This is a genomic window from Mucilaginibacter sp. UR6-1 (assembly GCF_020880975.1).
Classification (GTDB): domain Bacteria; phylum Bacteroidota; class Bacteroidia; order Sphingobacteriales; family Sphingobacteriaceae; genus Mucilaginibacter.
The window spans coordinates 230687-288357 of record NZ_JAJIWP010000005.1 but is presented as its reverse complement, the minus strand read 5'-3'; the positions used below and the strand labels follow the sequence as shown (position 1 = coordinate 288357).

Here is a 57671-nt window from a genome sequence, read left to right as displayed (position 1 = left end):
CCGAGTGGAAGATAAAACCGGACAGGGTAGGCATCATCGGTTTTTCGGCAGGCGGGCACCTGGCATCAACAGGCATCACTCACTTTAATAAGGCGGTCATCCCCAATAAAAATAACACTAACCTGCGCCCTGATTTTGGGATGCTGATATACCCGGTAATAAGCTTTGGCGAATTTACCCACCAGGGCTCGAAGGAAAATTTGATCGGCAAAGATCCTTCAGCCGATGTGGTTAGGGAATTTAGCAACGAGTTGCAGGTAACACCCGAAACGCCACCAACGTTTTTGGTACATGCCGAAGATGATACCGTAGTGCCGGTGCAAAACAGTTTGCATTTTTACAACGCCTTACTAACTAATAAAGTAAAGGCCGAAATGCACCTGTATCCAGCGGGTGGTCATGGTTTCGGGCTGGTAAATCCAACCACAAAGGAGCTATGGTTCAACAGCCTCGCCAACTGGATGGCATCCAACGGATGGCTTAGTAAATAAGTTTGCGGTTTGCAGTGAGCAGTTTGCATAAAAGTTTTAAAAATATAATCAGTGCACTGCAAACCGCTCACTTTATTCTACTCAACAATCTCTAATAGCTCATTCAATTCCGTAACCTTATCGGCAGAGCCAAGGTGCTCGTAGGCGCTGATCAGGTTGCGGATAACGCGTTTAATAATATCTGTATTGGAGCAGGGTTCGTAAAACTGCTTGTCAGGGTTAAGTTTAAGCTGCTTTAAAAACATATCCACATCCCTGCGGCCAAAAATAAAGCCCTTGTTAAAGGCATTTATGTAGAACAAGATGCCGCTTTCAAACTCACTTTGGCTACCCTCATCAAGGTAAGCTAAAATAAAGTGCTGCGGCAGGTTAACGCCATAAACCGGTATATCCAGTTTTTGGGCTACTATAGAGTAAATAATGGCAAGCGAGATCTGGTTGCCCTTTTTGGTTTCGAGCACCTGGTTCAGATAACTATTTTGTGGGTCTTGATGATTGGTGGTATTGCCGCTAAAGCCATATATATTGTAAAACACATGGTTTATCAGCTTTACCTGCTCAACGGGGCTGCCCTCATTCATCATCTGCAGCCATATATCGCGCTTAATGGCCTCTATCTGGTTAATCACTTTCTGTTCATCAAGGTCGGGATATTGATAACGGTTAATGATAAGCGCGCCTTGCAGCAGATCGAACGCGCCGCTGTGTATCCAAAGTTTCAGATCATTTTTTAACAGCCCGAACTGTATTTCATGTACCAGGTTGGCAATGCGCTCCTGCAAAAGCGGGTCAAATGCTTCGGTAAACGCGGCTTCAAGGTGTTCTATCGCTCCTCCGCCTAACGAGCGTAATTTTTGGTGCACATGCTCAAATATCTCCTGATCGGGGTCATCGAGCAGTTTTATCAGTGAGTTTATTTCTGCGGTATTTAACATGCTTATAAGTAAAGTATCAGTAATTATATAATTTTACAACCATGTTCAACATCAGGTTTGCTGCCGATTATTTAAGGCATCGTTTTAGTGCCAAAACCCGTCACGGTATCCACTCGCCATTTGTTTACCATTTGGTTGATGAAGTAATATACGATTTTGCACCCAAAAAAGTGTATGCCCATATAGAGCAGGTACGTAAACATTTACTTGCCGATGACCGCAGCATTACCGTGACTGACCTTGGCGCTGGCTCGCATGTAAACAACAATAAGCAAAAACGCATTGCCGATATTGCCAAAAACGCGCTTAAACCACCCAAACTGGCTCAACTGTTATACCGCCTGGCAGCACACTCCAGGCCCGAAAGTATTATTGAGCTGGGTACCTGTCTTGGCGTTACTACGCTGTATCTGCAACAGGCCGCCCCAAAGGCAAAAGTATATACGCTTGAAGGTTGCCCCCAAACAGCAGCGGTAGCCGGGCAGCAATTTGCCGGTCAAAAGTTGAACGATATTGCGCTTACCGTGGGTAATTTTGACGATACTTTATATAATATAATAAACAGCCTGCCTAAACTCGACTTTGTGTTTGTTGACGGTAATCATCAAAAGGAAGCTACGCTGCGGTATTTTGAATGGTGCCTGCCCCATGTACATGAGGATACCTTACTGATATTTGATGATATTTACTGGAGCGAAGGCATGAAAGAAGCCTGGGCCCAAATAAAAGCCCATCCACAGGTAACAGCCACGGTCGATTTGTTTTGGATAGGCCTGGTGTACTTTAAAAAGGGGCAGGCTAAGGAGGATTTTTTGGTGAAGTTTTGATGGGGCACAGAAAACCCGTCATTGCGAGGTACGAAGCAATCTCTTTGAGCAAATCAAGTAGGAATGTTGTAAAGAGATTGCTTCGTACCTCGCAATGACGCCTAAAACTACGCTAACCTGAAGGGGATTAAAATGCTTCAGCCAAACTTAAATATAAACCGCTTTGGCGCTTTTCGCCGGGGCGTTGCTCGCCGAGGGCATAGTCAACACGCATGCTCAGGCCTTTTTCTACGTCAAAAAAGTACCGGCCGCCCAGGCCATAGCTTGGTTTTAAGCCATCCAGGTCAAAATCATTATTAAATACTTTGCCTACGCCGCCAAACCCAACAATGCCAAAACGGCTGGTTATACGGTAGCGCAGTTCGGTTTGCGCTGCGATCAGGTTCCGATCGCGAAAGCGGCCATTGTAGTAGCCGCGCATAATTTCGTCATTACCCAGTGCCGGTAACAAATAAAATGGCTCGCGCGAGCCTACCAGGCTTTGCTCCTGCGCGTTAAAACCCAATACCAGTTTTTTGCTAAGCGAAAAAAATTGCGCGTACTCAATGTTTAGCAGGCCGCCGCGATAATCATTATTACTGAACATGCCCTTCATGAAATTAAAGTAAGCGGTAACTACTGCGCCTTTGGTAGTGTAGGTGTTGTTATTGCGGTCGTCAAAAACAAAGCTTGGCCCGGCAAACAGTATGCTGCCGCCTCCGGGCTGCTGGCTGCGTTGCAATGTTTGGTAAATGCCTCCGGGCTCCTTATCGGTAAACTTATAATCGAGGCCGCCGGCTGTAATACCTATGTATAAGTTTTTGCTGATGCGTTTCTCAGCGGTCAGGTTTATACGCAGGCGTTTTTGGCCAAGGCGGTCAAGATCGGCCTTGCTGGTTTCATTGCCTGTACCAAAATAATCAAACGGAAAGTTAATGTAGCTAACGGTGGCTGTATAATGATACTTGTTTTGCGGTGTCCAGTAATTGGTGCTCAGGCTAAAACGGCTCTGGCCTTTGGTGGTAATGGTAGCATAGCCAAATATGTTTGATACGCGGGTACCCTCATTCAATGTATCCGTATAAAATGAATACAGTGCCGAGCCGCCGCCTTCTAAACCTGTTTCGGGGGCTGAGCTAAGTACCGGTAATATAAAAAAGCTGCTATGCTTGCTGCTATCCTGCTCAAACAGCATTTTACGTACAAATTTTGGTAAAAAGCGCATTTGGGCAAAGGCAGGTTGCAGGCCCGTAACCAGTAAAAGCGCTATAAAAAGTTTTTTCATCAGTAATGATAAAGGTGCTGCTAAGATGCGAATTTATTATAACAGCATAACCCGGTTTTGTTTTACCATAACTTAAAATGATGTTACGCTTATAATATATTATGGTACGCTTTGCGCACGATTTCAGATTTTAAAATAAGCATCCCAACAAAATAGCTACTTTTGCAAAAAATTAACAAGTAACCATCATGAGTACAGAAGCAAGAGGGCCGATATCACAGTTTATCGAGAAAAATTATCTGCATTTTAATGCCGCGGCATTGGTTGATGCTGCCAAAGGGTATGAAACACATTTAACCGAAGGCGGTAAAATGATGGTTACCCTGGCCGGTGCCATGAGTACTGCCGAGCTGGGTATTTCGCTTGCGGAGATGATCCGCCAGGGAAAGATCGATATTATATCGTGTACAGGTGCTAACCTTGAAGAGGATATCATGAACCTGGTAGCGCACTCGCACTACAAACGCGTACCTAACTACCGTGATCTTAGTCCGCAGGATGAGTGGGACTTGTTAGAGAACCACTACAACCGTGTTACTGATACCTGTATCCCCGAAGAAGAAGCCTTCCGTCGTTTACAAAAACATATACATAAAATATGGAAAGATGCCGATACCGCCGGTGAACGTTACTTTCCGCATGAATTTATGTACAAGATATTGCTGAGCGGCGAGTTGGAGCAATACTACGAGATTGACCCTAAAAACTCGTGGATGCTGGCTGCTGCCGAGAAGAACCTGCCGATTGTTGTACCGGGCTGGGAAGATTCAACCATGGGTAACATCTTCGCCTCATACGTGATTAAGAACGAGATCAAAGCTACTACCATAAAAAGTGGTATTGAGTATATGGCATGGCTGGCTGATTGGTATGTAAAAAATTCGGAAGGTAAAGGCATCGGCTTTTTCCAGATCGGCGGCGGTATAGCGGGCGACTTCCCGATATGCGTTGTGCCAATGCTTTACCAGGATATGGAGATGGAGAATATTCCGTTCTGGAGCTACTTCTGCCAGATATCTGACTCGACCACTTCATACGGTTCGTACTCGGGCGCGGTGCCTAATGAGAAGATCACCTGGGGTAAGCTGGATGTGAATACACCGAAATTCATTGTAGAGTCTGACGCGACCATTGTAGCGCCGCTCATTTTTGCCTGGATATTAAAACAATAAACAAAAAATCAAAAATGATTTTTGTCAACAAAAAATGTGTGGCTAAACAGATATACACAAAAAATGGAAATAAAGGCCATTTAAAGCGTTTTTAGCCTTGTTTAGAACGATTATAAATTGTTGATAACTGTCATTTCTTTGTCAGCCATACTGTAATAAATTTTACTTTTGTGGCTGTAAAAATTGGATAAACGGCATCAATACCGTCCTGTTTTTAAAATTTTAATAAATATAATTCAGCATAAACACGCTTTATGAGAAATATCTCATTACTTTTTAAACAATTTTCAAGAACGGTTTTACTGCTTGCGGGCCTTACTGCAATGACCACTGCGGCCAATGCTCAGGGCGATCCGAAGAAGGGTGAAACTATTTTTAAAGCCAAGTGTACTGCCTGCCACAAGATCGATAAAAGGCTCGTGGGTCCGGCCCTTGGTCCGCAAATTACGTCGGAAACTGACGATGCTTATCTGATCAAATGGATACAGAACAGCCAGGCGTTGGTAGCTGCCAAAAACCCTAAAGCGGTAAAGATCTTTAATGAGTACAATCAGATCCCGATGACGGCTTTCCCGGAGCTGAGCGACGCTGATGTTACCGACATTATCGCTTATGCCCGTGATGAGCAGAAAAAGCTTACCGCTGCCCCTGTTGGTGGTGCAACATCTGCTGCTCCTGCTGAAACAGGCCCAAGCGCATTGTTGATCTGGGGGTTGATCGGCGTTATCGTTATCGCGTTCATCGTTATCCTGGTATTGAACAAGGTAATCGGCACGTTAGAGCGCCTGTTGCTTAAAAACAAAGACCTGGTAATTGACGAGGAGCCTGAAGTTGAGGGCGAGCCTGTTGACCGCTTGGCCGGGATAAAAAAGCTGGCTAAAAATAAAAAGCTGGTATTCTTTGTAGTGCTTTGCGGCGCTATCGCGATGGGTAGCTGGAGCTGGGTAACCATGTGGAACACCAACATGCACCAGGGCTACCAACCGGTACAGCCAATCAAATATTCACATGAGCTGCACGCAGGTGCCATGAAGATAGATTGCCAATACTGCCACTCAGGCGCATACAAATCTAAAAACGCTTCAATCCCGTCGCTCAACGTTTGTATGAACTGCCACAAAGTAGTTAAAACCGAGTCGCCTGAGATCCACAAGATCTATGACGCGCTGGGTTACGATCCGGACAAGGGTACTTATGACAGCACACAGGCTAAACCAATTCAGTGGGTACGTATACACAACCTGCCTGACTTTGCTTACTTCAACCACTCACAGCACGTAGTAGTTGGCGGTGTAAAATGTCAGCAATGCCACGGCCCTATCGAAACCATGCCTGAGGTTTACCAATACTCACCGCTTACCATGAAATGGTGTATACAGTGCCACAAACGTACAGAGGTTAACTTTAAAGGTAACGCTTATTATGATAAGATGACCAAGGTACACGACATGATCAAGAAGGGTGAGAAAGTATCTGCAGCCGTAATGGGTGGTTTAGAGTGTTCTAAATGTCACTATTAATATCAGAGATTTAAAACTTAGCAATTACAGTTTATATAGCTTAAATGGATAGCAATAAAAAATACTGGAAAGGTTTAGAGGAGCTAAACAAAACGCCGGAATTTGTTGAGAAAAACAAGCACGAGTTTGCCGAGCCGCTTCCGATTGAGGAAGTATTGAGCGGTGCAGGCCTTGCTTCAAGAACTCCGCGCCGTGATTTCCTTAAAGCACTGGGCTTTGGTGTGGGTGCCGTTACATTGGCTGCCTGCCAAAAAGTGCCTGTTCATAAATCAATACCATACCTTATAAAGCCTGAAGAGGTTACCCCTGGTGTGGCTAACTACTATACTTCAACTTATAACGGCCACGCAATTTTGGTTAAAACCCGCGAAGGCCGCCCAATTAAAGTTGAAGGTAACCCAGGTGACCTTTTAGCAGGTGGTGGTTTGAGCGCGCAGGCGCAGGCATCAGTGCTTGACCTGTATGATACCAACCGCCTTAAAGATCCGCAATTAAACGGCGGCGATGCAGGCTGGGATGAAGTGGATGCTTTTGTAAAGCAACAACTGGCGGCTGCACAAGCCGGCGGTAAAAAGATCCGCATTATCAGCTCAACTGTTCACAGCCCGTCAACACAAGCGGTAATTAACGATTTCATCGCTAAATACCCTGCCGCGGCACACATTAACTACGATGCTTTCTCGTACACAGGCATAATACAGGCTAACCAGCAAAGCTTTGGTAAAGCGGTATTGCCACATTATAATTTTGATAAGGCTGACGTTATTGTTAGCGTTGGTGCCGATTTCCTGGGTTCATGGATCTCAGGTGAGGAGTTCACCAAGCAATACGTATCAAACCGCGGCAGCAAGGCGCTTGAGTCTAAAAAGATGTCGCGCCACATTCAGTTCGAGAGCGGTATGAGCATCACCGGTACTAACGCCGATGCCCGTATCCCTGTAAAAGTATCTGAAGAAGGTTTAGTACTTGTAGCGTTATATAATGCCATATCAGGCACTACGCTGCCGGGCACTAAAAAACTGGAAAGCGCAAAAGCCGCTACAGCGGTAACACTTGCTGCTAAGGAGTTGCTTGCCGCCAAAGGTAAAGCGCTTGTGGTAGCAGGTTCAAACGAGGTGGCTAACCAGGTTGTGGCCAATGCCATTAACGTATTGTTAGGCAGCTACGGCGCTACTATTGACCTGGATAATCCATCAAACCAATACAAAGGTAACGATGCACAATTCGTGGCCTTTATAAATGAAGCTAAACGCGGCGAAGTTGGCGCAGCCATCTTCCTGAACGCTAACCCTGCTTACGATTACTTTAACGCGAAAGATGTTAAGGACGCTTTGGGTAAAATCAAGCTTAAAGTATCTTTCTCGAGCCAAAAGGATGAAACTGCTGATCTGGCCAATGTTATTGCGCCAAACCATCACTACCTTGAATCATGGGGTGATGACAGCGCGGTATCAGGCTACTATACAGTATTGCAGCCAACCATCAACCCGGTATACAACACCCGTCAGGCTGAGCAGAGCTTACTGATATGGAGCGAGAACGCGGTTACTGATTATTACACTTACGTACGCAATAACTGGGTTAATAACCTGCTTACTTTAGGCGGCCTGTCAGGCCAGAGCGGTTGGGAAACTTTACTGCAAACCGGTTTTGTAAAAGTTGCCCCTAAAACTGCTGCACCGGTTACCAATGCCGCTAATGTAAGTGCTGCCGCGCAACTGATCGCTGCTAACAGCGCGAAGCTTGCTGCAAGCGGTGATGATAAAGTTGAACTTCAGCTTTACATCAACACGGCCATTGGTGATGGTAGCTATGCTAACAACCCATGGTTGCAGGAGTTGCCTGATCCGGTATCAAAAGTTACCTGGGACAACTATGCTGCCCTTGCACCTAAATATGCTGAAAAGCTTGGTGTTGAAGAGGGTGACGTAGTGAAGATAGAAGCTAACGGTTACTCAATTGAAGTACCTGTATTGTTACAGCCGGGCCAGGCTCAGGGTACCGTTTCGGTAGCTGTAGGTTACGGCCGTACCCATTCGGGTTTGGTAGGTAACAGCGTAGGTAAAAACGCTTATCCTTTTGCAAGTTTCAGCAATGGCACTATCGGTAAAACACTGGTAGCTACCATTTCAAAAACAGGTGAAGTATCGCCGCTTGCCCAAACTCAAACACACCATTCATACGAAGGTCGTGACGTTATCCGTGAGGTTAGCTTAAAAGAGTACTTAAAAGACCCTGCCGCAGGTACTGACCACGGTAAGGAGCATAAAACATACGATTTGTGGGAAGCCCACGAGCGCCCGGTTTACGACTGGAAAATGGCTATCGACCTTAATGCCTGTACCGGTTGCGGTGCTTGTATTGTAGCCTGCAGCGCCGAGAATAACATCCCGGTTGTTGGTAAGGACGAGGTTCGCCGCCGTCGTGAAATGCACTGGATCCGTATTGACCGTTACTACAGCTACGAAAAAAACGGACAGGCGGCAGCCGACGAGGAAACCGGCCTGGTAACTAAAGAGAAAGAGATTGCCAAACTGGAAGATCTTGATCACGTTACCGTGGTGCACCAGCCAATGATGTGCCAGCACTGTGATCACGCGCCTTGCGAAACAGTGTGCCCGGTACTGGCTACCGTACACTCATCAGAGGGTTTGAACCAAATGGCATACAACCGTTGCGTAGGTACACGTTACTGCGCTAACAACTGTCCGTACAAAGTACGCCGCTTTAACTGGTTCAACTACTGGAATGATTCACGTTTTGATAACTACCTGCAAAACGAGCATACGCAACTGGTGTTGAATCCTGACGTTACTACCCGTTTCCGTGGTGTGATGGAGAAATGCTCAATGTGCGTACAACGTATACAAGCCGGTAAACTGAAAGCTAAGATCGAGAAACGCCCGCTTACTGATGGCGAGATCAAAGTTGCTTGTCAGCAAACCTGTACTGCAAACGCTATCATATTCGGTAATGCAAATGATCCTAACTCAGAGCTTTCAAAAGCACTTAAGAGCGAAAGAACTTATTACGTGTTACAGGAGCTTAACGTACAACCGGGTATTGGTTACCAGGTAAAGGTTAGGAACACTATTGAAAACGAATTAGCTTAATTATTACAAAAGAGATATAATATATATGGCATCTCACAGTGAATCAATAATCAGGGAACCGTTAATTACGGGCAAGAACATCACCTATGCCCAGATAACTAATGAGGTTTTACTCCCTGTAGAAAATAAACCGAACAAAGCCTGGTGGATAGGTTTTGTTGTAGCCTCTTTGGGTGCTTTGCTTTGGGTAGTAAGCATCAGCCTTACCTTTTGGTATGGTTTGGGCGAGTGGGGCTTAAACAAAACTGTAGGCTGGGCGTGGGATATCACCGGTTTCGTATGGTGGGTAGGTATAGGCCACGCCGGTACGCTTATCTCGGCGGTGTTATTATTGTTCCGTCAAAACTGGCGTAACTCTATCAACCGTTCTGCCGAGGCGATGACCATCTTCGCGGTAATTTGCGCGGCTACATACATTGTAGCGCACATGGGCCGCCCCTGGTTAGCTTACTTTACATTACCACTGCCAAACCAGTATGTACTTTGGGTAAACTGGAACTCGGCACTGATGATGGACGTGTTCGCGATCTCAACTTACTTCTCGGTATCATTAGTGTTTTGGTACACCGGTTTATTGCCGGATATCGCAACCATTCGTGACCGTGCAGTACCGGGTCTTCGCCGCCGCATCTATTCAATATTATCATTCGGCTGGTCAGGTTCAGTAAAAACCTGGCAGCGTTTTGAAACCGTATCGCTTATTCTTGCAGGTATATCAACGCCACTGGTACTTTCGGTACACACCATCGTATCATTTGACTTTGCTACCTCGCTTGAACCGGGATGGCACACCACCATCTTCCCGCCATACTTCGTTGCGGGTGCGATCTTCTCAGGTTTCGCCATGGTACAAACCCTGTTGCTGGTTACCCGTAAGGTATTAGGTCTTGAAAACTACATTACGATGTTCCACATCGAATCAATGAACAAGATCATCACCCTTACAGGTTCAATAGTAGGTGTGGCTTATTTAACCGAATTCTTCATTGCGTGGTACTCAGGTGTTGAGTATGAGCAATACGCATTCATCAACCGTGCAACCGGCCCGTACTGGTGGGCATACTGGAGCATGATGTCATGTAACGTGATCTCTCCGCAGTTGTTCTGGTTCAAAAAGCTACGTACAAGCATTCCATTCTCATGGGCGCTGTCAATCGTGGTGAACATCGGTATGTGGTTTGAGCGTTTCGTAATTATTGTTACCTCATTACACCGCGATTATATCCCTTCAAGCTGGGTAATGTTCTATCCAAGCTGGGTTGACGTGGGTGTGTTCATCGGTTCTATCGGTTTGTTCTTCACCATGTTCCTGTTGTTCATCCGCTTCCTGCCTTCAGTGGCAATGGCCGAGGTGAAACTGTTGCTGAAATCATCAAGCGAGCAGGCTAAAAAGAAATTGATAGATCACGGCCATCTTGACGCTGAGCAAGTGGCAGATTATAAAGACGCGTTAAAAAAGTATGACAGTGTTGACCTGGCAGACTACGAAACTATAAAATAATGAGCAGCACAAAATTTATATTAGGCCATTTTGACGATCCGGATGATATGATGCACGGGATCGAAAAGCTACAAAAAAACAGCATACCTATTTATGATGTGTATTCGCCAATGCCTATACACGGTATCGAAGCCAAATTAGGTATCAAAGATTCACGTTTAGGTTACGCGGCATTTTGCTTTGGTTGCCTTGGTGCATCAGTAATATTCAGCATTGTTTATTATACCCTGGTGCATGATTGGCCGATGAACATCGGCGGTAAGCCAAACTTCCCGATGCCGGTGTTTGTACCGTTCACTTTCGAGTGGACCATCCTTTGGACCGCATTTGGTATGGTGTTTACCTTTTTTGCTGCTACGCACCTGTTTCCGGGCCGTGCCCCGCGTGTAATGGACCTGCGTGCAACTGACGACAGGTTTATTATAGCTGTTGACGCTAAAGGAAACATACCACACGAGGATATAACCAATTTGTTAAAAGAAGCTGGAGCTGTTGAAATAAAGCATAACGAAAGGAAGTATGTTAGCTATGAATAAAATAAAGATATTGGGCATTACAGCCTTCTCTATCGCTGCATCGATATTAGTTACATCATGCAAAGACAAGAGAAGTACAGGTTGGGAATACGCTCCCAATATGTACAGGCATATAGCGTACGACCCGGATCAGTCCAACCCTAACTTTGCTGATGGCAAAACCGCGCAGGTACCACCAAAGGGTACAATACCTGTAGGCTTTGTTCGCTTTGACTTTCCGAACACTAAAGGAGGTTATGACAGTGCCAGTGTAGTGGTAAAAAGCACGCTGCCTGCTACCAAAAAGAATTTTGAAGATGGTAAAGTACTATATGAGCACTTTTGCTCGCCATGCCATGGTGTAACAGGCCAGGGCGATGGTTTGGTGGTTTCGCATGGTTATCCTGCGCCGCCATCATACTCAAAAGGGCAGTCATCACGCGGTGGTGCCATGAAAGAACTTACCGATGGTAAAATTTATCATACAATCACTTACGGTGTAAACGCAATGGGTTCTTATGCTTCGCAACTGTCGCCGCAGGAGCGTTGGAAAGTAGTTGCCTATGTTCACCATTTACAAACTTTATAATACTTAATATTAATGGGTACTCATACAAGTATTGACGAACGATACGAATTTTCAGGTAAAATAAAAACCTGGAGTTTAATAGCCATAGTTATTGGCGTGGTGGGAGTTGCCTACGGTTTTTTGGCCGGTGGCGATTCAATACAACGCACGTTCAGTAACTTATTGCTTATGAGCTATTACTTTGCGTGTGTATGTACAGCCGCTGTATTCTTTTTAGCTTACCAATATGTGGCACAGGCCGGTTGGTCAGCCTCAATACTGCGTGTACCACAGGCTATGGCAAAAGTATTACCGGTTGCGGCTGTGATATTGATCATTGTTGCCGCTGCAGGTTTGTTCACTACCCATACCGTAGTGAATGAGGAAGGCCATGAAGAAGTGATGCCTTACCTTTACGGCCACTGGGCGGCACACGGTTTAACCGATGTTACCAGTGAGCACTACGATGCTACCATCGCGGGTAAATCAGCATTTCTTAATGTGCCTGTTTTCTTTATCGTGATTGTTGGTTTAACCTTCCTTTACTCACTGTTTGGCCACTTGCTGGTTAAGTACTCAACCAATGAGGATGAACTGGGCGGTATGTTCAACTACAACAAGAGCTTTAAAATGTCATGTATATTTTTGGTGATCTTCGGTTTTACCTTCCCGATATTCGCTTTCGATACTGTCATGTCATTAGAGGCGCACTGGTTCTCAACCATGTTTGGCTGGTATAACCTTGCTGCCATGCACGTTAGCGGTTTAGCCGTTATTACCCTGATAGTACTGTACCTGCGCAACAAAGGTTACATGCAATGGGTTACTGAAAACCACCTGCATGATCTTGGTAAACTGATGTTCGCCTTCTCTATCTTCTGGACGTATGTTTGGTTCTCACAGTTCTTCCTGATCTGGTACGCCAACATGCCTGAAGAAACCGTATATTTTTACAAACGCTGGGAGCCTGAGTACAAATGGTGGTTTTGGTTAAACATTGTATTGAACTTTCTGTCGCCATTATTATTATTAATGTCACGTGATGCTAAGCGTTTGGCAGGCAGGTTAAAAATTACCGCCATCGTTATCCTGATCGGTCACTGGCTTGATTTTTACCTGATGATTATGCCGGGTACTATACACCATGAGCCGGGCCACGAAGTTCATATCTTTGATATGTACGGCATCCAGGAACTGTTTATAGCTATAGGCTTTATCGGTTTGCTTACTTTCTTCACATTCAATTCGTTAAGCAAGTTCAAATCAATGATCCCTAAAAAACATCCATTCCTTGAGGAGAGCTTACATCACCACATATAAATATTGTTAACTTTGCACTCAAAATACAGAATACCAAACAAAGCAGTAAAATGGCATTCAAAAAACTTATAAATTCTAAAAAACTACTTTCGCTATTTGCGATGCTGACCCTTTTTGGCACCCAGGTGCTTATGGCACAGGTTGAATCAACAACCAAAGCCGCAGAGGGGGCTCCAGCCGCTGCTGCCAACGCTGCCGATAAGCCAAGCGTATGGGCAGGCCCGTTCTATTATATTCTGCTATTTTTAGTAGTATGTTTTGCGGTTGCCATTGTTGGTAAAATCCTGCGCGTGTACGATCTTACAAAGCAGATACAAGGCAAAAAACCAATGAACTGGAACAACATCACAGGCATCCTGTTCCTGCTGTTCCTGATACTTGGTTTATATGGTTCATACTGGTCATTCACCACACAAGGTGCCATGATATTGCCATCAGCAGCATCAGTACACGGTGAAAGTCTGGATACCATGTTCTTTATAACCTTTGGTATTACGGTTGTTGTGTTCATAATTACACAGGTGTTACTATTTGGCTTCCTGTTTCAGTATCGTGGATCTGATAAGCGTAAAGCAACCTACTATCCGCATAACAACACCATTGAGGCTGCGTGGACAATTGCCCCTGCTATAGTACTTACCGTGTTGGTGGTGTTTGGTTTTACTACGTGGAGAAAGATCACTAACCATGTTGATGCCGAAGGCGAAGCCGCTTCTATCGATATTGAGGTTGTTGGCCACCAGTTTGCCTGGGAGCTGCGTTACCCGGGTAAAGACCAAAAGTTAGGTGAAATGAACTATAAGCTGGTTAGCGGTACAAACAAGGTTGGTGTTAATTTTAAAGACAAACACTCAATGGACGATTTAGTTGCCGATACTTTAGTTGTTCCGGTTAACAAATCTATCCGCCTGAATATTCATGCCCAGGATGTTATCCATAGCGTTTATATGCCGCACTTCCGTGTTCAGTTGAATGCTGTACCGGGTTTGCCAACTTTCTTTAAGTTCACCCCAACGGTTACAACCCGCGAAATGAAGGCTAAAGAAGATAATGCTAAATTTGAGTACCTGCTTTATTGCAACAAAATTTGCGGTGGTGGCCACTACAACATGCAAAAGGTTGTACGTGTTGTTACCGAAGCCGAGTACCAAAAATGGCTTGCACAGCAAAAACCTTATCTGACAGATGCGTTGAAGAAAGAGTTACACTTTGCTGAAACAGAGCAAAAGGAAGAAAAGTCAGAAAACAGGTTAGCATTAAACAATTAATATAATAGAATTAGCGATTATGTCAACATTATCAGTTCAGGATCATCACGGAGTACACCACGACGAACACGGTCACGAACATCATCATGATACTTTCCTGACTAAATACGTATTTAGCCAGGATCACAAAATGATTGCCAAGCAATTCCTTATTACAGGTATTATAATGGCAGTATTTGCTATGCTATTGTCAATCCTATTCAGGATACAGTTAGCATATCCTGATAAAGCATTCCCTTTGATGGAAACTATTTTAGGCCGTTTCGCGCCTGAAGGCCGTATGGACCCTAACTTCTACCTGTCGTTAGTAACCATTCACGGTACCATCATGGTATTCTTTGTGTTAACAGCCGGTTTATCAGGTACTTTCAGTAACCTGCTTATTCCATTACAATTGGGTGCACGTGATATGGCTTCGCCTTTCATGAACATGCTTTCGTACTGGTTATTCTTTTTAGCAAGTTTGGTTATGATAGGTTCTTTCTTTGTTGAGAAAGGCCCTGCCGGTCCGGGATGGACCATCTATCCGCCGCTTTCAGCCTTGCCTAAAGCAATGCCGGGTTCGGATATGGGTATGACCTTGTGGCTGGTAAGTATGGTAATGTTCGTAGCATCGCAGTTAATGGGTGGTATAAACTATGTTAGTACCGTACTAAACATGCGTACAAAGGGTATGGATCTTTGGAAAATGCCTTTAACTATCTGGGCTTTCTTCCTTACCGCTATCCTGGGTGTATTAGCATTCCCGGTACTGGTTGCCGGTGTGGTGTTATTGATATTTGACCGCAGCGTTGGTACAAGTTTTTATTTGTCTGACATTGTATTGGGTGGTGTACCTCAGCCTTTCGAGGGTGGTAGCCCTATCCTGTTCCAGCACTTGTTCTGGTTCCTGGGTCACCCGGAGGTATATATCGTAATTATGCCTGCACTGGGTATCTCATCTGAAATTATTGCAACCAACTCACGTAAACCGATCTTCGGTTACCACGCGATGGTTTATTCACTGATAGGTATCACCGTACTTTCGTTCATCGTATGGGGTCACCACATGTTCGTTACGGGTATGAACCCGTTCCTGGGCGGTGTGTTCATGATCACTACGCTGATCATCGCGGTACCATCGGCAGTAAAAACATTTAACTACCTGGCTACCCTTTGGAGGGGTAATATACGCTTTACCCCGGCCATGATGTTCGCTGTTGGCCTGGTATCATTCTTTATCTCTGGTGGTTTAACAGGTATTTACCTGGGTAATGCCGCCCTGGATATCAACCTGCACGATACTTACTTCGTGGTTGCCCACTTCCACCTTGTAATGGGTTCGGCGGCTATATTTGGTATGCTTGCCGGTGTTTACCATTGGTTCCCTAAAATGTTCGGCCGTTTAATGGACGAAAAACTGGGTTACCTGCACTTCTGGATAACTTTCATCGGTGCTTACCTGGTATTCTTCCCGATGCACTTTATGGGTCTGGATGGTGTGCCACGCCGTTATTACGCTTTCACCGAGTTCGAGTCATTTGAGCGTTGGTTGTCAGTAAATACCTTTATTACCTGGGCGGCTATTATGGCGGCCGTTGCGCAGGTGGCATTCCTGTTCAACTTCTTTTACTCTATATTCTTCGGTAAAAAAACCACGCAGAACCCATGGGGTTCAAATACCCTGGAGTGGACTACGCCTATCGAGCGAATTCACGGCAACTGGCCTGGTGATATCCCAACGGTATACCGTTGGCCGTATGATTACAGCAAGCCTGGCCACGATGAGGACTTTATTCCTCAAACAGTACCTTACTCTGAAACTATGAGCTCAAACCTGCCGCACGATTTTGAAAATAATCCTGTAGGTATGGATGAGTACAATAAATGGACAAATACACAAAGATCTAACGAGGAAGTAAAATAAGCTTCCGCGCTTACTGATCTGATCTTTTTAGGGTATCTGTACCGGAATTATTCCCTGGCAGGTACCCTAAATTTTTAGGAATTATAATGAGTAACAACAAAGCAAAGAACAGATTTCAGACGATAACCCTTATCACTGTTATTTTGCTTTTTTTAACGATACTGGCCGGTGGTGTTGTACGCAGCACGGGCTCAGGCATGGGTTGCCCCGATTGGCCTAAGTGCTTTGGGGGCTACATTCCGCCTACTGATGTATCACAATTACCAAAGGATTATAAAGAGCAATACGTAAAAAAGCGTGAGTTAAAAAACCAGCGCTTTGCCAAAACGCTTGATCTTTTTGGATACAACGATATGGCCAAACGTATCCGTGAAGACCGGTCGATATTGCTGCCTGAAGAATTTAATGCCGCCAAAACGTGGACGGAATATATTAACCGTTTGGTAGGCGCCGTTTGTGGTATATTTTTATTGCTTAGCGCCATCTATTCATTTCAATACTGGCGCAGTAATAAACTTATCGTTATACTAAGTGTGTTGAATTTGTTTTTGGTGGTTTACCAGGCGTGGCTTGGCTCCATAGTGGTATCAACCAATTTGGTTGCATGGATAGTTACGGTACATATGTTATTGGCCATCGCTATACTGGCTATCAGCATAACCACCTACCACATGGCTAAAACTTTAGGCAGGCCGCGTATTCACAAAAAGGGTATTATTTATGTAATAACAGTGATCGCTTTAGTGCTTTCGCTGGTACAAATAACTATTGGTACCGAAGTGCGTGAAAAGATAGATTCCGTATCCGACCATCTTTTGGGCGGCTACCGCGAAACATGGGTGGAGAATGCCGGTGAAATATTTCATAACCATCGCAACCTGGCCCTGTTGGTGCTGATTGTGAATATATTGCTTTACGCTTTATTGCGCCGTAACTTTAGCCGCCATTCTATTCAGCAGCAGTTTATGAGTTTTACGTTTTTAATGATCATGCTACAAATAGTTACCGGTGTGGTATTATCATATTGGGCATTACCGCCTTTTGCACAAGCTTCGCATATTTTGTTGGCGAGCCTTGTATTTGGCGCGCAATTCTATTTGTTTTTGAACTTATACCGTTCAGTTGAGATACAGGGAGGGAGAGTATGAAAGCTGGCGATTTTTCAAAACTAATTAAACTTAGGCTTACCTTTTTGGTAACGTTCTCGGCATCTATATCATTCCTTATCGGCAGTAAGGTAAACGGAGTTATTGAGTGGAAAAACTGGATGATGCTGATCATCGGCGGCTTCCTGGTAACCTCAGCAGCCAACGGGTTTAATGAGATCATTGAAAAGGATTTGGATAAACTGATGAAACGTACAGCCGACAGGCCGATTCCCGCCGGACGTATGACAACTGGGCAAGCCCTTGTGTTAAGCCTTTTTATGGGTATTTTTGGTACTTACCTGTTAGGCAGCCTTAACCCAACGGCTGGTTTCCTTTCGGTATTCTCTATACTGCTGTATGCCTTCGCTTATACGCCGTTAAAACGTAAATCGCCTATAGCGGTGTTTGTAGGGGCTATACCGGGTGCATTGCCGCCGCTTATTGGTTATGTGGCCGCGCACCCAAAAATTGATGAGATAGCGCTGGTATTATTCGCGGTGCAGTTTGTATGGCAGTTTCCGCACTTTTGGGCTATTGCCTGGGTGTTGGATGATGATTATAAACTGGCTGGTTTCCGTTTGCTGCCCTCGGGTAACCGGGATATGGTAAGCGCGGTTTTCGCATTTGTTTCAACCATAATTATGCTGCCGGTAAGCCTGTTGCCAACTTATTATGGCTATGGGGGAATTTATGTGGGCATAGTATCGTTACTGTTAAGTTTGGTATTTTTGTACCAGGGTTTTATGCTGATACGCAACCGGAATATCAAATCGGCCAAGAGCCTGATGTACGGTTCGTTTTTATACCTGCCGGTGGTGCAGTTAATGTTTTTGTTTGATTTTATAGGAAAAGTGTAAAAGATGATGGCTCAAATACAACAAAAGGATAGAGTAGATTACATGCCAAAAAAATTTGTGATGTGGCTGATCGTGTTCGCCTCGTTCATGATTTTCGCCGCGCTTACAAGTGGTTTCATTGTGTATGTTGGAGGAAAGGGCAAAGGGCTTAGTATTACTATTCCGCCTATATTTTTATATAGTACTATAACCATAGCGTTAAGCAGTTTAAGCATGTTTTTGGCATCAAAGGCGGCTAAACAGCTAAAGTTTACCATGCAGCGGTTGTTTTTATGGATCACCATTGGCTTGGGTATCGCGTTTTTCGTGCTGCAGGTTAACGGCTGGAGCCAGTTGGTTGATATGGGTGTTTATTTTGTAAACCCAAATGCAAGCCAATCGTTTATATACGTGTTTACCGGTATGCACTTATTGCACATAGTGGCCGGGTTGTTGTTGCTACTAAATTCGCTGGTAGGGAGCTACCGCAATATACCACAGGTAAAACGTATTTTTTGGATGGAAATGTCGGCTATATTTTGGCATTTTGTCGATATTATATGGATTTATCTGTATGTTTTTTTACTTTTGAACCAGAAATAATTAATTCTACAAACGAGTACAAATGAGTACAACAGTATCACAAATTGATCAAGTTAAGACTACGCCGTGGGCCGGAGGTCGTGAACCTTTTTCGGTAGAGTACGGTAAAATGATGATGTGGTTCTTCCTGTTATCGGATGCTTTCACTTTCTCATCATTATTAATAGCTTATGGTGCTTTGCGTTTCAGCGCGGATGCGTGGCCATCAGCGGAGTTGATTTTTCAGTCAGTTCCGGGTATGATAGATCACGGTGCCCCGCTGGTTTTCGTAGGTATCATGACGTTCATACTCATTTTGAGCTCGGTTACCATGGTATTAGCTGTTGAGGCCGGCCATCGTAATGCTAAAAAGGAAGTAGCCGGATGGATGGTAGCTACCGTTATTGGTGGTTTCATGTTCCTGGGTTGCCAGGCTTTAGAATGGGCGCATTTGCACCATGAGGGTTTTTGGTGGGGTAGTATTCCGCATGAGTTGGACCACTTCTTTAAAGAAGGCATTGCTCCTTCAGCAACCTATACGCAGCAGTTTGCTAACCTGTTCTTTACCATTACCGGTTTCCACGGTTTCCACGTATTCAGCGGTGTAATTATTAATATCGTTATCCTGATCAATGTACTGGCAGGCACTTACCAGCGCCGTGGCAGCTACCTGATGGTTGAAAAGGTCGGTTTATACTGGCACTTTGTAGATCTGGTTTGGGTATTCGTATTTACCTTCTTCTATTTAGTTTGATTATTTCATTGATAAATAAATAAGAAATTTATGTCACAACATACAGACGCTCATGTACATGATGAGCATGGCCATGAAGAACACAATGCAATGAGCCGCGGAAAGATAGTTCAGGTTTTTTTAATACTGCTTGGCATCACCGTTATAGAGTTCTTTATCGCTTTGTACCTTGTTCCAAAGGATATTATCAACATCACTGTTGCTAACCCAATCTATATCATACTTACACTGGCTAAAGCATTCTACATTGTAGCGTACTTTATGCACTTAAAGTTTGAAAAGGTAGGCCTGATCTACTCACTGGTAGTGCCTATATTGTTCATTATCGGTTTGATCCTTGTACTTACAAACGAAAGCCACCACTGGATCGATCTTATCAGATAATGCGTAATTCCGGCTTAGGAAAGAAACTGATAATCCTGGTACTCATACTTGCAGTACCGGGATTTTTATATTATTTACTTACCGTTGGCGGTAAAAACCGCTATAAAGGGCTCAACTACTTCGGCCCTAAAAAGCTTTCGGGTACGTTCCATAAGTTTCATGGCGAAAAGATACCCGATACTACTTACCATACACTCCCGCAGTTTAAACTTACCGATCAGGATGGCAAAGAAGTATCAACAAACGACTTTGATAAGAAAATATTTGTAGCCAGCTTTTTCTACACCGGTTGCCCTGATGTTTGCAAGAGTATAAATGATAACGTACGCAAGCTGGCGCTCAATTACCGTAAGAATGATATGGTTTACTTCCTGTCCATCTCGGTAGATCCGCAGCATGATACTCCCGGGATACTAAAGCAATATGCCGAAAAGTATAAGGATGTACCCGCGGGCAGGTGGCTGTTTTTAACAGGCGATACCGCTTCGGTATATAACCTTGCCCGTAACGGCTTTTTAGTGAACGCCCTGAAGGTGAACGACAAGGAATTTATCTTCAGCGATAAACTGGTACTGATAGATGCCGACAAGCACATCCGAGGGTATTACACTGCTACATCGGCACCCGAAGTAAATAAGCTGAATGATGAGATAAAAGTGCAGATAGCCGAAGAACTTCGTAAAATAAAAGCCCCCAATTGATTTTTTAACATGAGTGATAAGTTCATATTTCGTTTTGTAGCTGCCGTTTCGGTGTTTGTTTTATTGGTTGTGATCATTCTTAACCGTAAAATAATACCTGCCCCGGCCGAGCTGCCCTCATTTACCTACTTTTTACCGAAACTGAACGCCATATTTAATGGCACCTGTTCTGTATTGCTGCTTATATCGTTATACTTTATTAAGCAAGGTAATATCACTATGCACAAAAGGGTGAACATTGCGGCATTTTGCCTGTCGTCATTATTTCTCGTATCGTACATCCTGTTTCATTACCTGGCCCCTGAAACCAATTTTGGCGACATAAACGGCGACCACATCGTGTCCGAAGCGGAGAAGGCACAGGCAGGCGGCATACGTTATGTGTATTTTGTAATTTTAATTACGCATATTATACTTGCGGCAGGTGTGCTGCCGTTAATACTTTTGAGTTTTTACCGCGGGTTGCAAATGCAGGTTGAAAAACACCGCAAGCTGGTTAGGTGGACATTCCCGATATGGCTGTATGTTACCATTACCGGCGTTGTAGTTTACCTGATGATATCGCCATATTACCATTTTTAATTAACTTTGTTATATGAAGGCTTTTAAACTGTTTTTTGTGGCCATGGTTGCCGGTTTAATATTGCTTAGCAGCGATGTGGTGATGGCGCAATGCGCCATGTGTTCGGCCACTGTTGAGTCCAACGCGCAAAATGGTGGTAACGAAACAGCCGGCCTTAACAACGGTATACTTTACCTGCTGGCCATGCCTTACATAGCCGCTGCCATAGGTGGTTACGTTTGGTATAAAAAATATCGCCGTAAAGAGAATGTTGAGCTTAACATGCGTAACGAGAAGCTGCACCTTAACTAAAAAATCTGCCCTCTTGCAACAAGCGGTCAGCCCTTAATACTACCTATGATAAAAAAGGAAACGCTTGATTTTTTAAAAGAACTCGCCCAAAACAATAACCGCGACTGGTTTATGGCCAACAAGGCCCGGCACGATCAGGGCCGCGAAAATGTAATTGCATTTGCTGCCAGCCTGATTAAGGAGCTGGCCGGTATTGATCCTGGTGTTAATACGGATGCAGATCCTAAAAAATGTGTTTTAAGGATCTATCGCGATGTTCGTTTCAGCCCTGATAAAACCCCGTATAAAAAGAATTTCGGTATCACCATTCCACGTCAACACCCTAACGGCAGCCGTGGCTCTGAATATTATGTGCAGATAGAACCGGGCAATTCATTTATTGCAGGTGGATACTGGATGCCTGAGGCTAACCACCTAAAGGCCATAAGGCAGGAGATTGACTATAATGCCCATGAGCTGAAAGAAATAGTTGACGCACCGGAATTCATCAAACTGTTTGGCCACTTTCGCGACCAGGAGAAATTGAAAACCAACCCACGCGATTATGCTGCCGATAACGAGAATATTGAACTGTTAAAACTAAAAAGCTTTGTGGCCTGGCGCAAGCTTACCGATAGTGAGGTGATCAAAAAGGATATTGTAGCTAATGTAGCAGCGGTATGCAGCCATATCTACCCGCTTAACGTTTTCCTGAATAATGCAATCGTTTAAACTATGAAGATAAAGTACCTTTTCGCTTTTTTATTTGCAGCGCTGTTTATACAGTCGTGCGTTATTTTATCCCCTAAAAAACATAAGGCTATGCTGGCGCAGATCGACTCGTTAACTCAACGGTCTGAAACGCTGGAAGAAGAATTGTCACGCCTTAAAGGCGACTCAACCAGGCTTACCCGTGAGTTGGCCGAGCTGAATGGCAACTACAAAACCCTGAATAATAACTACACGGCAAGCTCAAGCAAGGTTAACCAACTATCAAGCGACTTACAGAAGCGCGAGGCAAGGTTAAAAGAGGTTGAGGAGATATTGCGTAAACGCGATGAAGCTACCAACGCGCTAAAGAATAAACTGCAAAAGGCGTTATTAGGCTTTCAACAAAGTGGTTTGAGCGTTGATATCCGTAACGGCAAAGTATATGTATCGCTCACTGATAAATTACTTTTCCCTTCGGGTAGTATAGTGATTGATGATAAGGGTAAACAGGCGCTTACACAATTAGCGGCGGTATTGAATAAAGAGGCCGACATCAATATATCTGTTGAAGGGCATACTGATAACAAGCGTATCAAAAACCTTGGCCAGATAAAAGATAACTGGGATTTAAGCGTACTCCGTGCTACATCGGTAAGCCGTTTTTTAACAGAGGAACAGCATATTGATCCGGCCCGCATAACGGCTACGGGTAAAGGCGAGTTTCAGCCGATTGACCCGGGTAACACTCCCGAAGCACTGGCTAAGAACAGGCGTATTGAAATTGTACTCAGCCCTAAGCTGGATGAGTTGTATAACCTGATATCTACAAAATAATATCAGGCTTTAAGCTATAAAAAAAGGGATCGTTAACCATAACGATCCCTTTTTTATATAGCGCGGCTTTGGTTTAAAATATAGCCGGTACGGTTTGCATCAGCGAACTGAAGGTTACCAATTTGTTTTCAAAACGTTGTTGTTGCTCGGCTTGAAATCCGTCGAGGTGATTAGTAAAATAAGCCTCTACATCTTCCAGTTTATCGGCGTGGTATTGTACGCAATAGGTAACCCCCTCGTTAGGCGAATCCATTACGTGTAATATGTTATGTTGTTTAAAGTGGCCGGCAGCCATAATAGCGGGCAATTGAGTTTGCTGCATCCAGGTAAGCCATTCGGTATGGCTGGCTTCTTCCACAATAACAGTTTCGTTGTAAATAATCATGGTACAAAAATATAAAAATATCAGGTGCCCTGGCTATCGCCGCGCAACACCCTGAAACGTTTGCGTGCCTCGTTAAGCCACAAACTGCCGGGGTAGTCGGTCACTATTTTTTGATAATAAGTTTTGGCCAGCTCCTTATTGTTCAGGTTATTCTCGTACAGGTCGCCCAGTATAAATACGGCATCATCAGCCCAAAGGCTCGTTGAATGGGTATTAGCAATAGTTTTAAGGTTTGCGCTTGCACCTGCGTAATCCTTTTTGGCGATCATAATTCGGGCCCTGGCCATCAGTATATCATCACCCAATGAATTGCCCGGATATTTTACATCAATGCTGTCCAGGGTGCGGATGGCCCTTTCAGGTTGGTTGGCAAACAGGTGCATATCCGCACGAGCATACATTTTAAGGGCAGCGCCGGTGCTATCATTCGCCAGGTAATCACTTATCAGTAGTTGCAGGTTAAGGGCATCATTGGCTATCAGCTTTGAGGTAGCTGCTTTCAGGATGCTTAGCTGCCCTTTGGCATAGTCCAGATCGCCGGTATAGTAGGCCAGTTTAGCATTACGCAATTTGGCTTCCTGCTCAGTTTCGCTATCGGTTTTGTCCTTCTCAACCTGGCTGTATAGCAATGTGGCTTCCCACGGTTTGCCGTTAAGCAGATATACATCACCCAGGTCAAGCTTGCAGGTAGCCAATGTTTGCGCGTTGATACCCGGTACGGCAATGGCCTGTTGTAACAGCCTTTGCGCCTCATTTAACTTGTGTAGCTTAAAAGCCTGCAGGTTAGCCAGCCTTTTCATAGCGAAAACGGTGGCCGGCGATTGCCCGAACTGCGTAAGCAGATCCTTATAATCCTGCTCTAAACTGGCCAGGTCGGCCGGGGTATAGCTGCCTGATGTTATCTTTTGACTTTTGGCATCGGTAAGCTCAATTTTAGCGGTAATAAACCATCGCTCATTCTGCCCTTTGGCAACTATATAGTCATATCCGCGTATGGCTTCGTCATAAGCCTTGTTTTCAACCAGTATGCGGCAAAGTTCAACAATGCTTTCGCCATCGGTATCGCCGCGGCGGTTAAGCGCAATGGCCTGGTTAATAGCCTGGTCATACTCCTTTTGCTGTAATAATACCCAGGTAAGCAAATCAATATAAGCGGCCTGGCCGGGGTCTTTCTGTATACGTTTAAACAGGGCGGCCTTTAATACATCATAATCTGCATCCTCAAATAATGCCGACAGGGTGTTCTTAGCCTGGCTGGTATACCCGGGGTTTTGCGGCAAAAAGTTCATGTACTCATCAATAAGCGCTGCTTTATCACGGTTATAACGGTACAGGGTAATCAGCTCATGGCTAAACGCGATGTTATTGTTAAGCAGCTTACGGCCCTGCCTAAATGTTTTTATGGCATATTCCATATTGCCGCTTTGGTATAGCTGCATCCCCAGCATTGATACCGCGCCGGGCTCGGCAGGCATCTTGCTTATCATGTCATTATAAATGCCGTTAGCTTTATCGGTATCGCCTTTTTGGGTATATATTACAGCCAGCTTTAAAGGATAGTCGCTTTCGTCGGGATATTTTTTGAGCATCTTTTTAGTGATGTTCTCCGCCTCGTCAAATATTTTCAGGGCGATAAGATTGTTCACATAAAAAGGGTAGTAAGCTTCGTTCTCCTGTTTATAAAGTTTCTGATAGATCTCTGACGCTTTTTGCAATTCGCCATTGGCGCTGTATTGCTGGGCAAGCTTAAGCTCGTTATTTTGGGCGTAAAGCGGGCCGCTGCAAAGCATAGCCAGGGCAATATATATAAGGGTGCGCAGCTTATCCATCCTTTCAAAAATACCGTTTTCCATCATTAAACGCAGCGCCACGTCAATTTATGTTTGCGCGGGTAAAATTGTGGTGACATTTTAAAGAGATAAGTATAAAATACATTAATTTAACATTTTATAACGTGGCTTGATGAGTGTAACGATGCGTTTTTGGCGCTTAATATTTTGTGTGCTGATGCTTGCCGGAGTGGTTTCATGTCGTGAAAAAACACCGGAGAGAATCCCTATTCTCGATTTTTTTAAAACGCCCGAAAAGTCATTCTTCCGTATATCGCCTGATGGCCAATACATATCCTATTTAAAATCATACAAGGGTAAGCAAAACCTGTTCGTTCAATCACTGGCTGACGGCAAGGGCCGCATGGTTACCGAGTTTAAAGACAGCCCTGTTACTGATTATTTCTGGACGTTTAATAACCAGATAATTTATAGCATTGATATGGTAGCCAGCGACAGCCTCAAAATGTTCGCGCTGGATGTAAATACGTTTAAAACAAGGGCGCTTTTTTCGGGATACAAAGTAAAATTCAGGTTGCTTAGCCGCAGCAGGATCGACCATAATATACTTACCGTTAGCTTGAACAAACGCGACGAAGGGATATTTGATGTATATCATCTCAATATACGCACCGGCGCGCTCGAGCTTTATATTACCAACCCTGGTGATATTACCGACTGGATAACTGATGTTGACGGTCGCATACTGCTGGCTCGCGCGTCTGACGGGGTGAACACAACCATACTATACCGCCCGAATGAACAAACGCCGTTTAAGCCGGTGATAGTAAGTAATTTCAGGGATGCGATAAGGCCAATAGCTTTTACAGGCAACGGTAAAAATTTTTATGCCCTGTCAAACCTGTTTCAGGATAAGATGGCGCTGGTGAAGATCAATGCCGAAACCGGGAAGCAGATAGAGGTGGTTTATAAAGAGGATCGCGCGGATATTATGTATGTGGAGTATTTTAAGGAGAAGCACCGCATGGATTTTGCCGCCTGGGAAGAATCAAAACCGCAGAAGCATTTTTTTAACGACACCGTAAAAGCCCTTTACGATAAGATAAGCGTTAACTTTAAAGGTAATGAAACCCGCATTGTTGACCGTGACAGTGCCGAGAAAAAATTTATAGTTTACACCTACTCTGACCGTGACCCGGGATCGTACTATTTGTATGACAACGCCACTGCTAAGCTTACCCGCATTGGTGAAATGAATTCGACCATTGAGCCTGCGCAACTGTCGGACATGAAGCCGATAAGCTATAAGGCCAGCGATGGTTTGGTTATCAATGGTTACCTAACCCTACCGCAGGGCAGCAATGGTAAGAATTTGCCTGTGGTGGTAATGCCGCATGGCGGCCCATGGGCGCGCAGTACCTGGGGTTATAACTCCGAGGTGCAGTTTTTGGCAAATCGTGGTTATGCCGTACTGCAAATGAACTTTCGTGGTTCAGCAGGGTATGGTAAAGCTTTTCGCAACGCCGGTTTTAAGCAGGTAGGCGGTAAAATACAGCAGGATATTACCGACGGCGTGAATTGGCTGATAGAACAAAAAATAGCCGATCCTAAACGTATTGCCATATATGGCAGCGGTTTTGGCGGTTTTTCGGCACTGTATGGTGTTTCCTTCCATCCGGATATGTACCGCTGCGCCATAGTGCAAAACGGGTTGATCAACTTTTTTACTTTTATAAAGGATGCCCCGCCGTTTTTTAAGCCGTACTTAAAAATGACTTACGAAATGGTGGGCAACCCCGAAACCGATGCTGAACACCTGCGGGCAATATCGCCTGTTTTTCATGCTGATAAAATTAAGGTACCTTTAATGATATTGCAGGGTGGTAAAGATATCCGGTCAAACATTACCGAACTTAACCAGTTTGTACTTGAATTACGTAAAAAGAAGGTGCCGGTGAATTATATCCTTAAAAACGATGAGCGCTCTTTTTTCCGTAACGAGTCTAACCGTATTTTGATGTATACCGAAATGGAAAAATTCCTCGAAGCCAATTTATCCGGTAAAAACTAAACCATACTATGGTTAAGGCACAACGCAACCTGTACCGCAAAAATTTTTCGCTCATCATTATCTTCATGATACTGATCACCATTTTGCTGGTTATAGCGTTTATAACCGCCTATAACCTCACGGGCAAGTATGTAGAGAATGAGTTCGCCTCCAAAAAAATAGATGTGCTGGAGCAAACCATATCGCCCTACAATGATTTTTTTCAGAATAAGATACCCGAGGTTACCTCGTATCAGGGCTTTTTAGATTCATCTTCGGCAGCCACCTATGCTTCATCGGTATTTACCAACTATGCCTTTGTACGCCGCGTTATTTTTTATGATATACGCATAGGTAAAAGGCCCGCCCGCCGTAACAGGTTGGGCATATTTGTACAATCGGTTTATGAATTTACGCCCAACTGGCCAACGGTAAACAGTGTTGAGCGCTACAGTCCATCAAACGAGGCCGATTTCAGGGCAATGGCAGGCCGGCTGAACGAGTTTATTAACCGGGCCGATACGTTGACCGTACCATCGCAAAATGAAGTATTCCGCACGTTTTATGACGTTAAGCCCGATAAGATCTCCTACCTTAACGTACCCCGAAGGCAGGATATTAAAATGTATAAGGAAATGCAAAAGAGTAGTCAGCAACTATTCTTTAAGCAAAACATGATGACCTTTTTGCTTGATCCGCGCTATATCAGGGTAAAAAACCCGCACCGCGAGCTTTATCAAAAAATAACGGTTGAACCCGTGGTGTATGATCCATTGTATATTGAGCAAAGTAAGATCATTACAGAGGTGGCGCTGCCGGGGGCATTTTCAAACTATAAGCTCTATTTCGTGTCAGACAGGGGGCATCTCACCAATGAGATCAATCGCCGCTTTATGCCTATCGGGGGTATAGCGCTGCTTATTTATTTCTTTTTGTTGCTTACGGCCTGGCTTATATACCGTAACCTTAACGTGAACCTCAAGCTGTTTAAGCTGCAGTACGATTTTATAAACAATTTTACACACGAGTTTAAAACGCCTGTAAGCGTAATTAAAATAGCCGGATCGAACCTGCGGGGCGAGAACCCCATGAGTGAGCGGCAGCTAAAACATTATGGCCGGATACTGGATGAAGAAGCCGATAAGCTAAACGAACTGATGAACAGGCTGCTGTCATTCACGCAACTTGAAAACCGCTCAATCGCCACCAAAAAAGAGGGTATTGATATTGAAAGCTTTATAAAGCGTTATATTGAAACCTTCAGCATAAAATATCATGATTTTCAGATAAGCTTGGATATTGAGGAAGGGGTGAACTATTTTCAGGCCGACCCCGTGATGCTGGGCAGTGTTTTTCAGAATTTGATGGAGAACGCGTACAAATATTCGCATCCGCAAAAAAAGGTACTGGATATTAAAATATGGCGCGAAAAAAAGAATATACACTTTTCATTCGCCGATCAGGGTATAGGTGTACCCAAAACGGAATTAAGTAATATATTTAAGAAATTTTACCGCCTCGAGAACCAATATAACCAAAACGGCAGCGTTGGCCTCGGCTTGGCTTTTTGTAAAGAACTGGTTAATTTTATGGATGGCGACATCCTCATTAAAAGCAAAGTAAACCAAGGGTCGGAATTTATTGTTATACTCCCATATCAAACATAATAAATGAGTAAGGAAATTAAAATAGCACTGATAGAGGATGATGAAAACCTGCGTTTCCTGGTTGCTGAGCGCCTCGAGTCAGAAGGATATAAAGTGCTGGAAGCAGGTAACGGCGAGGATGCCGAGCAACTGATAATTGATGAGCAGCCCGATATTGTATTGCTGGACTGGATGCTGCCAGGCAAACAGGGATCAGACGTGTGCAGCAGCATACGCGAAAAGGGTTTTGATAAGCTGGTGATCATGATGACGGCCAAGGCACAGGATGTAGATAAGATAGAGGCCTACAACTTTGGCGTATCCGATTATATTACCAAGCCATTTAATATGGACGTGCTGATAGCGATGATCGATAACAAAATCAAATTCTCGCTAAACAGTGATAAGGCCGAATCATACCGCTTTGCAGGGATGGAGCATCACCCCAATACGCACCTGCTGATAAAGGATGGCCGCAAGGTGGAGCTGACCATTTTAGAGAACCGTATATTGCTTTACTTCCTGAAAAATAAGAACAAGGTAATAAACCGGGAGGAGCTGATGATGGAAGTGTGGGGCTACAATGCCGATGTTAATACACGTACGCTGGATATGCATATTGTACGCCTGCGTAAAAAAATAGAGGATAATCCTGATTCGCCGCAGTTTTTACAAACGGTAAGGGGCATAGGCTACAAATTCTCACACGACTAAAAAAATAAAGGCCCGGCGATGAACATCGCCGGGCCTTAAACTTAACATATATAGCTGGATGGTTAGTAGCTCTTAATACTCCCAAAGGGTCAGCTCCCAATCCATAAGCGACTTTTTAATTCGCTCGGATTCGTAAAGCCTGTCAATACCCTGGGCATAATCTTTAATACGCTCGTCCTTATCGTTTGATACCTTAACAATATAACTGCTGAAAAGCCTTTTCAAAAAAACATCATCAAAGCTTAAACCCGTTGCATCATTATTACGGCTAACGGCTTCTTTTGTTGCCAAAACCTGGCGCGCTTCAGGGAAATATACCCAAAATGCCGGTTGGTAATCCATATCCAAACCTTCAACCTGGAATTTGATCAGCGGGGCTATACCAATAATGCGCGGCTCAAATACCGAGCGTTGTTTATCAAACACCCAATCCTCCTTAATACGGAATTTAACCACGCTATCAGGATTAAATTCACCTGCCTGTATCTTTGAGCCTATTTTGTTGCCATCGGCGTCAAACTGGTCAACCACGGCACTATCAGCCATACGGGCTTTAGCCTGTCCGCCGGTTAGCGGAGTTGAAAAGGCATCGCCGCTTGGGTCGTTCTTAGCAGGGTTTGGTGATGGATCATAGGCAGTAAGTTCACCTGCATCAATAGCGGCCATCAATACATCTATCAGCCTTGATTTTGGCGAAGCCAGGTACTGGTTCATCTTTTCGCGCACATCAATCTCGCGCCATACACGTTTGGCAAATATCACATCGGCCTGGCGTAAAGCAGGGTAGGGTGTTACCTTACCCGCCTCAAAGCTCGATTTGGTGTAATAGCCATCCAGGGGGCGTTCATAACCTTGTGCAAGGCTGTCAGCAGTATGCGCGGCATTGGCACCGGTAGTAGTGTTACCTGCCGGAGGCGTAGTTTGCGCGAACGAAGCCGTGCAAGCCAAACCCAATGCTATGATCAACAATCTCTTCATTCTCTCTGTCTGTTAATTCGCAGATATTACAATATCATCCAAACCGCGTTGTGAACCATCAGGGCCAACGGCAATGATATCGGTAAATATAACCTTTGTTCCCGGAGTTACCGTATTCAGGGCAGCACGCATCTGCGGGCTAACGCTGCCACCGGTTGAGGTAACCTTTATTACATCCTGGCGTGGCTTGGCCAGCAGCAGGCTGAAACGGGTAACATTAAACTTGGCATCAAATTCAAAGTTCTCTAAACGGGCAAACAGCCTGTCCTGTCCGCGGATGTTAGCCGCGCTGGTGCTGCCACCGCTTTTACCGGCAAACATGGCCTTAGGGTCAGGTATACGTTTTACACGGAATTCGGTTACACCTAAAACCTGTGTTTTACCCGGTGCAACTTCGCCGGATACGGTAACTTTTGCCGTACCTATTGAGCTTACATTGGCTGTGTATTTACCGCCGCTACCTTTTACCGAGCCGCCTGTCATGCTCACACGCAGTTTTTCGAGCGGTACACCCGGTGCTGATACCGAGATAGGGTTAGGTACACCAATGTATAATACGTTCATTTTATCAGGCGATACTACTGCCGATGGTTTGGCTACCTGGTACTCCTGCATTGGCAACTGGTAGGTTTTTACCTGCCCGTCGGTACCAACTACTTTAATGGTACCTGAATATTTAAAGAAACCTTCTTTGCTGGTATTTACCGTGTATTTACCACGACCTTCAGATACTTGTACATTTGAGCCGTTAACAGTAATGGTTGGGTTGCTTTTTGAATCATACGCAGTAAGAAAGATTTCGGCAGTGTATGGCTGACCTGCTACTACATAGCTTGAAGGCGCAACGGCAACCGCTGCGAATTTGTCAAGATTTACTACTGCCTGATCTACCTTGCCTAATAGTTTTTTTACAACTTCGTTCTCGGCGTTTTTAGCATCTGCCTGAATTTTAGCTAAAGTGGTTAATGATGCGCCTAACGGAATACCATCACCAAAATAAGCCTCGCCCCAATCTTTTTGTTTATTGCCTGATTTTGTTTTTGGCGCGCTTGCATCTAATGCGAAGTTGATACCCTGGCGATCTTTTTCATCCAGTAAAGCCAAAAGCTTGGCACGGGTTTCTTCAACCTTTTTTTGCAGCCCCTCGGCATTTTTTTCATTGATCATGATGCGGGGCGAAATGTCAAGGTTATCGCGGGCGTCAACGTCGCCTGTTTCCTTATTAATGCCACCACCGGCTTCAATCAGTTTAGCTTTTAAGGCCCCAACATATTTATTCAGTTCATCGGCTATTTTACTGGCTTGCTTAGCCTTGTCATACACCGGTTTAGCGCGCTCCGGCTGCTCTTTTAATTTGGTTTGTTCAAATGCGCTGTAGGTGTTGCCAATACTGGTGGTAACATTCTCGCGCGAGTGATCTAAGCTGTCGGTTATATTTTTAAAGGCATCCAGTAAACTGTCGGGCACGTTCAGGGCAATAAGTCCCAAAAGTACCAGGTACAGAATGCCTATCATTCGTTGTCTGGGGGTTTGTTTGCCTCCGGCCATGTGTTTGTTTCGTTATATTGGGTTGATGTTGAACTCTGTTACTTACTCAAATTAAACGCGTGGCTGGCTCATGGCGGTAAGCATATTACCGTATACCGCGTTAAGCGATGCCAGGTTTTTAGCTAAGCGGCCCACTTCTTCCTTAAAGTTCTTTGAATCGTCAATAGACTCATTGAAGTTTTGCATGGTAAGCGACAGGTTGTGATAAAACGTGTTCATTGATTTTAAATGAGCAGTTGAATCCTGTAGCTCCAGCTCGTAAACGGCGTTTAATGCACCCAGGTTTTTGGCCAGGTTGTTTACCTGATCGTGGTATGCTTTTGAGTCGATATTAGAGTTAGCCATCTCAGCCAGGTTGGCCGATGCTTTTTCAAACGATGCGCTAAGCTTATCGTAGCTGGCGGTAGCTGTTTTTAATTTGGTAATATACTCGTTGGTGGCGGTACCAGCATCACCTACGGTTGATATGGCTGCAACCTTATCGCCAAATGTTCTCAGGTTATCACCCAGGCTGCCTATCAGTTCAGGGCCTATCTTGGCATCGCTTAGCATTTTATCAAGCGCGGCGGTGTTTGAAAAGCCTGTAGGGGCCGGAGCGGCAACGCGTGCCGTAGCAACAGGCAGGTCGCCTTTAAAATCCTCATTAAGTTCGGGGTAGGCGCGTGTCCAGTCAACCTCCTGCGTGTCACGCTGAAGGCCAAGTATCAGGAATAATACGGCCTCGGTACCCAAACCCAGCGTAATAAATGTACTGGCATATGGCCAGTGCTGAATTTTAAATAACAAGCCTATAATTACAACGGTTGCACCAATTGAAATGATGTTATCAATGCCGAATGGTTTTTTCTTCAGAGCCATAAGTTGATGTTAGTGTGAGGGTTTTTATTATTTTTATCAAAATACAATACAATGCAACAATGATAAGGTTGGCTTTAAGTTAAATTATCGCTTGTCGCGTATGTCGCGGCCAACAAAGTGGCTTACACAACGAAAACCGATGTACGATTTTGCAGTATCCTGGTACTCGTAACTGCGGGTTGAGTTTTGCAGGAAGTAACCCACATCTTTCCATGATCCGCCGCGAACTACTTTACGTTTCAGCACTTCAGGGTCAGAGGCCTTAGCTTCATAATTAAAGGTTGGGGCCATATCATGCACAAAGGTTGAGGCCGATGGATCATAAGCTGATGCTGTCCACTCGGCTACGTTACCGGCCATATTGTATAGTCCGTAATCATTCGGAAAATAGGAACGCACGTTAACGGTATATGCACCGCCATCATCAGTATAATTACCGCGGCCGGGCTTAAAGTTAGCCATTAAACAGCCTTTGGCATTTTTAACATAGGGGCCACCCCATGGGTAATCAGTACCTATACGGCCGCCGCGTGCGGCATATTCAAACTCAGCTTCGGTAGGCAGGCTGTATGGCAGGCGGTGCGGTAAACGGCGCGAATCTTTATAAGCATCGTTATAACGGGTGCGCCATACGGTAAATGCACGGGCCTGGCGCCAGGTAACACCCACTACAGGGTAGTTACGGAAAGCCGGGTGCGAAAAATAACCCTCAACCATCGGCTCGTTTGCAGCGTACGAAAAATCACTCAGCCACACCAGCGTATCCGGGTAAACATTCACCGTATCGCGAAAGATGAAATCAGAGCGTTTGGCATTTTTATCATTTTTATGGTTGGCGGCATCGCGCAGTACCATAATAGAGTAGTTGTATTTTAACAGGCGTACATCAACCTCATTGCGGTCAAAAACGCGGTCGTCACCCTGGTAGTACATGCCATCAAGCTTAGCGGCATTGCCAGCATTGTTACCCCTGAAATTCCAGATAGGGTTCTTTTTTACGTAATCCCAATTAATGAATTTACGGCCGCCGGCATTGGCGTTTGCATTAGCGTTGCCACCGCGGGGCTGTATGTAATACTTAGGGTCATTTAAATAGTTGGTGATGGCTATTGAATCGCGCACCCAGTTTACATACTGTTTATATTGTGTGTTTGAGATCTCGGTTTGATCCATAAAAAAAGGTGATACGGTCACCTGTTTTGTTTGGGATATCTGCGCGAAAGTAACATCCTGATCTGTTTGGCCCATCAAAAATGAGCCTCCCGGAATGTACACCATATTATAGGGTACCTCTGAGCGGAACGATCGTTGCGGCACACCGGTAAGCTCCCCTCTGTCGCTGCTTTTACAGGCAGTTAAAAGGGCTCCGGCTATAAGTAAAAAAGAGTATATTTTTCTCATGTGGTAATATCCTGTCTGTATCATACACTTTACAAACGCCCGAATATATAGTTTTAACTTTTTTAAACAAAAAGTCAAAAAAATAGTACAAGCATCAAAATCAGCGGGTTAATTATAGTATTTTGTGTATAACACTATAAATCATACCGTTACAAATTGATATATGCAAGTACGATGTTAACGTAAAAAAAGAGGAAAGGGTTGCAAAAAAGTTAATAAATAACAGTTATATAACCGTTATTTATTAACCTGCTTACAGTATTGCTCAATAGCCATCGTCATGGACGGGGCTGCCGGTGATGGTGCCGGTATATCTAAAATAAGGCCCGCATCGAGCACTGCTTTGTGGGTAGTAGCGCCAAAAGCGGCTATGCGGGTATTGTTTTGCTTAAAATCAGGAAAGTTTTTATACAGCGATTGGATGCTTGACGGGCTGAAAAAGGCGATCACATCGTAAAATACCTCGGCCAGGTCAGACAGGTCACTGCATACGGTACGGAATAATACCGCGGGTGTAAAGTTGTAGCCATTTTCCAGCAAAAATTTCTGTGTTTCTTCGGCAGCTACGTCCGAGCATGGGTACAGAAACTTTTCGCCCGAATGCTTTTTCAATACCTCAGCCAGGTCAGAAGCGGTTTGCTTGCCAAAAAATATCTTGCGTTTACGATACTGAATATATTTTTGCAGGTAAAGCGCAATGGTTTCAGACAGGCAGAAGTACTTCATATCAACAGGTACCTCAAAGCGCATCTCCTCGCAAATACGAAAAAAGTGATCGGCCGAGTTACGGCTGGTAAAAATCACCGCGGTAAAATCAGCCAGGTTTATTTTCTCTTTACGAAAATCCTTAGCCGGTACGCCCTCAACGTGGATGAACGATCTGAAATCAATTTTCAGATTGAGTTTTTTAGCCAGCTCGGCGTATGGATTTTTATCATTTTCGGGTTTTGGCAAGGTCACCAAAATGCTTTTAACCCTTTTTTTTCTGTCTTCCAAAGTCAATCTCCGTAATAACTAACTAATTATACTATATATTAAGTGCCTTTATCAAAATTAAAATAGGGCAAATTTCGAGGGCACAAAGATAGATAAATAAATAAAATTTTGGAAACTTAAAGCTTGAAATAATAATTACGCTGTTACGAAGGTACAACCAAATTAAAATTACGCCGGCAATAACCAACGCCATTAATAATACTAATTGTGTTAACTGCGGATTAATTAAAGTTAAACTAACCACTATCGGTAAAAATAAAATGGCAACCGTAAAGTAAGTAAGGCATAAAATAGTGATGTAGCGTTCAACCACCTCTTTTATAGCAAAAACCCAACCCAAAAACTTAAGCAGGATTATTTTAAAGGCAAACAGTAATAATACCGCCATTGATAATGAAAAGTACAAGGCCATACCTGCCAACTGGTAATAAACCTGGTAGTGTACCGATAGCTGGTATAAAAAAAGGCCAAACGTAAAACCCAGCAATATAAGCAGGCCCGTAAACGTCCAGAAACTGATGGGGGTGCCTTCATCGTTTTGTGAAAATAGCTGCACTTTAAATGCCGATCTTAATATGGTATCCACATCGCGGCCAATGGTAAGCCGCAGCAAACCCGTATATAATAACAGTGCCACTACAACGCCAATTACCCAGCGTGCACGTACAGCACGGCCAATGCCCGTGCCCGCCGTTGCTTTTGATGCCGGCTTAATATCCCAAAAACCGTAGCCTTTGTAAAGGTACTTATCCAGCATTTGTTCAACAAACTGGTTGCGGCGCTCAGGGTCGGGTGTTTTGATGTAGAGCATGGCCAGTGAGTCTGACACGGCCTGCTCCTGCACCTTTGCCGCCATGGCTACCGAGTCGAGCATGTGCATCTGGCGCGGAGCTTCGTAATAACCGGTATCAGCTTCGGGTATCAGCTCAGTTTCGGTACTGTCGGTTTGCGCGAAAGCGGTACCGCATAGCGTGGTTAAAAAAAATAATATGGCGAGTGATCGTATCAAAACTGGCACAAAGGTAGCGTTTAGCGGGCTAAATGTTAATGACGGTGAATTAACTTTTATTTGCCTGCCAATCGGTACTTTTGCAAATTCAATGGCCGGAATTTATCTACATATACCTTTTTGTAAAAAAGCGTGTTATTACTGCGATTTTCATTTCAGTACCTCGCTAAAATATAAGGATGAGCTTTTGCAGGCCATGCTTAACGAGTTGGAACTGCAAAAGAGTTATTTAGCGGGCGAAACCGTTGAAACCATTTATTTTGGCGGTGGCACGCCATCGCTGCTTAGCGATGCCGAACTTAATAAGTTGCTTGATGCCGTTACACGCCTGCATACTGTATCCTCAGATGCTGAGATTACACTCGAAGCCAATCCGGATGATCTGGACAGAACTAAAATAAGTGAGTTAAGGCACACTCCTGTTAACCGTTTCAGTATCGGTATACAATCCTTTTTTGATGATGACCTGCGCTGGATGAACCGTGCCCACGAGGCCCGGGAGGCCGAAGCATCGGTAATGCGGGCGCAGGATGCCGGGTTTGAAAACATCACGGTCGACCTGATTTATGGTTATCCTTTACTTACCGATACAAAGTGGAAGCAAAACATCGAAAAGGTTTTCGGGCTGAATGTTCCGCATGTATCAGCCTATTCCATGACGGTGGAGCCTCAAACCACTTTGGCATCTTTTATCAGCAACAAAAAACAGCCCCCCATGAACGAGCAGCAAAGCGCCGCCCAGTTCACCTACCTGATAGATGCCATGGAAAAGCAGGGCTTTGAACAGTACGAAATATCAAACTTTTGCAAGCCCATGCATTACTCGCGCCATAACTCAAATTACTGGCTGGGGGTTAAGTATCTGGGTATTGGCCCATCGGCGCACTCATTTAACGGCGAAGCAAGGCAATGGAATGTGGCCAATAACGCTAAATACATACAATCGCTGGAATTGGGTAGCATACCTGCCGAAACCGAAGTGCTTACAGAAAAGGACCGGCTGAACGAGTACATCATGACCGCGCTGCGCACAATGTGGGGGCTTGATATGGGCAAGCTAAACCTGATTGCCGCAGGGGCTGCCGATGAATTGCTTACCCGCACAGGCGAGTTTTTTGATAAGGAATGGCTCAAACAAAAGGAGCAGACCCTGTACCTTACCCCGGCAGGAAAGCTGTATGCCGATCATGTCGCTTCAGAGTTATTCTTTTAATCGTTACTCTGTTTTGGAGTTGTAATAAGTAATTGATTTTCAGCTTATTGATGTTGTTTTTGCATTGCCCGCAATCCATAGTAGTACAAGTGGGCGTACATTGATAAATAACATCTATTAAAATGAAAAAATTATTAATCGCGGCGTTTGCATTAGCAGCTATTGCAATTACGCCTAAAGCTTACGCTCAAACCAAAATGGTTGGCGGTGCGGCCATGTACCCAACCAAGGATATTGTAGATAATGCCGTTAACTCTAAAGACCATACCACGCTTGTTGCCGCTGTTAAAGCCGCAGGTTTGGTTGAAACTTTAAAAGGTAAAGGCCCTTTCACCGTATTTGCCCCAACTAACGAGGCATTTAACAAACTGCCTGCCGGTACTGTTGATAACCTGGTTAAGCCCGAAAACAAAGCCACGCTTACCAAAATATTAACATATCACGTAGTTGCCGGTAAAATGAGCGCTAAGGATTTAATGGCCAAAGCAAAATCAGCCAACCCAACTTTAACAACCGTTCAGGGCGAAAAGCTTACTGTTAAAGTTGAAGCCGGTAAAGTTTACCTGGTTGACGCAAAAGGAGGAAAATCATGGGTAACTATTGCTGATGTTAACCAAAGCAATGGCGTTATCCACGTAGTGAACACTGTTTTAATGCCTTAACTAACCAAATATAAACGTTGTTAAGGGTCGGCATTTTTGCCGGCCCTTTTTGTTGTGCATACGTCAAAAACTACCTTCATAAATATGTGTTGTATGTAAATTAATTAAATTTGTTTGTTAATTATTTGTGAACATGGGCATTATACTAACCCAAATTGATAAGGTTGATAGTATTACTAAACAGGATTTTATTAACAACTATTTAATACCTCGTAAACCATTAGTTATTCGTAACGCAACCCAAACATGGCCTGCCTTGCAAAAGTGGACGTTTGATTATTTAAAAGAAGTTGTAGGCGACAAAACGGTGCCGCTTTATGATAGCTCGAAGGCTGATCCGTCGGCACCCATCAATGCTTCGGCGGCTGAAATGAAATTTGCCGATTATATTGACCTGATACAAAAACAACCTACTGACCTGCGTATCTTTTTGTTCGACCCGATAAAATACGCGCCGAAACTGCTGGATGATTACCGTTCACCGTCTGACCTGATGGGTGGCTTTCTGGATAAATACCCTAATATGTTTTTTGGCGGCGCGGGCTCAATCACCTTTTTGCATTACGATATTGACCTGGCGCATATTTTTCATACCCATTTTCATGGGCGCAAGCATATAATGCTGTTTGAGCAAAAGTGGAGCGAGCGTTTATACTGTATGCCATTTGCTACCTACGCGCTTGAAGATTACGATATTTCAAATCCCGACTTTAAGAAATTCCCGGCGCTGGATGGTATTGAGGGGCAGGAAACCATACTGGAACACGGCGAAACCCTGTTTATGCCTACCGGTTTCTGGCATTGGATGAAGTACCTTGATGGTTCGTTCTCCATATCGCTGCGTGCCTGGGATAAATCATGGGCTATTAAGGCGCATAGCTTATACAATTTAACCATACAGCGCAAGTTTGATGATTTTATGAAAGGCCGCTTTAAAAAACGCTATATGGACTGGAAGGAAGATATGGCTGTAAAACGGGCTAATAAAGCGTTAGCTAATGGTAAGCCTGTTTAATTTTTTAAACAAAATTGTTGTAATGGGGGTGTCATTTAAAGGTGATATCCCCTTTATTTTTTCGGAATTAACCATTTGATAATATAAATAGACTAATTTTATACGATCCGGGCAAAACATTTTATCCGGTTTTTTGTATGGGATTCAAACTTTCAGGTGTAGATACGGTGGAGCATATTTCTGCCGCCGATTTTAAAAAGAATTATCTTGATGCCCGCCGTCCGCTGGTAATAAAAGGCTTAACAAAAAGCTGGCCCGCCCGCGAAAAATGGACAGCCGAATACATGAAGGAGATTGTAGGCAGCAAAACGGTGCCGCTTTACGATAACTCCAAGGCCGATCCGGCCAAACCGATCAATACTTCGGCAGCAGTAATGCCCTTTAACGAGTATATCGATCTGATCAAATCGCAGCCAACCGAACTGCGTATCTTCTTTTTTAACATTTTTAAGCACGCCCCGCAACTGCTGGATGATATTGTATTACCAAAGGACCTTATGGGTGGTTTTATTGAAAGCATGCCGGCCATGTTCTTCGGTGGCTCTAATTCGGTTACCTTTTTGCATTATGATATTGACTTGCCGCACATTTTCCATACCCATTTTGGCGGCCGCAAACATGTAATACTGTTTGAGAATAAGTGGAAAGAGCGTTTGTATTGTTTACCCAATGCTACCTATGCCTTAGAGGATTATGATGTAGCTAACCCGGATATTGCAAAATTCCCGGCTTTGGATGGCGTTGAAGGGCAGGAGGTTTTCCTGGAGCATGGCGATACGCTGTTTATGCCAACCGGTTACTGGCATTGGATGAAGTACCTGGACGGATCATTCTCACTAAGCCTGCGCGCCTGGGATGCCTCAATAAGCCGGAAGGCTGCCAGTGTGTACAACCTTGCTGTAAAGGGCGGACTGGACAGTGTTTTAAAAATGGCCTTTAAAGAAAAATATGCCAAATACCGCGAAGGTGTAGCCATTAAACGTGCCGAGCGTGCACTTGCTGATGGCTTGCCGCTTTAATAAGGCTCAATATAGGATAATTGAAAGGCAAACGCCTATAAAACATAGCCCGGTTATGATCTGTCCTGATTTTTCAGCGCTCATCATAACCGGGTCTTTTTTATTGAAGTCGGCACTCCATAATTCTTTTATGGAGTATAATTTTTTACCGGGCTTAAATAGTTGCCTTAATGCACCCCAAAAATAAAGCACACATACCCCGGTAAAGCGCACGCTGCCAATTAACACATCACGAAGTAGAAAATAGAAAATGAATTCGAATAAAAACTGCCCCATGATGTTATGATGAATGATCGCATACGATCAGCCACTCACCCTTTATTTTCCGGAACCATAATGTAAAATATCCGCCGGGCGCGTCCTTCTCGCGTTTCAGGTTCCAGCCGCCTAAAACAAAGGCATTGGTTTTGTCTATCAGGTTAACTTTTAGTATTTTAAAGGTCAGGAAGCCCATGGCTGCCTTGTCAGGATAGCCGCGTTTGTAATTATCCAGCGTATTTTGCCAGCCGTATGTGGGGCCGCTTTTGCCTACAAAGGTTAATGAGTCTGATTTCCAGTAAGTTTGCATAAAGGTGTCAATATCGCCATTGTTCCAGGCCTCGCGCTGCTTGTCAAGCACCTTTAATATGGCTTGTTTTGGCTGTGCCTGTGTAACAATTACACTTATAAGGAGTATAAATAGGGTCAAAAAATGTTTCATACCCTAAAATAAAACAATTAATTCACATTAACCTTGTAGCTTTGTACCAAATTGGTTTACGGTATGAAAAAACATGTACTTTGTTTTGGTGAGGTTTTGTGGGATACATTTGCCGATGGTAAGAAAGCCGGCGGCGCACCCATGAATGTAGCCCGCCATTTGGCTCAGCAAAAAGTTGAGGTTTCCTTTGCCAGCCGTATCGGCAATGATCAGTCAGGAAAGGAATTAACCAAGTTTTTAAAAGACAACGAACTTTACGGTACCTGCATACAATACGATAATGAGTTACCTACCTGCGAGGTTACCGTTGAGCTTGATGCCGATAACCAGGCAACATATATTATACCCGAGCCTGTATCGTGGGATAATATTAAAGCCGATAAAGGCTTGCGCAAACATGCTAAAAAAGTATCGGCCATTGTATTTGGCAGCCTGGCATCGCGAGGTAAAACAACCCGCGATACATTGCGTACCTTGCTTGATGAATCGCCGGCGTTAAAAATATTTGATGTTAACCTCCGCGCCCCGCACTTTGAACTTTCAACCATCGAAACACTGGCCGCCAAGGCTGATGTGGTGAAGATGAACGAGGAAGAAGCCATTTTGCTGGTTGGTGCCAAGGATCATGAGAACCTGAAGGAGAGCGTGATCGAGTTTCAAAAGAAATATCATGTTAAAACAATATGTGTAACCCGTGGCGGTAAGGGCGCTATGGTACTGCACGATGAAAAGTTTTACGAACATCCCGGTTTTAAGGTAGAGGTTGAAGATACCGTAGGTGCCGGCGATGCCTTTTTAGCCACCTTTATTAAAGGTTTGTTAAAGGAAAAGCCAATGGCACAGGTATTGGAAAAAGCCTGCGCGGTAGGTGCGTATGTAACCACCAGGCGAGGTGCAAACCCCGAGTATACCAAGGATCAGATAAGGGCGATACGCGCGGCACTGTCAGAAGTAAAATAGCCGCCATTGTCATTCCTGTTCCACAAAACCGGGGTACTTAAACTTTTCAGGAAAATTATCCGTTAATTTAAGTTCAAGGAAAGGACAAATATGCGTGGTTATGGTTTTTCACAGTTTATACCCCGGCAGGTACCCAAGGGCGGTTTTGACGAACTGCTAAAATTATTCCTTGAACTGCTCAATTATACATCAGGCGATGCCGAAGAAGCATTAGCCTGGCTTAACGAGCTCGATAAGCAATACAACATCACCAATGACGAATATGGCATGGGTGATTTTATTGACGAATTGAAGGATCGCGGTTATTTAAACGAGGACGGCAAAAGCGGCCAATTCAGCATCACCGCAAAAACAGAACAGAGCATACGCCAGTCGGCATTAGAGGAAATATTCGGCAAGCTAAAAAAATCAGGCAAGGGTAATCACCGCTCACCCCAGTCGGGCCAGGGCGATGAGAAGAATGCCGAACGCCGGGAGTTTGAGTTTGGCGACAGCCTGGACCAGATCGACATAACGCAGAGCATCCACAATGCCCAGGTTAACCACGGCATTGGCGATTTTATGATGACCGAGCGCGACCTGGAAGTAGAGGAGATGGATTACAAAACCCTAACCTCTACCGTGCTGATGATCGATATATCACACTCCATGATACTTTATGGAGAGGACAGGATAACCCCGGCAAAAAAAGTGGCTATGGCACTGGCCGAGCTCATCCGTACCAAATACCCTAAGGATACATTGGATATTGTAGTGTTTGGCAACGATGCCTGGCCGATTAATTTGCAGGATTTGCCGTATTTGCAGGTTGGCCCGTACCACACAAATACCTATGCGGGTTTGCAGTTAGCTACCGATATTCTTCGCCGCCGCAAAACACATAATAAACAAATATTTATGATAACCGACGGTAAGCCCACTTGTTTAAAAGAAGGCACCCGTTATTATAAAAACAGCATCGGCCTCGACCGTAAGGTGGTGAACAAAACGCTGAACATGGCCGCGCAATGCAAGCGCTTAAAAATACCGATCACCACGTTCATGATCGCTAAGGACCCGTATCTGCAACAGTTCGTTCGCCAGTTTACTGAAACTAACGGCGGTAAGGCATTTTACAGCTCGTTAAATGGTTTGGGTGAATACATATTTGAAGATTACATCAGGAACAGAAGAAGAACGGTGCGATAACATTTAGTCGGAAAGATGGAGAAGTCCGGAAGTCCGAAAGAATAAAATTATTAAACAAAAACATCCGGACTTTCGGTCTTTACCGACTTCCGGACTAACAAACACCATGAGTAACAAACTACTTGAAATAAAAACACTTGGCCAGCTAAAGCAAACGGATTACCGCAGCCGCTCGGTTAAGGATGAGTTGAGAACCAATTTAATAACGCAGCTACAAAAAAGTGAGGACGGCTTTCAGGGTATTATAGGTTTTGAGGATACGGTGATACCTGACCTGCAAACAGCTATTTTGTCACGCCATAACATATTGTTGCTGGGCTTACGCGGGCAGGCCAAAACCCGTATTGCGCGTTTGCTGGTTAATTTACTTGATGAGTATACCCCATATATTGAAGGATCGGAATTATTTGATGATCCGCTGAACCCGATATCTTGGTTTGGGCATAGCATCGTTACCGAAAAGGGCGACGATACGCCGATTGCCTGGCTGCACCGCTCAGAACGTTATACCGAAAAACTGGCTACGCCTGATGTTACCGTGGCTGACCTGATCGGCGATGTTGACCCCATCAAGGCCGCAACCATGAAGCTTACCTATTCGGATGAGCGTGTAATTCACTTCGGTTTGATCCCTCGTGCGCACCGTGGCATATTCGTAATTAACGAGCTGCCCGATTTACAGGCACGCATCCAGGTATCGCTGTTCAACATCCTGCAGGAGAAAGATATACAGATACGCGGTTTTAAGCTGCGCCTGCCGCTTGATCTGCAGTTTGTGTTCACCGCTAACCCGGAGGATTACACCAACCGTGGTTCGATAGTAACGCCACTTAAAGACCGTATAGAAAGCCAGATACTGACGCACTATCCGCGTTCTGTCGAGATATCACGAAAGATCACCCAGCAGGAAGCGCTGCTTACCTCAGAGCAAAAAACAGCTATTGAGGCCGACGGACTGGTGAAGGATTTGGTAGAACAGATCGCTTTTGAGGCACGTAACTCCGAGTATATCGATAAAAAATCAGGCGTGTCTGCACGTTTAACCATATCGGCGTATGAAAACCTGATCAGCAATGCCGAGCGCCGCATGATTATCAACCGCGAAGCCAGCACGTTTGTGCGCATCACCGACTTTTTGGGCGTTATTCCGGCCATTACGGGTAAAATAGAGCTGGTTTACGAGGGTGAGTTGGAAGGCCCCGCTAAGGTGGCTAACCTGTTGATCGGCAAAGCTATCAAAACCCTGCTGGTACAGTTTTTCCCTGACCCGGAGAAAGCCAAAAAATCAAAGTCGCCTAACCCATATGCCGAGATTGTGAACTGGTTTGGCAATGGCAATACCATAGCGCTCCTTGATAACCTGGCCGCTGCCGAGTACAAAAAATTATTGAACGATGTGCCGGGCTTAAAGGCCTTTGTAAAACAATTCCACCCAAGGCTGAGCGAAAACCAGCAGTTGCTGCTGATGGAGTTTGTGCTGCATGGTTTGGCCGAGTTTTCGCAATTGAACAAAGGTTTTCTGGATAATGGCTTCGCCTTTTCGGACATGTTCAACAGTTTGTTTAATTTGCAGCCCGACGACGAGGACGATGATTTAGACCTTGACGACGATAGGTATAACAATTAACATGCAAGCAAAGATCCTGACCATCACTTTAATTAGTTTAATACTTTTAGCAGCCGATATATATGTAATAAGCGGCATAAGGGGAGCATTCCCTAAATGGCGGTTTGTACAAAAAAAGAGTTTTACCACCATTTTTTTAACCCTGTCTGTACTGCTTATTATAGCGCTGTATGTTGGGGTTTACATAAAAATAAACGTTGGCGTGCGTGCCGCGCTGATGCTGGTGTTTTTTTTACAGGCTATTGTTAAGGCAGTATTTGTACTGTTTATTTTTATGGATGATATCAGGCGTTTCATTAAACGCTTGTTCATTCGCAATAAAATGCAACCGGAGCCGGTACTCGCGCCCGTTACTGAACCGGAGAATAAGTTACCTGCCATCCCCCGCTCAGAATTTTTGATGAAAGCCGGTTTGTTAGCCGGTATGGTGCCGCTGGCTGCCATGGGCTATTCATCCATGACGAGCGTGTACGATTACCAGGTACGCCGCCGAAAGTTATACCTGCCTAACCTGCCTAAAAAGTTTGATGGCTTGCTGTTAGGCCAGATCTCCGACATCCACTCCGGTAGCTTTTACAAAAAGAAAGCTGTGGCCGGCGGTGTGGATATGTTGCTTGCCGAAAAACCCGACCTGATATTTTTTACCGGCGACCTGGTGAATGACATAGCGCCTGAGATGCGCGATTACCAGGATATATTCAGCAAGGTAAAAGCGCCGTTAGGCGTGTTTTCTACGCTGGGTAACCATGATTATGGAGATTACGCCTGGTGGCCGGATGCCGCGGCGAAAAAAAGGAACCTTGACGATTTGAAAGCCACCCACAAAAATATGGGCTGGGATTTGCTGATGAACACACACCGCCGTTTAAAGGTTGATGGTGAGGAAATAGGTATTTTAGGTATTGAAAACTGGGCGGCTATCAGCCGTTTCCCGCGCTATGGCCGCATGGATCTGGCTACAAAAGATACCGATGACCTGCCGGTAAAACTCCTGCTCTCGCATGATCCGTCGCACTGGCGCGCCGAGGTATTGCCTAAGTATCCGCAGATAGATGCCATGTTTTCCGGCCATACACACGGTATGCAATTCGGCGTACGTACTGATGATTTTCAATGGAGCCCGATAAAGTATGTATATAACGAATGGGCAGGCCATTATCACGAAAATCATCAGCAACTATATGTAAATGTGGGCTACGGCTTTATTGGTTATACCGGGCGTATTGGTATTTTGCCCGAGATAACGATATTTGAATTAAAAGCCGGGCACGATCCGAACCCTGCGTGGATATAAAAACGCCACCGGCTGTACAACCTGAATGAAAAAACTGCTGCAGCCGGTGCTCAACTTTTTGCTTTTCAGCAATGTGTTTATGGCTTTGTGTGCCGTGGCGCAAGCGCTGGTTACTTTCCATTTAATTGATGCCAAACCAGTTTACCCGGTACTGGCATTGCTTTTCACCTCAACCCTCGGCATCTATAACTTCTGCATCCTGATAACCCGGCCTAAAGTGCCCCTTAAATCGCCGTATTTGCGGGTGAGGTGGTTCTTTAGTCATTACAGGCTAATGGTGTCATTCACCATTATATGCCTGCTGTCGCTCATTCCGCTGTTTTTTATGGTAACGCTGCCATCAAAAATTTTATTGGTTTTTATGGGTGCTTTATCTGTACTGTACGGGCTGCCATTATTTACGCTTGGTTCGCAAAAATTTGGTTTACGCAATATACCCGGCTTAAAAGCCATACTCATCATAGTGGTTTGGGTAGCCAGTTGTGTGCTGCTGCCGGTATTAGAAGCACAGGGCAGGCACTTGGCAGAAATATCACTGCGCGATACGGTTATACTTGCCGCGAAGCGATTCTTATTTATCGGCGCTTTAACCGTACCGTTTGATATCCGCGACCTGTTTCAGGACAGGCAGTCCGGCTTAAAAACCATCCCTGTAGTTTGGGGTGAAAAAAAAGCTTACCTGTTTTGCCAGTTCCTGTTGGCGGGTTATATACTGCTGTTGTTCATGTTCAGGCATAACGGCTTCAATGCCGACTTTTTCGGGCTTACGCTAACCGCCCTGCTTACAGGGTGGCTGATATTTAAATCAACCTGGGAGAAAAACGAATACTATTATTTCTTTTATCTCGATGGCGTGCTGATACTGCAATATGTAATTGTGCTGGCTTTTAGTGTGTTGAGAACCTATGGCAGCTAACTATAACAAAACAGCCTGGTTTTATGATAGCCTTGCCCGGCTGGTGTTTGGCAGCGCCCTAAAAAATTCACAAAGGCACCTGTTGCCCCTTATACCAAAAAATGCCCGTGTGTTGATTGTAGGCGGCGGAACCGGCCAAACCCTTGAAGATTTAGCTGCAATTCAAAACGATGGTCTGCACATCACCTTTGTCGAAATATCCGCCAACATGACGGCCCTCGCCCAAAAGCGTAACGCAGATAGTAACAGCGTAACTTTTATTGTGGATGCAATAGAGCAAGTACAGTTAGCTTCTAACTTTGATGTTATAATAACAGGCTTTTTATTTGATAACTATACTGATGCTGATCTGCCCGTCACCTTTAATCATATCCACCAATCCTTAAAACCCGGCGGCCTATGGTTAAATACCGATTTTCAACTAACGGGCAAATGGTGGCAGCCGCTGTTGCTAAAAACTATGTACACTTTTTTCAGGATGTTCAGCCCGATCCCGGTAAGTAAGTTGCCTGATGTAAAAAGGGTTTTTGCCTCACATGGATATAACGCTATAGCAAGCGCAACTTTTTATGGTGATTTTATATTGACCAGGGCTTATAAAAAGCCTGTCAATCACTAATCAATTCGATAAACCCAACAACGTCATTGCGAACGGTAGTGACGCAATCTCTTTAGGATATTTGAATGATTAGCTTAAAGAGGTTGCGTCGTATATTTCATTACCTGTCCTAAATTTCTTTTGAGCGATCAAAAGAAACAAAAATCGCCGGCTTTTTAATTTTCTATTAAAGGCAGTGAATTATCAGTGCTACCCGAAAATTAAGAGGCCGGAATTATAGGTTATGAGTAGTTTATGCTTTTTTCTGAATAAATAAAAAAAGAGTAGGCCTGCCGGAAAACCGGGCCAGGAGTATGGCCCGTGCGGATGAAGGTTTTTTCCGGCTTGATGTTTGGTTACTTTGCATCTAAGGTAAAGTAACTGGGCTCTGCGCCCAAGAGCAGACTAACAATGGTAAAAGCACAACCTCTGAAATAAAGCACAAAAGCTTAATAGAGCAACGTTCATTACCTGCCCTAAATTTCTTTTGAGCGATCAAAAGAAACAAACTTAGCGTTAGCGATATCATGAGCTCAACTAAAAACAAAATAACAGCGAATAAATCGCCGGCTTTTTAATTTTCTATGAGAGGTAGTGCTTCAACCTGCTACCCGAAAATTAAGAGGCCGGAGGATTAGAGCATTTACGGTTTGTGCTTTGGTTTTATTTTATAAATCACGTCATTGCGAGGTGCGAAGCAATCTCTTTAGGAAAATTCAGTATAATAGTTTGGATGCAATAACTATTTACTCCTCCACATTGCCAGTAACAGCCTCAGCATTTTCAGGCAATTTCGGTGCAAAGTAAGTGAGTATCGCTTTGGCTTGTTTCAGGTTAACTACTTCCATCAGTTCCTCTTGCTTGGCCTCTCGTATCTTTTTAACCGACTTAAAGTATTTCAGCAATTTCTCGGCGGTGGTTTTGCCTATGCCTTCTATCAGTTCCAGCTCGGTAGCTAAAGTGCCTTTGTCTCGCTTTTTGCGGTGGAAGGTGATGCCAAAGCGGTGTGCCTCGTCACGCAGTTGCTGAATCACTTTCAGCGTTTCTGATTTTTTGTCGAGATATAAAGGGTACTGATCGCCAGGGTAATATAGTTCTTCCAACCGCTTGGCAATGCCGATAACAGTAACCTGCTTTTCAATGCTCAGCAATTTCAAGCTTTTCATAGCTGAAGATAGCTGGCCTTTGCCCCCGTCAATAATGATTAGCTGCGGCAGCTCGGTGCCTTCGTCCAGCATGCGGCGGTAACGGCGGTGCACGGCTTCCTCCATAGTGGCAAAGTCGTTCGGGCCTTCAACCGTTTTTACGTTAAAGTGCCGGTAATCTTTTTTAGACGGCCTGCCATCCCTGAACACCACAATGGCTGATACCGGGTATTTACCCTGAAAGTTAGAGTTATCAAAACACTCAATATGGCGCGGCAACTGGTTCATCCGCAAATCCTTCATCATTTGCGTAAGCAGGCGCTCGGTGCGTACTTCGGGGTTTAGCTTTTCGTACTGATCTATTTTTTCGCGCTTAAAAAACTGAACATTCTTTTGCGAGAGGTCGAGCAACTTCTTCTTCTCGCCCAGCTTTGGTACGGTAAACTTAATGCTGGCATCTTCCAAATGCACATCAAACGGAACAATAATCTCCTTTGAATGACTGTTATACCGGCTCCTGAACTCAAATATAGCCAGGGTCAACAATTCCTCATCGCTCTCGTCCAGTCGTTTTTTTAGTTCGATGGTTTGCGTTTGGATGATGGTGCCGTTCATCACCTTTAAAAAGTTAACAAAGGCATATTTTTCTTCGGATGCGATGCTGAACACATCCACATCCGTAATAGAGGAGTTTACAACCGTTGATTTGCTCTGGTATTTCTCCAGCAGATCGTACTTGCGTTTTAGTTTGTGCGCCAGTTCAAAGTTCATATCGGCAACTGCGGCATCCATTTCGGCTTTCATTTCGCGTACCACGTTGCTTATTTTGCCGTTCAGTATGTCTTTTATTTCCTCGATGCTGTTATCGTAATCATCCTCACTCTGGTAATTCTGGCAGGGGCCTTTACAATTACCTAATTGGTACTCAAGGCAAACTTTGAATTTTCCCTTGTCAATGTTCTCGCGCGTTAGGGCGAGGTTGCAGGTACGCAGGGGGTAAGTTTCGCGGATCAGATCCAGTATGGTATGCATCATGCTTACCGAGGCATAGGGGCCAAGGTATTTTGAGCCGTCGCGAACTATGCGCCGGGTCCAGAAGATGCGCGGAAAATTCTCATTTTTGATAATGATCCATGGGTAGGTCTTATCATCCTTCAGCATCACGTTGTAGCGCGGCTGATGTTTCTTGATCATGCTGTTCTCCAGCAGCCAGGCATCTACCTCGGTATCAACAATAGTAAAGGTGATGTTGCGTATTTTTGATACCAGCACGCGCGTTTTGGCATTCACGTTCAAATCCTTATTAAAATAGGATGTAACGCGGTTGCGCAAGTCCTTGGCCTTGCCGATGTATATCAGTTCGTTCTCACTGTCCCAAAACTGGTATACGCCCGGCCGGTGTGGTATGTTCTTTAATGCTGCCCTGTAATCAAATCGCTCCATTAGCCCCCTAACCCCCAAAGGGGGAATAAGATAAATATATTGTTAACGCAAAAAAGCTGTGTTTGATGCAAAAATATGAAATCGGGGACTAAAATTCCAGCTTGTCCTCCACCTCGGTATTCTGCTGTTGTTGCTGATGATAGGCATTACAGTCGAGCGTTATACCCACCCCTGATTTTGGCGGATCAAAGTCGACATTCTTTTTAATGCCCAAAGCCTGGTTAGCATAAACCTTTTGCATGTACAGCGCGAATATAGGCAGCGCGGTATTGGCACCCTCGCCCAGGTTAGTTGAGCGGAAGTGTATATCACGGTCTTCGCAGCCTGTCCATACGCCGGTAACCAATTGCGGCGTTACGCCGATGAACCAGCCATCAGAGTTTGATTGCGTGGTGCCTGTTTTACCGCCGATAGGGTTGGTCAGTTTATATTTTGAGCGCAAGCGCCAGCCGGTACCCTCATCAACCACACCTTTCAGCATATAGGTCATTACGTAGGCGGTTTGCTCATTAAGCGCCTGGCGTACGTTGGCATGGTGGTCATACAATACGTTGCCGTTCTTGTCCTCAATACGCAGTAAAAAGGTTGGCTCAGTCCATACTCCATGATTAGCGAATGCTGAGTAAGCGCCGGTCATGTCATACACCGAAGCATTGAACGTGCCCAAACAAATGGATGGGTATGGGCCTATATCCGGACTATTAACGCCCATTTTTTTGATCAGATCCATTACCGGCTGAGGTTTAACCTCGTTCATTACATAAGCGGTAATGTAGTTTTGTGAGTTGGCCATCGCTTTGCGTAATGTTAATACACCCGGTATGGTACCGGTTGAGCGTGGTGTCCATGGCTCGCCATAACCTGTTATAGTTACAGGCACATTGGCTACTTCCATACATGGCGAAAAACCGGCCTCAACCGCTACAGCGTAAGTGAACGGCTTGGCGGTTGAACCTACCTGACGGGTACCCATACGCACCTGATCGTACTTAAAATGCTCAAAGTTAGTACCACCCACCCAGGCCTTGATATAGCCTGTGGTCGGGTCCATACTCATCATGGCGTTGCGCAGCATCATTTTATGGTATACAATGGAGTCGATAGGCTTCATCGTAGTATCAATATCACCCTTCCAGGTAAACAGGTTCATTTTGGCCGGGGTGTTAAAATCTTCTTTAATCTCTTCATCTGTCTTTCCGGCCAGCTTCAGCGCCTTGTAACGGTCGCTGCGCTGCATACCCTGCCTTAGCAATAGCTGGAAGTTATTAATGCCTTTCCATAAGCTGCGCCCTTTCCAATGCTCGTTAAACTGGGCCTGCAGGTTGCGCATATATTCCTTTTGCGCCTCTTCGGCATAGCGCTGCATGGTGGCATCAATGGTGGTGTATATCTTTAAGCCATCGCGGTCAAGATCATAAGGTACATCGCCCTCTTTAAATATCGATTTGTCAACCAGTATCTTCTGGATCTCCTTTTTCAATATTGCCCTGAAGTAAGGTGCTGAACCTTCGTTATGGTTAATAGGGTGAAAGGTCAAACCAAGTGGCTTTTGCTTAAATTCTTCTACCTGCCCATCGCTTAAATAACCCATTTGAGCCATGCGGCGCAATACCAGGTTACGGCGGTTAATGGCATTATCCGGATGATTGATGGGCGAGTAGATGCCCGGGCCGTTTACCATACCTACCAGTAATGCCGCCTGATCGGGCGTAAGTTTATCAGGTGTGGTATTGAAATACGTTAAAGCGGCCGATTTTATGCCGAATACATTGTAAGCGCCAAAATCAACCGTGTTCAAATACATGGTGATGATCTCTTCCTTGGTATAATGGCGTTCTATCTTAACGGCGGTTATCCACTCCTGTAGTTTTTGGATGATACGTTTGAACGGGTTGTGCGCGCGCTCAGAGAATAAGTTTAAAGCCAATTGCTGTGTAATGGTACTGCCGCCCTGCTTTTTGCCTATCAGGTTATAAAATATAATGGTAAATGTACGGTTAAAGTCAATACCCGAGTGATCGTAAAAACGGCTGTCCTCGGTAGCTACCAGCGCGTTTATCACATAGGGCGATATCTCTTTATAAGTAACGTTGGTGCGGTTCTGTACAAAATAAGTGCCCAGTATTTGCTTATCTGATGATATAACCTGTGATGCCAGGTTGCTCTTCGGGTTTTCCAGATCGCGGAATGATGGTAACTGCCCGAAAATGCCGAATGCCGTAAGCAGCAGCATAATAACAACAAATGAAAAACAGGCAATTATAAAGCGCCATATATACCAGTTATACCTGCGGGTATCCTGTGGTGAAAGTTTTACGATCATTTTATTTAAAAATTATCCTGGTAATACTCCATATAAGTATTCAGCAGTTTATCGTCGGCTAATTTATCCAGATTTTGCTGCGTTATGATAAAGAAAGTGTATTTATCTTTCGGCACCTTCATTATCTCCGGCATCAAAGGTATAATGTTGCGCGCATATTCCTTAGCCTCGCCAAGCGTATAAAAGCGGCCAACATATATCAATTGGTTATCTCCTGCCTGTTTAAGCTGGTGCCTTATGCGCACACCCTGGTACCTGGTACGGTTAAACTGCCCTACACCAAAACGTGATGAAGCCAAATTATTTGTACGCGAACTTACGCTTATCACAAAATAGTAGTTGGTATTATCGCTCTCATTAAACGGATAAACCTTTGCCGGTTTTACCGGGGTGCTTACGCTATCTGTTTTAGGCTTTTCCGGTTCGGGCTGGTTGGCAATAACAGGTTCGGGCTTCTTTACCGCCGTACTGTCGGCCGGTTTAATAGTTACCGGCTTTTCAACCTTTGGTTTTTCCGCGCGTTTGTCGGCAACTTGTGCAAATTCTGTTACCAAGGGTGCCACATCCTCCGGCGCGAAGGGTATATAATCAGGGTCGCTATCTAAAATTGCGAATTTGCGGGCGGCCATTTCATTACTGTTTGCCTCAATAAATGATAGGTGCTGCCCTACCAGCGGCGTTATAAGCCTGTCGGCCGGGTAGTTATTTACAATGCTGATCAGATCGGTTTTAAACGGAGCAACCTTTACCTGCCTGCCCCGGGCCAGCGCGCGCAGGTATTGCAATTGTGCCGCCAGTTTATTGTTGGGGTATTGCTGCATCAAAGCATCAATCTGCTGCATTACTTCGGTGTATTTGCGTTTGGCATATAAGTCATACACCTCATTATACAGGGCGTTAAAGCTGGCATCGGCATCGTTAATGCGTTTGGCATAATCAGGGTCTAATATCACCTTTGCATAAGGCGAATCGGCAAAGTCCTTCAGCAAGCGGTTTTTGTATTCATCGGCACGGGTTAACTGGTTGGTGCTCGTATAAAGGCGGAATAAACTATAGTAAATGGCAGCCCTGTTCGGGTTGTCCGGAAAGCGTTTCAATATAAGCTCATAAGCGGCGATGGCCTCTTTCGGGTCCTCTATAACATCACGGTAAAAGTTGGCTATCTCAAACAAGGCATTGTATATACGTATGTTTGATTGTGTGATCATCACCGGCGTTACCGGTATGGTTTGCAGCAATTGTTGCCTGTAATCGGCAGTCGCGGTAACGTTTTGTGCTTGCTGCAACTGGTTTTGTACGGCGTTCGGGTTGGCAGTTTGCGAGTTATTTACCGCTAAGTTTGCCGTGCTGCGTTGGCTGCGTCGCCAGTTGTCCTCCAGTTTACGGTTGCCCCAGCGTTGCTTAAAGGTGGCAAAGCCGGCGCCAACCGCCGCGTTATTATAAAAATAGAAGTTGCCGCCTGTTGGGGTGCTTGCTCTCGGGTTTTGCGCATTGCTTATCTCCAGCGGAATAGCCGTTGGTGCCGTTGCCGATTTTGGGTCGGATGATGTAACCTGGCTGCTTAACTGTTGTAGCAGCAGGTAACGGTTAACCATACTGTCAACCATATTGGTGCGGGCGGGTTCGGTAAGGCGTGCCAGCATTTGCAGGGTATCCTCATGAGCTACAATGCTAAGGTTTGCCGTTAGCTGCTGCAGGTTATCTGTTTTTTTGCGGATGGCTAAATACCCCGGATAGGTAGGCGCAAGGTTAGCCAGCGTGCTGTCGTAATAATTTTTGGCATCAGGGTAGTTGGCCTTATCCTTAAAATAAATGTCTGCCAGGCGCAGGTAAGCCAAACCTTTTTGCTGCTGGTTCTGGCTTGAAGCGGCTATTGCCAGGCGGTAATTTTCAACGGCTTTGTCAATATCATGTTCGTTATAATATATCTGGGCAATGTGGTAATATATCTGGTCGGTAAACTCCTTGTTATTGCTGTTGCGCAGCAGGCGCCGCAAGCGGTCAACACGACTGATCTTTACCCCGTCGCGCATATCTTCAATACGTATGCGGTTCAAATCGGCATTAAAGGCCATCTCGAAGGGGGCATTGCTGCGCACTATGCGTGTGTAAGTAGTTACAGCTTCAGTGGGTTTGCTATTCAATTCCTGCAACTGCGCCAAAATAAAGCGCCAGCGTGCCCTGTACTGCGAGTTATTGGCAAACTCAACGGCTTGTACGGCCATGGCTTCGGCATTGGCGTAATCGCGTATATCAATATAATATTGTAACGCCGTAGCGTAAACATCAGCCGTTACATCCTTTTTAGGGTTGATACTGCGCAGAGCGGTATCAATATCGGGTTTAGCTTCTTCGTGCTGGTCCAGCATCATCATGCTGCGGGCCTTCCAAACGCGGGCTTCCTGCAGCAATTCAGGCTTTTCGCGGTACGATCGTAAAACATAATCACAATACTCCTGGCCGTTAAAATATTGCTTGCTCAAATAGTTGGCCTTGCCCAGCAGCAGGTAGGCATCCCCAACATAATTGCTCTGCTCCTTAAAGTTGATGATGTAATTGGCTTTTTCAATTACGGCGGTCAGCTCCTTGTCTTCACTGGCATCGGCAGTGTCGGGGTAAACGCGCAGCAGTTCAGTATAATCATCAATAAAAGCGGCAGCATAGGCCTCTTGCTTTTGGTTGAGCAGTTCGCGTGCGTTAAACAGAATGTTATAATGGGCCGTTAGGTTTTGCAGCTTACGGTTAAAGGGCGTTTTTTTTTCGAGGGAGCAAGCCGCGGCCAGCAATACCGCAAAAAGTACCGGGACTATATATTTTATTGAGGGTGTTTTATACACAGGGAATATAAATGCGAATGCTTTGCTAAAATAAATAAATACTATACACCAATATTAAATAAATTTGTACCATGCCCGATAATCAAACAAACCGGCCCGACCAAATAGGTAAAGGCATGAGCAATTATGCCAAATATACCGGCATTGCGGTGCAAATGATCGTTATTATAGGCGGCATGGCTTACGCGGGCTATAAAATTGACGAGGTTAGCCAACACAAGGTGCAATGGGTAACGGCTGTAATGGCCCTTGCCGGTGTATTTATTTCGCTGTACCTTGTTATAAGGGCCGTAAAAAACTGATATGCTGCGCACCTTAACCTCCTTTATTATTTTTACCGTTTGCCTGGCCATCCCACCCGCGCTGCTGGTGTATACGGGTAACACCAAATGGGTGTTGCCGCAATTTTGGGGCATTTTTGTGTTAATAACTGCCTTAACACTTATGCTGATGATCGCCGTATCATTGATCCAAAAAAGGCATCCTGATATGTATGCGCAAACTTTCCTGATCATGACGGTGGCAAAGATGGTTTTCAGCATGGCGCTGGCGCTTTTTTTTACCATAAAATTTAAGGTTGACAGCGTAGTATTTGTGCTCGATTTCTTTTATGTATATTTCTTGAATACCATCTTTGAAGTTTTGGTTTTGTTACGTAACTTGCGCAACCAAATTTAAAAGTGAAAAACACTCATTTAATGAATTTTAGCCACATTTTGAACTCAAAAAAAACCGCTCTGAGCTTGATTTTAGGCGTTTTTTTGACTTTTTGCGCTTGTAACACTTTTGCGATACAGCACGAGGAGCACGTAAAAGAAGAAAAGAATGCCGAGGAGGAAGCGTTTAATCCAACCACCGCTATCCTTGAGCATATTGGTGATTCTCATTACTGGCATGTACTGGGCGAAACATCAATTCCGCTGCCTGTTATCCTGTTTACTGATAAGGGTACTGAATTCTTTTCGTCGGCCGTTTTTCACCACGGTACCGAAGCTCACCAGGGCCAGTTTTATACTTACAAATTAGTTGAAGACAAAATTAAAGCTGTTGACGCTAACGGCGAGGTTGATAAAGAGGCTTCATCTCACGTATACGATTTTTCAATCACCAAGAATGTGCTGGCCATGTGGATAGCAGGTACACTGATCCTGATCATCTTCATGAGTGTTGCATCATCATACAAAAAACGCGAAGGTAAAGCGCCAAAAGGTTTGCAGTCATTGGTTGAGCCGATCATCATGTTCGTTCGTGATGAGATCGCCAGGCCAAACATCGGTCGTGGCTACCAGCGCTACATGCCTATATTGTTAACCATATTCTTTTTTATATGGATGAACAACCTGTTGGGCCTGGTGCCTTTGTTTCCGGGTGGCGCTAATGTTACCGGTAACATTATGTTCACCTTTGTAATGTCGGCCATTGTAATGCTGGTAGTTAATTTCAGCGCCAACAAATACTACTGGAAACACATCTTTTTACCTGATGTACCGGTTTGGCTGTACCCTATCATGATCCCGGTTGAACTGATTGGTGTTATTTCAAGGCCATTCGCGTTAATGATCCGTTTGTACGCCAACATTTCAGCAGGTCACATCATTGTGTTGAGCTTAATATCATTGATATTCATTTTCAAATCAATTGCTGTTGCGCCGGTATCTATCCTGTTCGTGTTGTTTATGGACGTGCTTGAGTTGCTGGTTGCTTTTCTGCAAGCCTTTATATTCACCATGCTTACCGCGCTGTTTATCGGTACCGCGGTTGAGGATCATCACTAATTAATATCTGCAAACAATTATATAATTATATTTAACTTTTAAAATTTAAAAAACATGACTGGAAGTATTGCTGCATTAGGTGCAGGTTTAGCGGTTATCGGTGCCGGTTTAGGTATCGGTCAGGTTGGTGGCAAAGCCATGGAAGGTATTGCTCGTCAGCCGGAAGCTGCTTCAAAAATCCAAACTGCCATGATCATTGCTGCCGCTCTTATTGAGGGTGTTGCTCTGTTCGGTGTGGTAGTTGCCCTGTTAGGTAAATAATTTTTACCACAAAAAACTATAAAGCCCGGGGCGATTGGCAACGGGCTTTATTAAAAGTTAAAAAGTACTTGAAATCTCTTTTAAATATATAATGGAACAATTATTCGAAGGTTTATT

Annotated in this window: 54 protein-coding genes (2 of these 54 running past the window's edge); 39 read left to right on the top strand and 15 right to left on the bottom strand. The window is 44.6% G+C overall.

Going from position 1 to position 57671, the window contains the following annotated elements; genetic code table 11:
* On the top strand, nt 1-491 hold the 3' portion of the coding sequence (locus LJ707_RS18105) for an alpha/beta hydrolase (RefSeq protein WP_228953673.1). It extends 421 nt beyond the left edge of the window; 491 of the gene's 912 nt are visible here — the last part of the coding sequence; its start codon lies beyond the left edge, outside the window; it ends in the stop codon at nt 489-491.
* Between the two features lie 77 nt (nt 492-568).
* On the opposite strand, the gene LJ707_RS18100 is transcribed toward LJ707_RS18105, so the two are convergent.
* Entirely contained in the window at nt 569-1426 is an 858-nt protein-coding gene (locus tag LJ707_RS18100) for a transglutaminase-like domain-containing protein (RefSeq protein ID WP_228953671.1), read from the bottom strand.
* 41 nt (nt 1427-1467) lie between these two features.
* On the opposite strand from LJ707_RS18100, the gene LJ707_RS18095 reads away from it, so the two are divergent.
* Complete coding sequence (locus tag LJ707_RS18095) at nt 1468-2253, top strand: O-methyltransferase (protein WP_228953669.1); 786 nt, start codon at nt 1468-1470, stop codon at nt 2251-2253.
* A 127-nt stretch (nt 2254-2380) separates the two neighbouring features.
* On the opposite strand, the gene LJ707_RS18090 is transcribed toward LJ707_RS18095, so the two are convergent.
* Nucleotides 2381-3517, bottom strand: a complete 1137-nt coding sequence (locus tag LJ707_RS18090; RefSeq protein ID WP_228953666.1) for a polymerase — start codon at nt 3515-3517, stop codon at nt 2381-2383.
* A 188-nt stretch (nt 3518-3705) separates the two neighbouring features.
* Between LJ707_RS18090 and LJ707_RS18085 the strand changes: the two genes are divergently transcribed.
* The 19 genes from LJ707_RS18085 (at nt 3706) to LJ707_RS17995 (ending at nt 23203) form a co-directional block, all read left to right on the top strand.
* Nucleotides 3706-4689 (top strand): deoxyhypusine synthase family protein, encoded by a 984-nt coding sequence (locus LJ707_RS18085; protein ID WP_228953664.1) that lies wholly within the window; start codon nt 3706-3708, stop codon nt 4687-4689.
* Between the two features lie 254 nt (nt 4690-4943).
* Entirely contained in the window at nt 4944-6209 is a 1266-nt protein-coding gene (locus LJ707_RS18080) for a c-type cytochrome (RefSeq protein WP_228953662.1), read from the top strand.
* Between the two features lie 44 nt (nt 6210-6253).
* Entirely contained in the window at nt 6254-9322 is a 3069-nt protein-coding gene (locus LJ707_RS18075) for a TAT-variant-translocated molybdopterin oxidoreductase (protein WP_228953654.1), read from the top strand.
* 25 nt (nt 9323-9347) lie between these two features.
* Nucleotides 9348-10823: an NrfD/PsrC family molybdoenzyme membrane anchor subunit gene (nrfD, locus tag LJ707_RS18070; RefSeq protein ID WP_228953652.1), complete on the top strand. Its 1476-nt coding sequence runs from the start codon at nt 9348-9350 to the stop codon at nt 10821-10823.
* A complete protein-coding gene (locus tag LJ707_RS18065; protein WP_228953650.1) occupies nt 10823-11359 on the top strand; it encodes a DUF3341 domain-containing protein in 537 nt (178 codons plus the stop codon). The genes nrfD and LJ707_RS18065 overlap by 1 nt, the downstream gene beginning before the upstream one ends.
* Nucleotides 11352-11927 carry a cytochrome c gene (locus tag LJ707_RS18060; RefSeq protein ID WP_370632422.1) on the top strand — a complete coding sequence of 192 codons (576 nt, stop codon included), beginning with the start codon at nt 11352-11354 and terminating at the stop codon, nt 11925-11927. The genes LJ707_RS18065 and LJ707_RS18060 overlap by 8 nt, the downstream gene beginning before the upstream one ends.
* A 12-nt stretch (nt 11928-11939) precedes the next feature.
* Nucleotides 11940-13226 carry a quinol:cytochrome C oxidoreductase gene (locus LJ707_RS18055; RefSeq protein ID WP_228953645.1) on the top strand — a complete coding sequence of 429 codons (1287 nt, stop codon included), beginning with the start codon at nt 11940-11942 and terminating at the stop codon, nt 13224-13226.
* A gap of 50 nt (nt 13227-13276) precedes the next feature.
* Nucleotides 13277-14494: a cytochrome c oxidase subunit II gene (locus LJ707_RS18050; RefSeq protein ID WP_228953643.1), complete on the top strand. Its 1218-nt coding sequence runs from the start codon at nt 13277-13279 to the stop codon at nt 14492-14494.
* A 19-nt stretch (nt 14495-14513) separates the two neighbouring features.
* On the top strand, nt 14514-16400 hold the full coding sequence (locus LJ707_RS18045) for a cbb3-type cytochrome c oxidase subunit I (protein WP_228953641.1): 1887 nt from the start codon (nt 14514-14516) through the stop codon (nt 16398-16400).
* Between the two features lie 86 nt (nt 16401-16486).
* Nucleotides 16487-17548 (top strand): heme A synthase, encoded by a 1062-nt coding sequence (locus LJ707_RS18040; protein WP_228953639.1) that lies wholly within the window; start codon nt 16487-16489, stop codon nt 17546-17548.
* Nucleotides 17545-18405, top strand: a complete 861-nt coding sequence (cyoE, locus tag LJ707_RS18035) for a heme o synthase (RefSeq protein WP_228953637.1) — start codon at nt 17545-17547, stop codon at nt 18403-18405. The genes LJ707_RS18040 and cyoE overlap by 4 nt, the downstream gene beginning before the upstream one ends.
* A 42-nt stretch (nt 18406-18447) precedes the next feature.
* Complete coding sequence (locus tag LJ707_RS18030; RefSeq protein ID WP_228953635.1) at nt 18448-18987, top strand: cytochrome c oxidase subunit 3; 540 nt, start codon at nt 18448-18450, stop codon at nt 18985-18987.
* A 22-nt stretch (nt 18988-19009) separates the two neighbouring features.
* Nucleotides 19010-19720 carry a cytochrome c oxidase subunit 3 gene (locus tag LJ707_RS18025; RefSeq protein ID WP_228953633.1) on the top strand — a complete coding sequence of 237 codons (711 nt, stop codon included), beginning with the start codon at nt 19010-19012 and terminating at the stop codon, nt 19718-19720.
* A gap of 30 nt (nt 19721-19750) precedes the next feature.
* On the top strand, nt 19751-20104 hold the full coding sequence (locus LJ707_RS18020) for a cytochrome C oxidase subunit IV family protein (protein WP_228953631.1): 354 nt from the start codon (nt 19751-19753) through the stop codon (nt 20102-20104).
* A complete protein-coding gene (locus tag LJ707_RS18015) occupies nt 20104-20805 on the top strand; it encodes an SCO family protein (protein ID WP_228953629.1) in 702 nt (233 codons plus the stop codon). The genes LJ707_RS18020 and LJ707_RS18015 overlap by 1 nt, the downstream gene beginning before the upstream one ends.
* A gap of 9 nt (nt 20806-20814) precedes the next feature.
* A complete protein-coding gene (locus tag LJ707_RS18010) occupies nt 20815-21387 on the top strand; it encodes a DUF420 domain-containing protein (RefSeq protein ID WP_228953625.1) in 573 nt (190 codons plus the stop codon).
* A gap of 13 nt (nt 21388-21400) precedes the next feature.
* Nucleotides 21401-21679, top strand: a complete 279-nt coding sequence (locus tag LJ707_RS18005) for a hypothetical protein (protein WP_228953623.1) — start codon at nt 21401-21403, stop codon at nt 21677-21679.
* Between the two features lie 45 nt (nt 21680-21724).
* Nucleotides 21725-22390: a DUF2461 domain-containing protein gene (locus LJ707_RS18000; protein ID WP_228953621.1), complete on the top strand. Its 666-nt coding sequence runs from the start codon at nt 21725-21727 to the stop codon at nt 22388-22390.
* 3 nt (nt 22391-22393) lie between these two features.
* Entirely contained in the window at nt 22394-23203 is an 810-nt protein-coding gene (locus LJ707_RS17995; RefSeq protein ID WP_228953614.1) for an OmpA family protein, read from the top strand.
* 73 nt (nt 23204-23276) lie between these two features.
* Here LJ707_RS17995 and LJ707_RS17990 read toward each other — a convergent pair whose 3' ends face one another.
* Together LJ707_RS17990 and LJ707_RS17985 are read right to left on the bottom strand one after the other, a co-directional pair.
* Complete coding sequence (locus LJ707_RS17990) at nt 23277-23588, bottom strand: DUF4286 family protein (protein ID WP_228953612.1); 312 nt, start codon at nt 23586-23588, stop codon at nt 23277-23279.
* A 20-nt stretch (nt 23589-23608) separates the two neighbouring features.
* Nucleotides 23609-25441, bottom strand: a complete 1833-nt coding sequence (locus tag LJ707_RS17985; protein ID WP_228953610.1) for a tetratricopeptide repeat protein — start codon at nt 25439-25441, stop codon at nt 23609-23611.
* 109 nt (nt 25442-25550) lie between these two features.
* On the opposite strand from LJ707_RS17985, the gene LJ707_RS17980 reads away from it, so the two are divergent.
* The 3 genes from LJ707_RS17980 to LJ707_RS17970 are packed head-to-tail and all read left to right on the top strand — an operon-like array spanning nt 25551 to nt 29788.
* Nucleotides 25551-27449: a S9 family peptidase gene (locus tag LJ707_RS17980; RefSeq protein ID WP_228953609.1), complete on the top strand. Its 1899-nt coding sequence runs from the start codon at nt 25551-25553 to the stop codon at nt 27447-27449.
* Nucleotides 27450-27457: 8 nt separating this feature from the next.
* Nucleotides 27458-29095 carry a sensor histidine kinase KdpD gene (locus LJ707_RS17975; protein WP_228953608.1) on the top strand — a complete coding sequence of 546 codons (1638 nt, stop codon included), beginning with the start codon at nt 27458-27460 and terminating at the stop codon, nt 29093-29095.
* A 3-nt stretch (nt 29096-29098) separates the two neighbouring features.
* Nucleotides 29099-29788: a response regulator transcription factor gene (locus LJ707_RS17970; RefSeq protein WP_228953607.1), complete on the top strand. Its 690-nt coding sequence runs from the start codon at nt 29099-29101 to the stop codon at nt 29786-29788.
* A gap of 72 nt (nt 29789-29860) precedes the next feature.
* On the opposite strand, the gene gldN is transcribed toward LJ707_RS17970, so the two are convergent.
* The 6 genes from gldN to LJ707_RS17940 all read right to left on the bottom strand — a co-directional run bounded on the left by gldN (nt 29861) and on the right by LJ707_RS17940 (nt 36578).
* On the bottom strand, nt 29861-30766 hold the full coding sequence (gene gldN / locus LJ707_RS17965) for a gliding motility protein GldN (RefSeq protein WP_228953606.1): 906 nt from the start codon (nt 30764-30766) through the stop codon (nt 29861-29863).
* Between the two features lie 12 nt (nt 30767-30778).
* Nucleotides 30779-32314 (bottom strand): gliding motility protein GldM, encoded by a 1536-nt coding sequence (gldM, locus tag LJ707_RS17960; RefSeq protein WP_228953604.1) that lies wholly within the window; start codon nt 32312-32314, stop codon nt 30779-30781.
* 51 nt (nt 32315-32365) lie between these two features.
* Entirely contained in the window at nt 32366-33172 is an 807-nt protein-coding gene (gene gldL, locus LJ707_RS17955) for a gliding motility protein GldL (RefSeq protein WP_228953602.1), read from the bottom strand.
* An 84-nt stretch (nt 33173-33256) separates the two neighbouring features.
* Complete coding sequence (locus tag LJ707_RS17950) at nt 33257-34573, bottom strand: SUMF1/EgtB/PvdO family nonheme iron enzyme (RefSeq protein ID WP_228953599.1); 1317 nt, start codon at nt 34571-34573, stop codon at nt 33257-33259.
* Nucleotides 34574-34810: 237 nt separating this feature from the next.
* Entirely contained in the window at nt 34811-35575 is a 765-nt protein-coding gene (locus tag LJ707_RS17945) for a uroporphyrinogen-III synthase (protein WP_228953597.1), read from the bottom strand.
* A gap of 25 nt (nt 35576-35600) precedes the next feature.
* Nucleotides 35601-36578, bottom strand: a complete 978-nt coding sequence (locus tag LJ707_RS17940; RefSeq protein WP_228953595.1) for a DUF4271 domain-containing protein — start codon at nt 36576-36578, stop codon at nt 35601-35603.
* A gap of 91 nt (nt 36579-36669) precedes the next feature.
* Here LJ707_RS17940 and hemW point away from each other — a divergent pair, with 91 nt between their 5' ends.
* The 4 genes from hemW (at nt 36670) to LJ707_RS17920 (ending at nt 40487) form a co-directional block, all read left to right on the top strand.
* Nucleotides 36670-37791, top strand: coding sequence for a radical SAM family heme chaperone HemW (hemW, locus tag LJ707_RS17935; protein WP_228953689.1), 1122 nt, complete (start codon nt 36670-36672; stop codon nt 37789-37791).
* Between the two features lie 122 nt (nt 37792-37913).
* On the top strand, nt 37914-38453 hold the full coding sequence (locus LJ707_RS17930; RefSeq protein WP_228953593.1) for a fasciclin domain-containing protein: 540 nt from the start codon (nt 37914-37916) through the stop codon (nt 38451-38453).
* Between the two features lie 133 nt (nt 38454-38586).
* Nucleotides 38587-39468, top strand: a complete 882-nt coding sequence (locus LJ707_RS17925) for a cupin-like domain-containing protein (protein WP_228953591.1) — start codon at nt 38587-38589, stop codon at nt 39466-39468.
* Between the two features lie 137 nt (nt 39469-39605).
* Nucleotides 39606-40487 carry a cupin-like domain-containing protein gene (locus tag LJ707_RS17920; protein WP_228953589.1) on the top strand — a complete coding sequence of 294 codons (882 nt, stop codon included), beginning with the start codon at nt 39606-39608 and terminating at the stop codon, nt 40485-40487.
* A gap of 6 nt (nt 40488-40493) precedes the next feature.
* Here the strand turns inward: LJ707_RS17920 and LJ707_RS17915 are convergent, their stop codons facing one another.
* Together LJ707_RS17915 and LJ707_RS17910 are read right to left on the bottom strand one after the other, a co-directional pair.
* A complete protein-coding gene (locus tag LJ707_RS17915; RefSeq protein WP_228953587.1) occupies nt 40494-40763 on the bottom strand; it encodes a hypothetical protein in 270 nt (89 codons plus the stop codon).
* A gap of 4 nt (nt 40764-40767) precedes the next feature.
* Nucleotides 40768-41187, bottom strand: a complete 420-nt coding sequence (locus LJ707_RS17910; protein ID WP_228953585.1) for a DUF4440 domain-containing protein — start codon at nt 41185-41187, stop codon at nt 40768-40770.
* A gap of 63 nt (nt 41188-41250) precedes the next feature.
* On the opposite strand from LJ707_RS17910, the gene LJ707_RS17905 reads away from it, so the two are divergent.
* The 6 genes from LJ707_RS17905 (at nt 41251) to LJ707_RS17880 (ending at nt 47791) form a co-directional block, all read left to right on the top strand.
* Nucleotides 41251-42147, top strand: coding sequence for a carbohydrate kinase (locus LJ707_RS17905; protein WP_228953582.1), 897 nt, complete (start codon nt 41251-41253; stop codon nt 42145-42147).
* A gap of 90 nt (nt 42148-42237) precedes the next feature.
* Complete coding sequence (locus LJ707_RS17900) at nt 42238-43335, top strand: VWA domain-containing protein (RefSeq protein ID WP_228953579.1); 1098 nt, start codon at nt 42238-42240, stop codon at nt 43333-43335.
* Between the two features lie 106 nt (nt 43336-43441).
* Nucleotides 43442-44962, top strand: coding sequence for a sigma 54-interacting transcriptional regulator (locus LJ707_RS17895; RefSeq protein ID WP_228953577.1), 1521 nt, complete (start codon nt 43442-43444; stop codon nt 44960-44962).
* A gap of 1 nt (nt 44963) precedes the next feature.
* Nucleotides 44964-46256: a metallophosphoesterase gene (locus LJ707_RS17890; protein ID WP_228953575.1), complete on the top strand. Its 1293-nt coding sequence runs from the start codon at nt 44964-44966 to the stop codon at nt 46254-46256.
* Between the two features lie 25 nt (nt 46257-46281).
* Complete coding sequence (locus LJ707_RS17885) at nt 46282-47172, top strand: hypothetical protein (RefSeq protein ID WP_228953573.1); 891 nt, start codon at nt 46282-46284, stop codon at nt 47170-47172.
* Nucleotides 47162-47791 carry a class I SAM-dependent methyltransferase gene (locus LJ707_RS17880; protein ID WP_228953571.1) on the top strand — a complete coding sequence of 210 codons (630 nt, stop codon included), beginning with the start codon at nt 47162-47164 and terminating at the stop codon, nt 47789-47791. The genes LJ707_RS17885 and LJ707_RS17880 overlap by 11 nt, the downstream gene beginning before the upstream one ends.
* A gap of 725 nt (nt 47792-48516) precedes the next feature.
* Here LJ707_RS17880 and uvrC read toward each other — a convergent pair.
* The 3 genes from uvrC to LJ707_RS17865 all read right to left on the bottom strand — a co-directional run bounded on the left by uvrC (nt 48517) and on the right by LJ707_RS17865 (nt 55518).
* Nucleotides 48517-50358 carry an excinuclease ABC subunit UvrC gene (uvrC, locus tag LJ707_RS17875; protein ID WP_228953570.1) on the bottom strand — a complete coding sequence of 614 codons (1842 nt, stop codon included), beginning with the start codon at nt 50356-50358 and terminating at the stop codon, nt 48517-48519.
* A gap of 88 nt (nt 50359-50446) precedes the next feature.
* Nucleotides 50447-52681 (bottom strand): transglycosylase domain-containing protein, encoded by a 2235-nt coding sequence (locus tag LJ707_RS17870; RefSeq protein WP_228953569.1) that lies wholly within the window; start codon nt 52679-52681, stop codon nt 50447-50449.
* A gap of 5 nt (nt 52682-52686) precedes the next feature.
* On the bottom strand, nt 52687-55518 hold the full coding sequence (locus tag LJ707_RS17865) for a hypothetical protein (RefSeq protein WP_228953568.1): 2832 nt from the start codon (nt 55516-55518) through the stop codon (nt 52687-52689).
* A 71-nt stretch (nt 55519-55589) separates the two neighbouring features.
* Between LJ707_RS17865 and LJ707_RS17860 the strand changes: the two genes are divergently transcribed.
* The 5 genes from LJ707_RS17860 to atpF all read left to right on the top strand — a co-directional run.
* Complete coding sequence (locus LJ707_RS17860) at nt 55590-55820, top strand: AtpZ/AtpI family protein (protein WP_228953566.1); 231 nt, start codon at nt 55590-55592, stop codon at nt 55818-55820.
* Nucleotide 55821: 1 nt separating this feature from the next.
* On the top strand, nt 55822-56196 hold the full coding sequence (locus LJ707_RS17855; RefSeq protein WP_228953564.1) for a hypothetical protein: 375 nt from the start codon (nt 55822-55824) through the stop codon (nt 56194-56196).
* A gap of 2 nt (nt 56197-56198) precedes the next feature.
* Nucleotides 56199-57293 (top strand): F0F1 ATP synthase subunit A, encoded by a 1095-nt coding sequence (atpB, locus tag LJ707_RS17850; RefSeq protein WP_370632420.1) that lies wholly within the window; start codon nt 56199-56201, stop codon nt 57291-57293.
* Between the two features lie 54 nt (nt 57294-57347).
* Complete coding sequence (gene atpE, locus LJ707_RS17845; protein WP_194101808.1) at nt 57348-57554, top strand: ATP synthase F0 subunit C; 207 nt, start codon at nt 57348-57350, stop codon at nt 57552-57554.
* A gap of 91 nt (nt 57555-57645) precedes the next feature.
* On the top strand, nt 57646-57671 hold the 5' end (the start) of the coding sequence (atpF, locus tag LJ707_RS17840) for a F0F1 ATP synthase subunit B (protein ID WP_228953562.1). It continues 484 nt past the right edge of the window; only the first 26 of its 510 coding nucleotides appear in the window; the start codon lies at nt 57646-57648; its stop codon lies off the right edge, out of view.

Bases quoted from the DNA above. Each gene is read 5' to 3' on its own strand.
- LJ707_RS17885 (WP_228953573.1), top strand. From the start codon at position 46,282: ATGAAAAAACTGCTGCAGCCGGTGCTCAACTTTTTGCTTTTCAGCAAT.
- LJ707_RS18030 (WP_228953635.1), top strand. From the start codon at position 18,448: ATGCCAAAAAAATTTGTGATGTGGCTGATCGTGTTCGCCTCGTTCATG.
- LJ707_RS17870 (WP_228953569.1), bottom strand. From the start codon at position 52,681: ATGATCGTAAAACTTTCACCACAGGATACCCGCAGGTATAACTGGTAT.
- LJ707_RS17920 (WP_228953589.1), top strand. From the start codon at position 39,606: ATGGGATTCAAACTTTCAGGTGTAGATACGGTGGAGCATATTTCTGCC.
- LJ707_RS17925 (WP_228953591.1), top strand. From the start codon at position 38,587: ATGGGCATTATACTAACCCAAATTGATAAGGTTGATAGTATTACTAAA.
- LJ707_RS18015 (WP_228953629.1), top strand. From the start codon at position 20,104: ATGCGTAATTCCGGCTTAGGAAAGAAACTGATAATCCTGGTACTCATA.
- LJ707_RS17915 (WP_228953587.1), bottom strand. From the start codon at position 40,763: ATGGGGCAGTTTTTATTCGAATTCATTTTCTATTTTCTACTTCGTGAT.
- LJ707_RS18095 (WP_228953669.1), top strand. From the start codon at position 1,468: ATGTTCAACATCAGGTTTGCTGCCGATTATTTAAGGCATCGTTTTAGT.
- LJ707_RS17950 (WP_228953599.1), bottom strand. From the start codon at position 34,573: ATGAGAAAAATATACTCTTTTTTACTTATAGCCGGAGCCCTTTTAACT.
- nrfD (WP_228953652.1), top strand. From the start codon at position 9,348: ATGGCATCTCACAGTGAATCAATAATCAGGGAACCGTTAATTACGGGC.
- LJ707_RS17970 (WP_228953607.1), top strand. From the start codon at position 29,099: ATGAGTAAGGAAATTAAAATAGCACTGATAGAGGATGATGAAAACCTG.
- gldM (WP_228953604.1), bottom strand. From the start codon at position 32,314: ATGGCCGGAGGCAAACAAACCCCCAGACAACGAATGATAGGCATTCTG.
- LJ707_RS18000 (WP_228953621.1), top strand. From the start codon at position 21,725: ATGATAAAAAAGGAAACGCTTGATTTTTTAAAAGAACTCGCCCAAAAC.
- LJ707_RS18045 (WP_228953641.1), top strand. From the start codon at position 14,514: ATGTCAACATTATCAGTTCAGGATCATCACGGAGTACACCACGACGAA.
- LJ707_RS18055 (WP_228953645.1), top strand. From the start codon at position 11,940: ATGGGTACTCATACAAGTATTGACGAACGATACGAATTTTCAGGTAAA.
- LJ707_RS17975 (WP_228953608.1), top strand. From the start codon at position 27,458: ATGGTTAAGGCACAACGCAACCTGTACCGCAAAAATTTTTCGCTCATC.
- LJ707_RS17890 (WP_228953575.1), top strand. From the start codon at position 44,964: ATGCAAGCAAAGATCCTGACCATCACTTTAATTAGTTTAATACTTTTA.
- LJ707_RS17930 (WP_228953593.1), top strand. From the start codon at position 37,914: ATGAAAAAATTATTAATCGCGGCGTTTGCATTAGCAGCTATTGCAATT.
- hemW (WP_228953689.1), top strand. From the start codon at position 36,670: ATGGCCGGAATTTATCTACATATACCTTTTTGTAAAAAAGCGTGTTAT.
- LJ707_RS17910 (WP_228953585.1), bottom strand. From the start codon at position 41,187: ATGAAACATTTTTTGACCCTATTTATACTCCTTATAAGTGTAATTGTT.
- LJ707_RS17880 (WP_228953571.1), top strand. From the start codon at position 47,162: ATGGCAGCTAACTATAACAAAACAGCCTGGTTTTATGATAGCCTTGCC.
- LJ707_RS18100 (WP_228953671.1), bottom strand. From the start codon at position 1,426: ATGTTAAATACCGCAGAAATAAACTCACTGATAAAACTGCTCGATGAC.
- LJ707_RS18060 (WP_370632422.1), top strand. From the start codon at position 11,352: ATGAATAAAATAAAGATATTGGGCATTACAGCCTTCTCTATCGCTGCA.
- LJ707_RS18090 (WP_228953666.1), bottom strand. From the start codon at position 3,517: ATGAAAAAACTTTTTATAGCGCTTTTACTGGTTACGGGCCTGCAACCT.
- LJ707_RS18010 (WP_228953625.1), top strand. From the start codon at position 20,815: ATGAGTGATAAGTTCATATTTCGTTTTGTAGCTGCCGTTTCGGTGTTT.
- LJ707_RS18065 (WP_228953650.1), top strand. From the start codon at position 10,823: ATGAGCAGCACAAAATTTATATTAGGCCATTTTGACGATCCGGATGAT.
- LJ707_RS18040 (WP_228953639.1), top strand. From the start codon at position 16,487: ATGAGTAACAACAAAGCAAAGAACAGATTTCAGACGATAACCCTTATC.
- LJ707_RS18020 (WP_228953631.1), top strand. From the start codon at position 19,751: ATGTCACAACATACAGACGCTCATGTACATGATGAGCATGGCCATGAA.
- LJ707_RS17995 (WP_228953614.1), top strand. From the start codon at position 22,394: ATGAAGATAAAGTACCTTTTCGCTTTTTTATTTGCAGCGCTGTTTATA.
- cyoE (WP_228953637.1), top strand. From the start codon at position 17,545: ATGAAAGCTGGCGATTTTTCAAAACTAATTAAACTTAGGCTTACCTTT.
- LJ707_RS18075 (WP_228953654.1), top strand. From the start codon at position 6,254: ATGGATAGCAATAAAAAATACTGGAAAGGTTTAGAGGAGCTAAACAAA.
- LJ707_RS17860 (WP_228953566.1), top strand. From the start codon at position 55,590: ATGCCCGATAATCAAACAAACCGGCCCGACCAAATAGGTAAAGGCATG.
- atpE (WP_194101808.1), top strand. From the start codon at position 57,348: ATGACTGGAAGTATTGCTGCATTAGGTGCAGGTTTAGCGGTTATCGGT.
- LJ707_RS17895 (WP_228953577.1), top strand. From the start codon at position 43,442: ATGAGTAACAAACTACTTGAAATAAAAACACTTGGCCAGCTAAAGCAA.
- LJ707_RS18025 (WP_228953633.1), top strand. From the start codon at position 19,010: ATGAGTACAACAGTATCACAAATTGATCAAGTTAAGACTACGCCGTGG.
- LJ707_RS17980 (WP_228953609.1), top strand. From the start codon at position 25,551: ATGAGTGTAACGATGCGTTTTTGGCGCTTAATATTTTGTGTGCTGATG.
- gldL (WP_228953602.1), bottom strand. From the start codon at position 33,172: ATGGCTCTGAAGAAAAAACCATTCGGCATTGATAACATCATTTCAATT.
- LJ707_RS17990 (WP_228953612.1), bottom strand. From the start codon at position 23,588: ATGATTATTTACAACGAAACTGTTATTGTGGAAGAAGCCAGCCATACC.
- LJ707_RS18050 (WP_228953643.1), top strand. From the start codon at position 13,277: ATGGCATTCAAAAAACTTATAAATTCTAAAAAACTACTTTCGCTATTT.
- LJ707_RS17905 (WP_228953582.1), top strand. From the start codon at position 41,251: ATGAAAAAACATGTACTTTGTTTTGGTGAGGTTTTGTGGGATACATTT.
- LJ707_RS18005 (WP_228953623.1), top strand. From the start codon at position 21,401: ATGAAGGCTTTTAAACTGTTTTTTGTGGCCATGGTTGCCGGTTTAATA.
- LJ707_RS18080 (WP_228953662.1), top strand. From the start codon at position 4,944: ATGAGAAATATCTCATTACTTTTTAAACAATTTTCAAGAACGGTTTTA.
- LJ707_RS18085 (WP_228953664.1), top strand. From the start codon at position 3,706: ATGAGTACAGAAGCAAGAGGGCCGATATCACAGTTTATCGAGAAAAAT.
- gldN (WP_228953606.1), bottom strand. From the start codon at position 30,766: ATGAAGAGATTGTTGATCATAGCATTGGGTTTGGCTTGCACGGCTTCG.
- uvrC (WP_228953570.1), bottom strand. From the start codon at position 50,358: ATGGAGCGATTTGATTACAGGGCAGCATTAAAGAACATACCACACCGG.
- LJ707_RS17985 (WP_228953610.1), bottom strand. From the start codon at position 25,441: ATGGAAAACGGTATTTTTGAAAGGATGGATAAGCTGCGCACCCTTATA.
- LJ707_RS17900 (WP_228953579.1), top strand. From the start codon at position 42,238: ATGCGTGGTTATGGTTTTTCACAGTTTATACCCCGGCAGGTACCCAAG.
- LJ707_RS17855 (WP_228953564.1), top strand. From the start codon at position 55,822: ATGCTGCGCACCTTAACCTCCTTTATTATTTTTACCGTTTGCCTGGCC.